Source organism: Chryseobacterium limigenitum, assembly GCF_900114875.1.
In the GTDB taxonomy this organism is placed as follows: domain Bacteria; phylum Bacteroidota; class Bacteroidia; order Flavobacteriales; family Weeksellaceae; genus Chryseobacterium; species Chryseobacterium limigenitum.
Map to the genome: position 1 here is coordinate 1 of NZ_FPKW01000008.1, position 57,339 is coordinate 57,339.

General features: G+C 35.0%; 63 protein-coding genes and 2 tRNA genes (1 of these 65 only partly in view). 34 read left to right on the plus strand and 31 right to left on the minus strand.

Translation table 11 applies throughout. The features are described 5' to 3' along the window. A partial coding sequence (locus BT156_RS11125; protein WP_139255454.1) for a transposase occupies nt 1-342 on the plus strand: 342 nt, incomplete at its 5' end. A gap of 80 nt (nt 343-422) precedes the next feature. Here the strand turns inward: BT156_RS11125 and BT156_RS11130 are convergent. From BT156_RS11130 to BT156_RS11140, 3 genes are all read right to left on the minus strand, one after another. Beyond that, a tRNA-Val gene (locus BT156_RS11130) sits at nt 423-497 on the minus strand. Nucleotides 498-525: 28 nt separating this feature from the next. Next, nucleotides 526-600: transfer RNA gene (locus tag BT156_RS11135), tRNA-Val, on the minus strand. A 42-nt stretch (nt 601-642) separates the two neighbouring features. Continuing rightward, nucleotides 643-1,887 (minus strand): bifunctional folylpolyglutamate synthase/dihydrofolate synthase, encoded by a 1,245-nt coding sequence (locus BT156_RS11140; protein ID WP_072410110.1) that lies wholly within the window; start codon nt 1,885-1,887, stop codon nt 643-645. A gap of 98 nt (nt 1,888-1,985) precedes the next feature. Between BT156_RS11140 and BT156_RS11145 the strand changes: the two genes are divergently transcribed. The 5 genes from BT156_RS11145 to BT156_RS11165 are packed head-to-tail and all read left to right on the plus strand — an operon-like array spanning nt 1,986 to nt 6,173. Next, nucleotides 1,986-3,299: a TolC family protein gene (locus BT156_RS11145; RefSeq protein WP_072410112.1), complete on the plus strand. Its 1,314-nt coding sequence runs from the start codon at nt 1,986-1,988 to the stop codon at nt 3,297-3,299. Nucleotide 3,300: 1 nt separating this feature from the next. Beyond that, entirely contained in the window at nt 3,301-3,891 is a 591-nt protein-coding gene (locus BT156_RS11150) for a SprT-like domain-containing protein (RefSeq protein ID WP_072410114.1), read from the plus strand. A gap of 2 nt (nt 3,892-3,893) precedes the next feature. Beyond that, nucleotides 3,894-4,976 (plus strand): mannose-1-phosphate guanylyltransferase, encoded by a 1,083-nt coding sequence (locus BT156_RS11155; RefSeq protein ID WP_228430097.1) that lies wholly within the window; start codon nt 3,894-3,896, stop codon nt 4,974-4,976. 32 nt (nt 4,977-5,008) lie between these two features. After that, entirely contained in the window at nt 5,009-5,671 is a 663-nt protein-coding gene (locus BT156_RS11160) for a hypothetical protein (RefSeq protein ID WP_072410115.1), read from the plus strand. Then, on the plus strand, nt 5,640-6,173 hold the full coding sequence (locus BT156_RS11165) for a GNAT family N-acetyltransferase (RefSeq protein ID WP_072410117.1): 534 nt from the start codon (nt 5,640-5,642) through the stop codon (nt 6,171-6,173). Before BT156_RS11160 ends, BT156_RS11165 begins: the two co-directional genes overlap by 32 nt. A gap of 144 nt (nt 6,174-6,317) precedes the next feature. On the opposite strand, the gene bcp is transcribed toward BT156_RS11165, so the two are convergent. Continuing rightward, a complete protein-coding gene (gene bcp, locus BT156_RS11170; RefSeq protein ID WP_072410119.1) occupies nt 6,318-6,767 on the minus strand; it encodes a thioredoxin-dependent thiol peroxidase in 450 nt (149 codons plus the stop codon). Between the two features lie 33 nt (nt 6,768-6,800). On the opposite strand from bcp, the gene BT156_RS11175 reads away from it, so the two are divergent. After that, a complete protein-coding gene (locus BT156_RS11175) occupies nt 6,801-7,421 on the plus strand; it encodes an endonuclease III domain-containing protein (RefSeq protein WP_072410121.1) in 621 nt (206 codons plus the stop codon). 46 nt (nt 7,422-7,467) lie between these two features. Here the strand turns inward: BT156_RS11175 and BT156_RS11180 are convergent, their stop codons facing one another. Both BT156_RS11180 and BT156_RS11185 read right to left on the minus strand, forming a co-directional pair. Continuing rightward, the gene (locus tag BT156_RS11180) at nt 7,468-7,914 is read right to left on the minus strand and encodes a DinB family protein (RefSeq protein ID WP_072410123.1); all 447 of its coding nucleotides are present in this window, start codon (nt 7,912-7,914) and stop codon (nt 7,468-7,470) included. Between the two features lie 78 nt (nt 7,915-7,992). Next, complete coding sequence (locus tag BT156_RS11185; protein WP_072410125.1) at nt 7,993-9,789, minus strand: DUF885 domain-containing protein; 1,797 nt, start codon at nt 9,787-9,789, stop codon at nt 7,993-7,995. 171 nt (nt 9,790-9,960) lie between these two features. On the opposite strand from BT156_RS11185, the gene BT156_RS11190 reads away from it, so the two are divergent. The 4 genes from BT156_RS11190 to BT156_RS11205 all read left to right on the plus strand — a co-directional run bounded on the left by BT156_RS11190 (nt 9,961) and on the right by BT156_RS11205 (nt 12,640). Next, nucleotides 9,961-10,422 (plus strand): hypothetical protein, encoded by a 462-nt coding sequence (locus tag BT156_RS11190; RefSeq protein WP_072410127.1) that lies wholly within the window; start codon nt 9,961-9,963, stop codon nt 10,420-10,422. A 176-nt stretch (nt 10,423-10,598) separates the two neighbouring features. After that, on the plus strand, nt 10,599-11,303 hold the full coding sequence (locus tag BT156_RS11195; protein WP_072410129.1) for a MotA/TolQ/ExbB proton channel family protein: 705 nt from the start codon (nt 10,599-10,601) through the stop codon (nt 11,301-11,303). A 10-nt stretch (nt 11,304-11,313) separates the two neighbouring features. Continuing rightward, a complete protein-coding gene (locus BT156_RS11200) occupies nt 11,314-11,712 on the plus strand; it encodes an ExbD/TolR family protein (RefSeq protein ID WP_072410131.1) in 399 nt (132 codons plus the stop codon). A 34-nt stretch (nt 11,713-11,746) separates the two neighbouring features. Further along, nucleotides 11,747-12,640, plus strand: a complete 894-nt coding sequence (locus tag BT156_RS11205) for an energy transducer TonB (RefSeq protein WP_072410133.1) — start codon at nt 11,747-11,749, stop codon at nt 12,638-12,640. Nucleotides 12,641-12,655: 15 nt separating this feature from the next. Here the strand turns inward: BT156_RS11205 and BT156_RS11210 are convergent, their stop codons facing one another. From BT156_RS11210 to BT156_RS11255, 10 genes are all read right to left on the minus strand, one after another. Further along, nucleotides 12,656-13,048, minus strand: a complete 393-nt coding sequence (locus BT156_RS11210) for a hypothetical protein (RefSeq protein ID WP_072410134.1) — start codon at nt 13,046-13,048, stop codon at nt 12,656-12,658. Continuing rightward, a complete protein-coding gene (locus tag BT156_RS11215) occupies nt 13,045-13,608 on the minus strand; it encodes a hypothetical protein (protein ID WP_072410136.1) in 564 nt (187 codons plus the stop codon). The genes BT156_RS11210 and BT156_RS11215 overlap by 4 nt, the downstream gene beginning before the upstream one ends. Then, entirely contained in the window at nt 13,609-15,012 is a 1,404-nt protein-coding gene (locus tag BT156_RS11220) for a nucleoside recognition domain-containing protein (RefSeq protein WP_072410138.1), read from the minus strand. It abuts the gene before it with no gap. Between the two features lie 200 nt (nt 15,013-15,212). Continuing rightward, nucleotides 15,213-15,722 (minus strand): DUF6973 domain-containing protein, encoded by a 510-nt coding sequence (locus BT156_RS11225; RefSeq protein ID WP_072410140.1) that lies wholly within the window; start codon nt 15,720-15,722, stop codon nt 15,213-15,215. Between the two features lie 54 nt (nt 15,723-15,776). After that, nucleotides 15,777-16,631, minus strand: coding sequence for an acetyl-CoA carboxylase, carboxyltransferase subunit beta (gene accD / locus BT156_RS11230; RefSeq protein ID WP_072410142.1), 855 nt, complete (start codon nt 16,629-16,631; stop codon nt 15,777-15,779). A gap of 91 nt (nt 16,632-16,722) precedes the next feature. Continuing rightward, the gene (gene fbaA, locus BT156_RS11235; RefSeq protein WP_072410144.1) at nt 16,723-17,793 is read right to left on the minus strand and encodes a class II fructose-bisphosphate aldolase; all 1,071 of its coding nucleotides are present in this window, start codon (nt 17,791-17,793) and stop codon (nt 16,723-16,725) included. Between the two features lie 70 nt (nt 17,794-17,863). Next, complete coding sequence (locus tag BT156_RS11240) at nt 17,864-18,730, minus strand: NAD kinase (RefSeq protein WP_072410147.1); 867 nt, start codon at nt 18,728-18,730, stop codon at nt 17,864-17,866. Between the two features lie 2 nt (nt 18,731-18,732). Further along, a complete protein-coding gene (locus BT156_RS11245) occupies nt 18,733-19,383 on the minus strand; it encodes a CBS domain-containing protein (protein WP_072410149.1) in 651 nt (216 codons plus the stop codon). 185 nt (nt 19,384-19,568) lie between these two features. Continuing rightward, nucleotides 19,569-20,099: an RNA methyltransferase gene (locus BT156_RS11250; RefSeq protein ID WP_072410151.1), complete on the minus strand. Its 531-nt coding sequence runs from the start codon at nt 20,097-20,099 to the stop codon at nt 19,569-19,571. A 304-nt stretch (nt 20,100-20,403) separates the two neighbouring features. After that, the gene (locus BT156_RS11255) at nt 20,404-21,285 is read right to left on the minus strand and encodes a bestrophin family protein (RefSeq protein ID WP_072410153.1); all 882 of its coding nucleotides are present in this window, start codon (nt 21,283-21,285) and stop codon (nt 20,404-20,406) included. A 225-nt stretch (nt 21,286-21,510) separates the two neighbouring features. Between BT156_RS11255 and BT156_RS11260 the strand changes: the two genes are divergently transcribed. Next, complete coding sequence (locus BT156_RS11260; protein ID WP_072410155.1) at nt 21,511-22,383, plus strand: cupin-like domain-containing protein; 873 nt, start codon at nt 21,511-21,513, stop codon at nt 22,381-22,383. A 267-nt stretch (nt 22,384-22,650) separates the two neighbouring features. Further along, nucleotides 22,651-25,248, plus strand: a complete 2,598-nt coding sequence (gene mutS, locus BT156_RS11265; protein WP_072410157.1) for a DNA mismatch repair protein MutS — start codon at nt 22,651-22,653, stop codon at nt 25,246-25,248. 7 nt (nt 25,249-25,255) lie between these two features. On the opposite strand, the gene BT156_RS11270 is transcribed toward mutS, so the two are convergent. The 3 genes from BT156_RS11270 to BT156_RS11280 all read right to left on the minus strand — a co-directional run bounded on the left by BT156_RS11270 (nt 25,256) and on the right by BT156_RS11280 (nt 27,007). Next, nucleotides 25,256-25,690, minus strand: a complete 435-nt coding sequence (locus tag BT156_RS11270) for an energy transducer TonB (RefSeq protein ID WP_072410159.1) — start codon at nt 25,688-25,690, stop codon at nt 25,256-25,258. A 26-nt stretch (nt 25,691-25,716) separates the two neighbouring features. Then, nucleotides 25,717-26,139, minus strand: a complete 423-nt coding sequence (locus tag BT156_RS11275) for an energy transducer TonB (RefSeq protein ID WP_072410161.1) — start codon at nt 26,137-26,139, stop codon at nt 25,717-25,719. Between the two features lie 73 nt (nt 26,140-26,212). Continuing rightward, complete coding sequence (locus BT156_RS11280) at nt 26,213-27,007, minus strand: hypothetical protein (RefSeq protein ID WP_072410163.1); 795 nt, start codon at nt 27,005-27,007, stop codon at nt 26,213-26,215. 140 nt (nt 27,008-27,147) lie between these two features. On the opposite strand from BT156_RS11280, the gene BT156_RS11285 reads away from it, so the two are divergent. Beyond that, nucleotides 27,148-27,414, plus strand: coding sequence for a thioredoxin domain-containing protein (locus BT156_RS11285; RefSeq protein ID WP_228430100.1), 267 nt, complete (start codon nt 27,148-27,150; stop codon nt 27,412-27,414). 75 nt (nt 27,415-27,489) lie between these two features. After that, a complete protein-coding gene (locus tag BT156_RS11290) occupies nt 27,490-27,885 on the plus strand; it encodes a ribosomal maturation YjgA family protein (RefSeq protein ID WP_072410165.1) in 396 nt (131 codons plus the stop codon). Here the strand turns inward: BT156_RS11290 and BT156_RS11295 are convergent, their stop codons facing one another. The 4 genes from BT156_RS11295 to BT156_RS11310 form a co-directional block, all read right to left on the minus strand. After that, nucleotides 27,886-28,803, minus strand: a complete 918-nt coding sequence (locus tag BT156_RS11295) for a YARHG domain-containing protein (protein WP_072410167.1) — start codon at nt 28,801-28,803, stop codon at nt 27,886-27,888. It abuts the gene before it with no gap. Between the two features lie 78 nt (nt 28,804-28,881). Beyond that, nucleotides 28,882-29,520 carry a DUF2306 domain-containing protein gene (locus tag BT156_RS11300; protein WP_072410169.1) on the minus strand — a complete coding sequence of 213 codons (639 nt, stop codon included), beginning with the start codon at nt 29,518-29,520 and terminating at the stop codon, nt 28,882-28,884. Nucleotides 29,521-29,527: 7 nt separating this feature from the next. Further along, on the minus strand, nt 29,528-30,715 hold the full coding sequence (locus tag BT156_RS11305; RefSeq protein WP_228430103.1) for an alpha/beta fold hydrolase: 1,188 nt from the start codon (nt 30,713-30,715) through the stop codon (nt 29,528-29,530). A 126-nt stretch (nt 30,716-30,841) separates the two neighbouring features. Next, complete coding sequence (locus tag BT156_RS11310) at nt 30,842-32,044, minus strand: BaiN/RdsA family NAD(P)/FAD-dependent oxidoreductase (protein WP_072410172.1); 1,203 nt, start codon at nt 32,042-32,044, stop codon at nt 30,842-30,844. A gap of 335 nt (nt 32,045-32,379) precedes the next feature. On the opposite strand from BT156_RS11310, the gene BT156_RS11315 reads away from it, so the two are divergent. From BT156_RS11315 to BT156_RS11335, 5 genes are all read left to right on the plus strand, one after another. Further along, a complete protein-coding gene (locus BT156_RS11315; protein WP_072410174.1) occupies nt 32,380-32,871 on the plus strand; it encodes an acyl-CoA thioesterase in 492 nt (163 codons plus the stop codon). 87 nt (nt 32,872-32,958) lie between these two features. Beyond that, a complete protein-coding gene (thiL, locus tag BT156_RS11320) occupies nt 32,959-34,023 on the plus strand; it encodes a thiamine-phosphate kinase (RefSeq protein WP_072410175.1) in 1,065 nt (354 codons plus the stop codon). A 110-nt stretch (nt 34,024-34,133) separates the two neighbouring features. Further along, entirely contained in the window at nt 34,134-34,484 is a 351-nt protein-coding gene (locus BT156_RS11325) for a hypothetical protein (RefSeq protein ID WP_072410176.1), read from the plus strand. 466 nt (nt 34,485-34,950) lie between these two features. Then, nucleotides 34,951-35,253 (plus strand): hypothetical protein, encoded by a 303-nt coding sequence (locus BT156_RS22535; protein ID WP_317047197.1) that lies wholly within the window; start codon nt 34,951-34,953, stop codon nt 35,251-35,253. 98 nt (nt 35,254-35,351) lie between these two features. Further along, nucleotides 35,352-35,813 (plus strand): hypothetical protein, encoded by a 462-nt coding sequence (locus BT156_RS11335; protein WP_072410177.1) that lies wholly within the window; start codon nt 35,352-35,354, stop codon nt 35,811-35,813. An 80-nt stretch (nt 35,814-35,893) separates the two neighbouring features. Here BT156_RS11335 and BT156_RS11340 read toward each other — a convergent pair whose 3' ends face one another. Together BT156_RS11340 and pepT are read right to left on the minus strand one after the other, a co-directional pair. Further along, nucleotides 35,894-36,145: a hypothetical protein gene (locus BT156_RS11340; protein ID WP_072410178.1), complete on the minus strand. Its 252-nt coding sequence runs from the start codon at nt 36,143-36,145 to the stop codon at nt 35,894-35,896. A 538-nt stretch (nt 36,146-36,683) separates the two neighbouring features. Further along, nucleotides 36,684-37,931, minus strand: coding sequence for a peptidase T (pepT, locus tag BT156_RS11350; protein WP_072410180.1), 1,248 nt, complete (start codon nt 37,929-37,931; stop codon nt 36,684-36,686). A gap of 187 nt (nt 37,932-38,118) precedes the next feature. On the opposite strand from pepT, the gene BT156_RS11355 reads away from it, so the two are divergent. Both BT156_RS11355 and BT156_RS11360 read left to right on the plus strand, forming a co-directional pair. Then, entirely contained in the window at nt 38,119-38,967 is an 849-nt protein-coding gene (locus tag BT156_RS11355) for a hydroxymethylglutaryl-CoA lyase (RefSeq protein WP_072410181.1), read from the plus strand. A gap of 154 nt (nt 38,968-39,121) precedes the next feature. Continuing rightward, entirely contained in the window at nt 39,122-39,958 is an 837-nt protein-coding gene (locus BT156_RS11360) for a sulfurtransferase (RefSeq protein ID WP_072410182.1), read from the plus strand. Between the two features lie 166 nt (nt 39,959-40,124). Here the strand turns inward: BT156_RS11360 and BT156_RS11365 are convergent, their stop codons facing one another. From BT156_RS11365 to BT156_RS11380, 4 genes are read right to left on the minus strand one after another with little or no spacing between them, the layout of a single operon-like run. Next, nucleotides 40,125-40,451, minus strand: coding sequence for a DUF59 domain-containing protein (locus BT156_RS11365; protein WP_072410183.1), 327 nt, complete (start codon nt 40,449-40,451; stop codon nt 40,125-40,127). Nucleotides 40,452-40,454: 3 nt separating this feature from the next. After that, a complete protein-coding gene (locus tag BT156_RS11370; RefSeq protein ID WP_072410185.1) occupies nt 40,455-41,159 on the minus strand; it encodes a 3'-5' exonuclease in 705 nt (234 codons plus the stop codon). A 14-nt stretch (nt 41,160-41,173) separates the two neighbouring features. Beyond that, entirely contained in the window at nt 41,174-41,521 is a 348-nt protein-coding gene (locus BT156_RS11375; protein ID WP_072410187.1) for a tRNA-binding protein, read from the minus strand. Beyond that, a complete protein-coding gene (locus BT156_RS11380) occupies nt 41,518-42,027 on the minus strand; it encodes a hypothetical protein (protein ID WP_072410189.1) in 510 nt (169 codons plus the stop codon). The genes BT156_RS11375 and BT156_RS11380 overlap by 4 nt, the downstream gene beginning before the upstream one ends. 202 nt (nt 42,028-42,229) lie before the next feature. Between BT156_RS11380 and BT156_RS11385 the strand changes: the two genes are divergently transcribed. The 5 genes from BT156_RS11385 (at nt 42,230) to BT156_RS11405 (ending at nt 47,678) form a co-directional block, all read left to right on the plus strand. After that, the gene (locus BT156_RS11385; protein ID WP_072410389.1) at nt 42,230-42,811 is read left to right on the plus strand and encodes a DUF4840 domain-containing protein; all 582 of its coding nucleotides are present in this window, start codon (nt 42,230-42,232) and stop codon (nt 42,809-42,811) included. 104 nt (nt 42,812-42,915) lie between these two features. After that, on the plus strand, nt 42,916-43,479 hold the full coding sequence (locus BT156_RS11390) for an RNA polymerase sigma factor (protein WP_072410191.1): 564 nt from the start codon (nt 42,916-42,918) through the stop codon (nt 43,477-43,479). Beyond that, nucleotides 43,472-44,872, plus strand: coding sequence for an outer membrane beta-barrel protein (locus BT156_RS11395; RefSeq protein ID WP_072410193.1), 1,401 nt, complete (start codon nt 43,472-43,474; stop codon nt 44,870-44,872). The genes BT156_RS11390 and BT156_RS11395 overlap by 8 nt, the downstream gene beginning before the upstream one ends. Nucleotides 44,873-45,016: 144 nt before the next feature. Then, on the plus strand, nt 45,017-45,985 hold the full coding sequence (locus BT156_RS11400; RefSeq protein ID WP_072410195.1) for a T9SS type A sorting domain-containing protein: 969 nt from the start codon (nt 45,017-45,019) through the stop codon (nt 45,983-45,985). 157 nt (nt 45,986-46,142) lie between these two features. Beyond that, nucleotides 46,143-47,678 carry a YifB family Mg chelatase-like AAA ATPase gene (locus tag BT156_RS11405; RefSeq protein ID WP_072410197.1) on the plus strand — a complete coding sequence of 512 codons (1,536 nt, stop codon included), beginning with the start codon at nt 46,143-46,145 and terminating at the stop codon, nt 47,676-47,678. Nucleotides 47,679-47,779: 101 nt separating this feature from the next. On the opposite strand, the gene BT156_RS11410 is transcribed toward BT156_RS11405, so the two are convergent. After that, nucleotides 47,780-48,997, minus strand: coding sequence for a spondin domain-containing protein (locus BT156_RS11410; RefSeq protein WP_072410199.1), 1,218 nt, complete (start codon nt 48,995-48,997; stop codon nt 47,780-47,782). Nucleotides 48,998-49,174: 177 nt separating this feature from the next. Then, nucleotides 49,175-51,385 (minus strand): S46 family peptidase, encoded by a 2,211-nt coding sequence (locus BT156_RS11415; protein ID WP_072410201.1) that lies wholly within the window; start codon nt 51,383-51,385, stop codon nt 49,175-49,177. A gap of 86 nt (nt 51,386-51,471) precedes the next feature. Here BT156_RS11415 and BT156_RS11420 point away from each other — a divergent pair, with 86 nt between their 5' ends. From BT156_RS11420 to BT156_RS11450, 7 genes are all read left to right on the plus strand, one after another. Next, nucleotides 51,472-51,906 carry an META domain-containing protein gene (locus BT156_RS11420; RefSeq protein ID WP_072410203.1) on the plus strand — a complete coding sequence of 145 codons (435 nt, stop codon included), beginning with the start codon at nt 51,472-51,474 and terminating at the stop codon, nt 51,904-51,906. Nucleotides 51,907-52,025: 119 nt separating this feature from the next. Continuing rightward, nucleotides 52,026-53,252 carry a GTPase HflX gene (gene hflX, locus BT156_RS11425; protein WP_072410390.1) on the plus strand — a complete coding sequence of 409 codons (1,227 nt, stop codon included), beginning with the start codon at nt 52,026-52,028 and terminating at the stop codon, nt 53,250-53,252. Then, on the plus strand, nt 53,252-53,881 hold the full coding sequence (locus BT156_RS11430) for a DUF4919 domain-containing protein (RefSeq protein ID WP_072410204.1): 630 nt from the start codon (nt 53,252-53,254) through the stop codon (nt 53,879-53,881). The genes hflX and BT156_RS11430 overlap by 1 nt, the downstream gene beginning before the upstream one ends. Before the next feature lie 15 nt (nt 53,882-53,896). Continuing rightward, nucleotides 53,897-55,177, plus strand: coding sequence for a cation:proton antiporter (locus BT156_RS11435; RefSeq protein WP_072410205.1), 1,281 nt, complete (start codon nt 53,897-53,899; stop codon nt 55,175-55,177). A gap of 14 nt (nt 55,178-55,191) precedes the next feature. Then, the gene (locus BT156_RS11440) at nt 55,192-55,911 is read left to right on the plus strand and encodes a DNA alkylation repair protein (RefSeq protein ID WP_072410206.1); all 720 of its coding nucleotides are present in this window, start codon (nt 55,192-55,194) and stop codon (nt 55,909-55,911) included. A gap of 56 nt (nt 55,912-55,967) precedes the next feature. Beyond that, entirely contained in the window at nt 55,968-56,633 is a 666-nt protein-coding gene (locus BT156_RS11445; RefSeq protein WP_072410207.1) for a hypothetical protein, read from the plus strand. 15 nt (nt 56,634-56,648) lie between these two features. Continuing rightward, nucleotides 56,649-57,339, plus strand: the 5' portion of a protein-coding gene (locus BT156_RS11450; protein ID WP_072410208.1) for a hypothetical protein. The gene runs 1,379 nt beyond the window's last position; 691 of the gene's 2,070 nt are visible here — the first part of the coding sequence; the start codon lies at nt 56,649-56,651; its stop codon lies off the right edge, out of view.

Below are 57,339 nucleotides of genomic sequence, written 5' to 3' on the forward strand. Positions count from 1 at the left end.
CGAGCTGAAATCTTATTCTCGCAATATCCTGATTTAGAAAAAGCGTACAATTTATCTGATGGCCTGAGGAAAATTTACAATCAAAACATTCAAAAATCCGTTGCACTGTTGAAATTGGCACATTGGTTTAAAGAGGTGGAAGAATCAGGATTTAAAGCTTTCTCAGTGCTCAGAAAAACCATAATGAATCATTACAATGAGATTCTCAATTATTTTGAAAGAAGAAGCACGAATGCTTCCGCCGAGTCTTTCAATGCTAAAATAAAAAACTTCAGAGTACAATTAAGAGGCGTGCGGGATAAAGCATTTTTCCTCTTCAGGTTGTCTAAACTTTTTGCCTAGTCCCCAAGTTTTGGAAACCCCTGTAAATACTGAATAAAATGATATAACAAAAAAATCTCCCTTTAAAAAGAGAGATTTTGTGGGCCCTGAGGGATTCGAACCCCCGACCCTCTGGGTGTAAACCAGATGCTCTGAACCAACTGAGCTAAGAGCCCTAATTTTTTAAAGGTGTAGGAACCTTTGTGGGCGATGAGGGATTCGAACCCCCGACCCTCTGGGTGTAAACCAGATGCTCTGAACCAACTGAGCTAATCGCCCTCTGTAACGTTATTACCGTTTAGAGTGGTGCAAATATACGACTTATTCGGAAAACTCCAAATTTTTTTCTAAAAATTCTCCAACAACAAAGTTACTTCCGCCAATAAAAATCATTTCTTCATTTGTAGATTGTTGTTTTGCAGATAAATACGCCTCTTGTACAGAATCGAAAATTTTATAAAAAATTTTTGCATTTATCAGCAGATCTTCATAATCTTTCGGATGTCTGCCCCTGTGGATAGACGGTTTTGCAAAATAAAACTCAGAGTTTTCAGGTAATAAACTCATCACTTCATCGATCTTTTTATCAACAACAAAACCTAAAATAACGTGTTTATGTTTGTCGATTGAATTCAGCTGAGCAAAAACCTGCTCCAATCCTGCCTGATTATGTCCGGTATCACAAATTGTCAATGGTTTTTGAGAGAATTCAAACCAACGACCGATGAATCCGGTGTTTTTATGGACGTTTAATAATCCGTTTTCAATATTTTGATCGGAGATATTCACGTTGAGTTTTCTTAATTCTTCAATTAATGCTAGAACAACCTTTATATTTTTTTCCTGATAATTTCCCCTTAAGTCGGATTTTAAATCAGTTTTTAATAGCGTAGCATCAACAAATAAAGCATTTTCTTTAATTGATTTTTCTTTAATAATATTTTTTACGACCTCATTTTCGTCACCAAAAATAATTGGAGTGTTGTTTTTAATGATTCCTGCCTTTTCAAATGCAATTTGTTCAATCGTATCACCTAAAATATTTTGATGGTCTAGTTGTACATTTGTAATAGCAGAAACCAAAGGTTTAATAATATTGGTAGAATCTAATCTTCCGCCCAAACCAACTTCAATAATGGCAAAATCTACCTGCTGCTGATAAAAATATTCAAAAGCCATAATCGTAGTAAATTCAAAAAAAGAAGGGAGGATATCTTCAGGAAGACCTTTCAGTTTTTGGATGAAATTGAATACAAACCCTTTGTCACAGTTCCTTCCATTCACTTTTATACGTTCCGTAAAATCAATAAGATGAGGTGAGTTGTATAAGCCCACTTGATAACCTGCATCCTGAAGAACTGAAGCCAGCATATTGCTGGAAGAACCTTTTCCGTTGGTTCCGCCGATATGGATGCATTTTATTTTTTTCTGAGGGTTGTCAAAAAATTCACAAAGTTTAGTGATATTATCTAGACCGGGCTTGTAAGCTTTTTCTCCATCGATCTGATAATTAGGTGCTTGTATGAAAAGCCAGTCAACGGCTTCTTGATATTGTTCAGTTGTCATGATGCAAAATTCTCAAAAGTTTGATAAAAATAAAACATTAATTTTTTTTATCTGTAACTTTTTTAAATTTGATTCGTCTAATATGATAAAATCAGAATATGAAAAAAGTTTGGATTATTGTTTTGGGATTAACAAGCATGGGCTTAAGCGCTCAGAAAAGATGGTCCTTAAGAGAATGCGTAGACTATGCCGTAGAGCATAATCTTCAGGTGATCCAAAATGAATATTCAAAGCAAATTCAGGATTCTAATTTAAAAATAGCTAAAAAGAACTATTTGCCGTCTGTTTCTGCGAGCGTGGGAAATACGGTGAGTTTTGGTCAGGCTTCGTTGGGGACGGGAAGTATCAGGAACGACAGATTTAGTAATAATGCTAATCTTAGTGCCGATATTTTGGTTTACAACAACGGAAGATTAGAAAAAACGGTTCGTAAGACGGAATTTGATGTTGAAGCAAGCCAGTATGACATTGAAACCATCAAAAATGATATTTCTCTGCAAATCGCTCAGCAGTATTTAACGACTTTGTTGAACAAAGAAATCGTGAAAATTTCACAGGCAGCGGTAGAAAATGCTCAAAAACAAGCCGACAGAGCAAAAATCACAACTCAGGTTGGAACGACGGCTCAAACGATATTGGCGGAAGCTGATGCTGGCTTGGCAAGAGAAAAGCAAAACCTTAAAACTGCTGAAATTAATGTTGGAAGAAGTTTATTTGCACTGGCTCAGCTTTTACAGTTAAATGAGTATAAAGATTTTGATGTGGAAGATGTAAGTGTTTCAGATCAGCTGTCTCCGCAATTGAAATCTGTAGATGAGGTTTTGACGACAGCTTATGAAAATCAGCCTCAGGTGAAAGCCGCGGAAAGCCGAATTAAATCCGCCGTAGCTCAGACAGAAGTAACTAAGACAGCATTTTGGCCGACAATAACGGCGAGCGCAGGGATTGGAAGTTTTTACAATAATCTCTTAAATGCACAGGATGAAAGAGTTTTCTTCCCGCAGTATAAAGACAATTTTGGGCAAAATGCAGGAATTTCTATCAATATTCCGATTTTTAATAAAGGAATTACTAAACTTCAGGTTGAGCAGTCAAAAATTAATGAAAGCATTGCTAAAACGACCTTAGAACAGCAAAAACAGACCGTAAGACAAAATGTTCAGAAGGCGCAATTTGATGTTGATGCCAACTATGAAATATATTTAGCTTCTGTAGAAGCCGAGAAAAGTACAAAATTAGCTTTAGATTTCGCAGACAAGAGTTATGTTGCAGGAAGAACAACGATCTACGATGTGAATGTTGCAAGAAATAATTATGCAAACGCGCAAGGTTCTGTGGCTCAGGCTAAATTTAACTATCTTTTCAGTCTTAAATTATTGAATTTCTATGCAGGAATTCCACTAAGTTTGTAAAATGTCTATTCAATCATTAGAAAAATATTTACCGCCAAATACGCTTCAATATTTAAAACATTGGTTTTTAGATTATTATATTCATATTAAAATTACACGAAACAGGAATTCTAAACTGGGAGATTACAGAAAGCTTCCGGACAATTCTCATGAAATTACGATAAATTCTACGCTTCCTCCACAGCTTTTTTTCTTTGTTCTGACTCATGAATTGGCTCATTTAATAGCATTTGAAAAATATGGAAGAAGAATCTCTCCACACGGAAATGAGTGGAAAGAAACATTTCGATTAATGCTTCTTGAAAGTATCGAGGTGTATGAGGAAGAATTAAGACCAATTATCACAAAATTTTCGAGGTCTCCAAAGGCAAATTTCATGGCTAGTCCCGATTTGGTTAAATATTTTCACATTGAAAAACAAGATGATACCCTTCAATTTATTGAAGAGCTTCAAAAAGGAGACTATTTCATCTATCGAAATGAAAAGTATTTTTTAGAAGGTCTGATTAAAAAAAACTATCTTTGTAAGAACCTGGCTACTGGGAGGAAGTATTCTTTCAAGCCTTTGGCGAGGGTAGAAAAATGTAGTTAAACATGTCAAATTCAGATAAATACTGTGTGATAATGGCTGGAGGAATCGGTAGCCGATTCTGGCCGCTGAGCACTCAGAAATTTCCAAAACAATTTCAGGATATTTTAGGAACCGGGCGTACGATGATTCAGCAGACGTACGACAGGATTAAAAAAATGATCCCCAATGAGAATATATTTGTCATTACGAATAAAGAGTACGTGGCTCTCTCTCATCAGCAATTACCGGAAGTTCCGGAAGAAAACATTGTAGGTGAGCCTTTGATAAAAAATACGGCAGCATGTAATCTTTACATGGCTAATAAAATTTCTGAGATCAATCCTAATGCTACAATGATCGTCTTACCGGCAGATCATTTGATTCTGAAAGAAGATATTTTCCTTGAAAAAGTGGAGGTAGCTTTTGATCTTGCTTCTAAGCACGACTATCTTGTGACGTTGGGAATTACACCTACCAGACCTGATACAGGTTACGGCTACATACAATTTGTAGATAAAAAAGAATCAGAATATTTCAAAGTAAAAACATTTACGGAAAAGCCTATTTTAGAACTTGCACAAAGCTTTATGGAAAGTGGAGATTTCCTTTGGAATGCAGGGATTTTTATCTGGAATGTAAAAACTATTCATCACGCTTTTGAAATGTACCTTCCTGAGATGACACAGCATTTTATGGCTTGTGAATACAATGCAGACAGTGAAAAAAGCTGTATTGAAATTATTTATCCGAAAGTTCAGAAAATTTCTATTGATAACGGAATTTTAGAAAAAGCCAAAAATGTTTATGTAATTCCTTCTGACCTTGGTTGGAGCGATTTGGGAACATGGACATCCGTTTATGAAAATGCTGAAAAAGACGAGAATGAAAACGCAGTAAAGCAAAGACATATTCTGACCTACAACACAGAAGGAAACATCATTCACGTAAAAAACAGCAATAAAGCAGTTGTTATTGACGGATTGAAAGACTTTATCGTTGTAGATACAGAGAAAGTTTTACTGATTTGCCCAAGAGATCATGATCAGCTGATAAAAGATTACGTTCTTGATCTTAAAAATTTGAAGAAAGGAGAAAAATTCATTTAAAAAATGGCATAATTTCTGCCACGTTTTGAATTATGATAAAAAATACATCCAGATTTATTTTGTTGATTTTCTTTCTTTTAGGTGCGCTTGCGTATGCTCAGGAAAAGAAAAAATTTAGCAGTATTCCTAATATTTTAAAAGGGATGATACCAAACGGGAAAATAGATTTTTGGGTGTTGGTTTATAATACCTATGCAAAAGATCAGGAGATCAGTATTGCCGGCTCTAAGCAGGATTATACGCCTCAATTTTCAGGATTTGATCTTTTCCCTGATGAGGACAGCTTTTATTATATTGCCTATTCTTCTGGTGGAAAGATGAATTATGTTACTGATCTTAATGGCTTAAAATCATTTATAGGAACAGTTGATAATATTCAGGAAGCTGCCATTGCAGCAACGATTGAAGGGTATATTGTAGATGAAGAATTCAAAGATGTAGCAGGGAATTATTATGAAGATGGTTCTAACTACTATTTGGATCTCGGAAAATTGACTTCACAAGAATGTCCCTACCAGAAAAAACATTATACATTAACGATAAATAAGTCTACAGGAGCCATTACCAATGTAAAAGACAACGGAGCTTATATTGAACTTTACAATAAGAAATGTGCGAATAATCCAAGGCTTATGAAAATCGAAAAGAAAGAAGAACCCAAAGATGAGCCTAAAAAACCAGCCAAGCGAAAATAACGTCTACGAAACAGAAAGACTCATTATTCGTCCAATGTCAGTGGATGACAGAGAGTTTATTTTTGAATTGTACAACACACCAAAATTCATAAAATATATCGGAGACCGCCATATTAAGACAGTTGAGGATGCTGAAAACTACATCAAAAACAGATTTCTTCCGCAAATTGAAAAACTAGGTTTCGGAAATTATTTGGTTGTAACTAAAGATAAAAATGAGAAGATCGGTGGAGTAGGAATTTTCGAAAGAGAAGGCCTGGACATCGTAGATATCGGATTTTCTCTGTTAGAAGAATTTGAAGGCAAAGGGTATGCATATGAAGCAGCTCAAAAAGTAAAATCCATCGGAATGGATGATTTTGGTTTAAAAAAGATCTCTGCCATAACCTCAAAAGACAATTTTTCTTCCCAAAAATTAATCGAAAAATTAGGATTAAAATTCAAAAATCATGTCACTCTTCCCCATGAAGATGAAGAGTTGATGTATTACGAAACGGAATAATTTCCCATTATGTTTGTCATTCTGACGAAGGAAGAATCTAAACTTAATGTTCTTAACCTATAAAATAATTTTGATGGTTAAGGGTTTGATTTTCAATGAAATTCAGGCTGTGTTTCTTCGTTAGAATGACAAGCTAATGTATATTTACCCTTCCAAGATCTGCTCAGCCGCCGTTTTAGAAGTCACTTTTTCAATTACTCTTTCACAAACACCTTTTTCGTCAAAAATAAATGTCGTTCTTACAATTCCCATGTAGGTTTTTCCGAACGTTTTCTTTTCCTGCCAAACTCCGAATTTTTCAATGATATCACGATTTTCATCCGCTATCAGATCATAAGGAAAGGCAAATTTGTTATGAAAGTTCTTCTGTTTTTTCACAGAATCTCCACTTATTCCCAATAACTGAAATCCAGCTTTTTCTAATTGAGAATAATTATCACTCAGATTACAAGCTTCTACCGTACAGGTTGGAGTATTAGCTTGAGGATAAAAGAAGATTACTAATTTTTTTCCAATTAATTTTGATGAGGTTACCATTTCTCCATCTTGATTTGTTCCTTCAAATTCTGGTAATTTGTCTCCAACTTTCAGCATAATGATTTAATTTTGTTCAAATTTAATGGTTAAATGACAAAAAAGCAAAGAGCCGAGCTTGTGCAACTCGAATTAGAGAAATTATATCCTGAAGTTCCTATTCCGTTGGATCACAAAGATCCGTATACATTGATGGTTGCGGTGGCACTTTCTGCGCAGACGACCGACAAAAAAGTAAATCAGGTGACGCCTCAGTTATTTGCAGTTGCAGATACGCCTGAAAAGATGGCAAAATTGGAGGTTTCTGAAATTAAAGAATTGATCAAAGAAATAGGATTATCCAATACCAAAGCTAAAAACCTAAAGAAAATGGCAGAAGTATTGGTGGAAAAACATAACAGTATTGTTCCGCAAACTTATCAGGAGTTAGAAGAGTTGGCTGGAGTTGGTCACAAAACTGCTTCCGTAGTAATGAGCCAAGGCTTTGGATTTCCCGCTTTTCCTGTCGATACACACATTCACAGACTGATGACGCAATGGAAGCTGACTTCCGGGAAAAACGTCGTAGAAACGGAACGAGACGCAAAAAATATTTGGAAGGAAGAAGTTTGGAATAAACTCCATCTTCAAATCATTTTCTACGGAAGAGAATATTCTCCTGCAAGAGGTAAAGGCGAGAAGGATTTTATTACGAAGATGATGTTCGATAAATAAAAAAACAACCTCAAAAAAGGTTGTTTTTACTATTGAAAATATGTTTTTAATTATCCAGTAATCTTCTGTGATAATTGATCTGCCCCAAATGATAACTCAAATGCCCAAACAAATGGATCAGAAAATATTCGGTTGTCATTTTATATCCTAAAGCTTCAGTAGGATATTCTTTTTCCAGATCATTTACACTAAGCTGATCGAGTGTTTTGATGACAATATCTAATGTTCCTTCAACTTTTTCGAGTAACTCGGTACGTGGAATATCTTTTAACGAAAACTCAAGTTCCCTGTTTCTCACATAACCGGAATTTCCTAGTATTGCTCCAACAAAATGATTAAGATTTCCAACCAAGTGAAGACAAAGATTTCCAGCCGAATTGGCAATGTTTTCATCTGTTTTCCACATTGAAGCTTCGTTTTGATAAGCTTCAATTTCTGTTTTTAATTTATTGAGATCTCTTGTGTAAAGAGATTTTAGACTTTCTGTGATCATTTTGATGATATTTAATTGAGTGGATTTTCTGTTAAAAAAAGGCGCAGCAATTAAAGGCTCCGCCTAAATTATAATTCTTTACTTCTGCTTCTTCGCCCAAAGCTCCATTTTTCTGTTCAAAACATCCAAAGGAAGGCAACCCTGGCTCAACACTTCATCATGGAATTTTGCCAGACTAAATTTATTTCCAAGCTGTTTTTGATATTGATCTCTCAATTCGCGGATTCTTAACGAACCTATTTTATATCCTAAAGCCTGTCCAGGCATTGCCATGTATCTCTCAACTTCGGCAGCTGCGCCTGCTTCATCATAAGAAATATTGCTTAGGAAATATTTGATAGCTTCTTCTCTAGACATTTTTCCGGTGTGAATTCCGGTGTCAACAACCAATCTTACGGCTCTCAACATTTGGTCGCTTAAATAACCCATTTTCTGATAAGGATCCGTATACAATCCGAATTCCGGACCTAGAGTTTCGCAATAATGCGCCCAGCCTTCACCGTAAGCTCCAAACCATCCGAACCTCATGAACTTTGGTAATTTCGTGTTTTCCTGTTGCAGAGAAACCTGATAATGGTGTCCAGGAATAGCTTCATGTAAGAAAAGCGATTCCATTCCAGATGTTACATTGAACTTGGAAGGATCAGGAAGCGGAACATAAAAAATTCCCGGTCTTTTTCCATCTGGCGTTCCCTGGATATATTCTGCGCTTGCACTAGCTTCTCTGAATTTTTCAGTCTGTCTGATCTCAAATTTTGTTTTCGGGGTTACACTGAACATGGTTTTCAGTTTTGGAGTAATTTTAGCTAAAATCCCGTTAAATCCGGCTAAAACTTCCTTAGAAGTCTTGTAAGGCATCGCTTTTGGATCAGTTTTTACAAAATTGATGAATTCTTCTAACGTTCCTGAAAAGCCAACCTGTTGTTTTACTTTTTCCATTTCGGCACGAAGCATGGCAACTTGTTGAAGTCCTATTTTATTAATTTCTTCCGGAGATTTATTGGTTGTCGTCCAGCTTTTTACATAATAAGCATAGATGTCGCTTCCTTTCGGCAGGCTGTTGTAACCGTCTGTGTCTCTTCCTTTTGGCAGGTATTCTGTTTCTAAGAATTTGGCCATTTTAGTGTAAGCAGGAATTATTTTTTTAGAAATAGCTTCCTGATATAATTTTGTCAATTTATCCTTTTGAGCCTGAGTGAAATCTTTCGGAAATTTTTCAATAGGTCCGTAGAAAATATTCTTTTCAAAATCAGGAGTGACGATTTCTTCAGCTTTCATCTGAGGAATCATCTTTACGATTAGTTTTTTAGGCAAAACCACTTTATTATTGATTCCTTCTTTGAAATTTTCAATCGCGGCATCCATCCATAAAGGGAATTTTTCCATTCTTTTTAACCAGTCTTCGTAATCTTTTTCGGTTTTAAAGGGCTGACTTCCTTCTCCGCTTCCGTACAAAGGAAAATTTAATGGCAATCCTCCAAATTGGGTAAAAGGAATATATTCAGGATGATAAGCATAGGCTTCAATTTTATCTTTTAAAGTATAATCCAAAACGTCATACACCACTTTATCGTCATCAGAAAGACTCTTGTAATCTACCTGATCCAATTGTTTCTGAACAGAATTGTAAAAAGCTACTTCCCCGGAAATGAAGTCTTTATCGATGTTTATCGGAAGCTGATCATTATATCTGAGATCTCCCTGCGATGTAGCATCCAACGGATACAACTTTAGATATTGCTCGTAATAATTTGAAGCAATGGAATCTATGTTTGTCGGAGTCACTTTCGTTAAAGGAGAATCGGATTTTTTACATGAAATTAAGCTTACTGCTAAGCCTAAACCTAAAATGCTTTTCGATAAAATGTTTTTCATTTTCAGAATCTTTATGAAAACAAAAGTAAGTATTATTGAAATAAACCGATTATTAATAAACGGGATTTTTAGAAAAATAATTTTCAAAAAATTTTCCGCTTTCAATCTATTTTTTATCTTTGCTGAAAACGTTTAACAATCATATTTATTACAGCTCTTTTTTAAGAAATAATGAAAGGGATTTTAAAAATTTACCATCCGGAGGAAACGCTAACATACAATATTAGAAATACTTATTGCAAGGCGGTTTACAGTAACCAAGAACATTTTCTTGAGGTTGAAATAATCACGGATGACAGCTTAGATCATGTAGACGATGATTCTTTACACTACAATTTTCCACAGCTTTCGCTGAATATTTTCGATTTTCCTATCGAGACAGCGGAAATAGAAGGAAAAACCATTCAAATCAATGATTCTGAAGAGGAAACCTATACAGAAGTAGATCTTTTTGACGATGAAGATGCTTTTATCTATGATAATGAGCTTCAATTCGAAAAAAACGAAGAAGACGTGCTTCAGGTGATTTGGAAAGGAAATATTGATGATTTCTACACAGGATCCGGCAAACCGATTCCTTTTAGGCTCAAATGCGAATTTAAACAAGATGAGATTGTGGTAGACGAAGATTAATTTAATCTTCTCTTCAATAGTTTTATAATCGAATTTCTTTTCAAATGCTTTTTGGAGAGAAATTTGCTGTTGATAAAAAATAACAAAATTTAAGGTGTTTTTAAGCATTTTTTAAGACATCAATTCATAATATTCAACTACTTTTGTCGTTAAAACCTTTATAAATACTAATATTAATGCTGCTAACGGAACTTACTCAGATTTTATTTGCACAAATAACTGCACCTGCAGTTGCAACAGACGATTTAGAATTTTCATTTTGGAAGATCATGTTCCATGGTGGAGCTTTCGCCAAAATAGTAATGTTTACCGTGTTGGCACTTGGCGTGTTTTCGGTATATCTGTTTTTTGAACGTTTTTTCTTTATTAAAAGGCTGACTTCAAAAACGGATGCCAATTTCATGGATAACATTGAAGATTTTATTAAAGAAGGCAAAATAGAATCTGCTGCAGATTACTGTAAAAGACAAAACTCTCCTGAAGGAAGGATTCTAGAAAAGGGAATCTCAAGATTGGGACGTCCGGTTTCCGACATTGTAAGCGCAATGGAATCTCAGGCGCAGGTAGAAGTAGCGAATATGGAGAAAAACCTTAACCTTTTGGCGGTTGTACCGAGTATTGCACCGATGTTAGGGCTTTTGGGAACGGTTATCGGGATGATCATTGCTTTCTTTAATCTATCGCATGCATCAGGATCTTTCTCTCCGAAAACTTTGTCTGAAGGTATTTACACGGCGTTGGGACAGACTGCGGTTGGTCTTGCGGTGGCAATTCCGGCTAACTTTTTCTACAATATTCTTTTAACAAGAATTGATAAATTTGTATTGAAAGCACAGAATATGTCCGGCGAATTTTTAGATCTTATCAATAAACCTTTATAAATCTTTCCAGATGAAAATTCAGAGAAGAAATAAAGCGAATCCCGAATTCAGTTTGGCAGCGATGACCGATGTTATCTTGCTGATGTTGATATTCTTTATGATTACTTCATCGGCAGCCAATCAAAGCGCTATTGAGGTGAATCTGCCGAAAGCGGGAGCAGTAGAAGATAATATTCCGAATCCTTTGGTGGTAAGTATTAAACCGGACGGAACTTATTTTGTGGATGATAGTCCTGTAACGAAAGATCAATTGGAATCAGTGATTGTCAGTAAATTAACTGATCAAGCCAATAAATCTTTTACCATTCGTGCAGACGAAAATACAATGCATAAAGATGTTGTTTTTGTAATGGAAATTGCTGAAAAGAATAAATTCAATATTGCCATTGCGACGGTTAAAGATAAATAATAACTCCGAAAATATCGGGAAGGATCATTTTAAGATGAGAAGTTATACAGTGAACAAAGACAAGCAAAACAGAGATAGGATAAAGAGTGCGATACTTTCTATCCTTATTTGGTCTGCAATCCTGCTTTTTGTTTTTCTATATAAATTAAAGCCAGAGCTGGATAAAAAGCCAGATGAAGTTGTTACCACAATGCTCGTCAACTTTGGAGACAACAGAAACGGGAAAGGCATTGAGGAACCTGCTGAACAGGAGGGAAGTTTAGCCGCTGCGACAGAAGAAGTTACTCCGGAACCTGTTGAGGCTGCTGTTCCTGAAACCAAAACTATAGTGAAGTCAGAGCCTGCACCAGAACCTAAGAAAGTTGAAGTGAAGGAAAAGGTTATTACAGGAAAAAATTCAAAAATGACTGTTCCTCCTAAAGAAAAGGAAGAATCAAAAAAGACAGATAAAAAAACGGCTACCAGCACTTCTGCTTCTAAAAATACTAAAAAAGCAGGCGCCACAACAGCCAACTCCAAAACTGGAAATGGCGACGGAAAAGGAAATGCCGCCATCGGAAATTTAATTAAAGGAAGAGGGACTAAAGCCGGAAACCAGGGAACTGGGGAAGGAATCGGAAACGCAGGAGATCCTTTAGGCGGTGACGGAAATGGCGACAGTAAAGTCGGAATCGACAGAAAATTAATCGGATACATTCCAGGAACAATGGGAAGAGGCGGTGCACAACCTAGTAATAGCTGTACGGCAAGTGGAACAATCACAATTGCTTATACTGTAGATAAAGCCGGAAATGTAGTCTCTGCAAGACGTTCAGGCGGAACGTCAGATTCTTGTATTTCTTCTACAGCGGTGTCTTGGGTTAAGAAATATGTAAAAGCCGAAAAAGCAAGTACATCCTCTACCGGAACATATAAAATTACATTCTAAAAATACAAAAGCACTTTATTCAAGTGCTTTTTTTATTTCGCTGATTCTGTTGATAACGGGAAGGGCAAAAATTCCGCTGGTTTGAAGATATAATTCGTAGAATGTTTTTGCTTTGTCTAAAAAGTCATTGTTTTTTTGTCCTCTGCCTGTAAAATAGAAAAGATTCCCCAGCATTTCGTAATAATCTTTATGATCTCTTTCCTGTCTTTCGTTAACGATTTCTATGATTTCTTCTTTTGATTTTGCAGAAAGTGTTGTAAAATCAAACTTGAAAATATCTCTCATTAAAGTCTCGAAATCTAATTCTTTCTGCATTAAGCTTTCCTCAGGTTTATCTAAAATCAGTTTTTCTAATGCTTGAGTTAACTGACGTATTAGTCGTAAGGTGAATTCTTTATCTGTGATCATTTCTTTTTATTTAAATTGTTTATGTGTGCAAATTTAATAGAATCATAATATTTTGAATGTTCAATAGGATTATTAAACATCCTTAAATTAATAGAATTAAAAAAGTCGAGATAATTTTTTATGTGTGCACGTGGAGGTTTACTGCTTTTAATATTATTGCATTCAAAACAAACAGAAATATAATTAATGACTTTTTTATCTTTAAGGAAAATAATATTATGTCTGGGGTAGAAGCAATCAGTAAAAATAACAGATGTGAAAGGATTTTTATTTTCCCTTCCGCTTAAAATATCATTAAGATGTTTTATTTGAGAAAGGTTTAATGTTTTGCTGATTGTATCTTTAAACTTTTTTACATTTAATTCTTTATCAAAATCTCCATCATAATAATCCATAGGATTTACACTGGCAAAAGCAATAACTTCATCATATTTGAAATTAATATAATCTTTTAAATTTTTATTTTGAACGAAATTACTTTTTACAGATTTACTTACATTGTCCTGTTTACAACTGACAATGAATAAACAAAAAAGTGTAATGTAAAATATTCTAACCATTTACGCAAAAAACAAATAAGCCAACGCAATCGCAGTAATAACACCTACTAAATCGGCCAAAAGCATAGCAATTACCGTGTATCTCGTATTCTTCACGGCTACTGCTCCAAAATAAACAGCAATCACATAAAAGGTCGTATCTGAGCTTCCTTGAAGAACCGCCGCCAATTTCCCTTGGAAACTATCGGCTCCGAAAGTTGACATGGTATCAACCATCATTCCACGGGCTCCCGAACCGGATAAAGGTTTGATTAATGCAGTTGGAAGTCCGTCAACAAAACGAGGATCGAAATTAGCAGTGTACGCCACCCACTTCATTCCGTCAATGATTACATCAAAAACTCCTGAAGTTCTCAGAAGAGAAATTGCGATTAACATTCCAACTAAATAAGGAATGATTTTCACACAGGTCGTAAAACCTTCTTTTGCGCCTTCAATAAAAGCATCAAAAACATTGATTTTTTTATAAAGAGCACCAAGAACGATTCCCAAGAAAATAAAGAGAATCAATCCGTTGCTTAATACTTTACTAAAGGTATCTAATTCATCTTTGCTTAATTGAACCAGGTATACAACCAAAAGTCCAATAATCGCGGAAATTCCGCCTACATAAGCGATAACTACGGGACGAAGAAGATTGATTTTTTGATATAAAGAAACAATGATCATGGCCGCTAACGTCGCTGCAAATGTGGCAATCATACACGGAAGAAAAATATCCGTTGGAGTTTTAGACCCCATCGAAGCTCTGATAGCGATGATAGAAACCGGAATTAAGGTCATTCCTCCTGCATGAAGGCACAAAAACATAATCTGAGAATTGCTCGCGGTATCTTTATTTGGATTTAAAGTTTGCAGACTTTCCATTGCTTTTAAACCAAATGGTGTTGCAGCATTATCCAACCCTAAAAGATTAGCACTGAAATTCATCAGCATATGTCCAAAAGCAGGATGGTTTTTCGGTATTTCTGGGAATAATTTTGAAAAGAAAGGTTGAATTAATCGACTTAAAAGATTGATTCCGCCTGCTTTTTCTGCGATACTCATGAATCCCATAAATAAGGTCATAATTCCTATCAGACCGATGCAGATCTTCACCGCGGTTTCAGAAGTTCCGATAACGCCATCTGATTCCTGAACACGATATACTTTTACATCTTGTTTAAGAGAATCTGTCTTGTAATGGATTCTGCTGTCGGCAAAATCAGTTTTTTTCATCAAACTGTCTCGTACGGTAGGAGAGAGCGTATTCATTTTCTGAGTTGCTATCTGCACCGTATCACCACCTTTTCCAACAACCATATCATTGAAAATGGTTTTGTAATGACTTGATGACATATACTTTATGCTTGCAATAGCAATGGCAACGATAATAAAAGCCGACCAAATTCTGCTGAGAACCATTTGATTAAATTAAAATTTGAGAAAAGATAATAAATTTAATGTAAAGTCAAAAAATATTCTTTGTAAGCTCAATTGATTTTTTAGGAATATGTATTGAGATGCTTCGACTCCGCTCAGCATGACATATCTAATACTAACCGCTTTTTCAGCAGTAATTTTGTAGCGATGTCATGCTGAGCGGAGTCGAAGCATCTGTAATTTTATTCATTTAAATAAACTAAGTGTCCCGCAAAATCATCATCCAGGTTTTTCAGAACTTTTGCATCTTTCATTTTATCAATTAAAGCATCAGTGAAAAATCCTTTTTCAAAAAACTGACGGTGAATTCCGGGCAACAATTCCATGAAGTAATCCATTCCAATCTTGTTGTTGTGAAGATCCATTTTGGTTTCCAAAGGTTTGTTTGGAAATAATTCTTCGTGCATATCGGTTATTCTTTTACAGAAATCCAATGCTTTTTCTGGTGAAGAAATCTTACTGCAGTACATCAGAATGAAAGCGCTCCAAAGGGCGTGTCTGAAAGCATTACCTATCCCATTGTTGGATGCTGTTTCGGGAAAGCGTTTCTGAGCGATAGTGAAAGCCTGTATGGTGGCATAAAAGCTGAATAAAGAAAAAAGAGGATGGGGGAGAACAAGCGATAAAAGACGACAAATCTTTTTAAAGCTCATGGCTCGGATGGTATTGAAAAATATGTTAAAAGTCCTCATAAATAAAAATCTCTCCCCAATTAGAGAGAGATTGTATTGTATTTGTTACAAATTTTAAGCATGTACGGCTAATAAATTTACTGTTTTAGCTACAGCTTCCTTAATTTCAGTTCTTTTTACGATGAAATCAACGAATCCTTTTTCCTGCAAGAATTCAGAAGTCTGGAAACCTTCCGGTAAATCTCTACCGATGGTCTCACGGATAACTCTTGGTCCTGCAAAGCCGATCAAAGCTTTAGGTTCAGCCATAATGATGTCTGCAGTCATTGCGAAAGAAGCTGTAATTCCTCCAAAAGTAGGATCGCAAAGGTATGCGATGTATAAAAGTCCTGCTTCTGAAAGCTGAGCCAATTTAGCCTGTACTTTAGCCAACTGCATCAATGAATAAGTTGCTTCCTGCATTCTCGCTCCTCCTGACTGACAAATGATCATGTAAGGAAGTTTGTTGACGATACAGTAATCAATTGCTCTTCTGATCTTTTCACCCATTACAGAACCTAATGATCCTCCGATAAAAGCAAAATCCATACAAGAAACTACCATTTTAGTTCCGTTTACAGTTCCTACACCATTTCTGATGGAATCTGTAAGCTTTGTTTTAGCTTTTACCTCTTTTAAGCGGTCTGCGTAAGGCTTTGTATCTTTGAAGTTCAGGATGTCAATACTTTCAACATTAGCATCTAGTTCAGTGAATTTACCTTCGTCAAAAAGTATTTCAAAAAATTCTGCACTTCCTATTCTTACATGAAATCCGTCTTCAGGAGAAACATAATTGTTTTTCTTCAGTTCATCATGTTCTACTACTTTTCCTGACGGAGTTTGGTGCCAAAGACCTTTGGGAACATCCTTTTTTTCATCAGTAGAGGTCGTAATGTTTTTTGCTTTTCTTTTAAACCAGTCGAATGCCATATCTATATAATTGATGTATGATAAAAGATAAAAGATGATGAAAGCGGTTTAAAAATCACTTATCATTCATCTTTTATCTTTTATTTATAATTTATTTAAGCGTATTTACGTTATTTAAGTCTTCAAACGCTTTAACCAGTCTTGTAGAGAAAGTTTCTTCACCTTTTCTTACCCAAGCTCTTGGGTCATAGAATTTTTTGTTAGGTTTTTCTTCTCCTTCAGGGTTTCCGATTTGAGCTCTCAGATAATCGATATTGTTAACCATATAATCTCTGATTCCTTCTGTGTAAGCGAATTGAAGATCTGTATCGATGTTCATCTTGATCACACCGTAATCGATAGCTTCTCTGATCTCTTCTAAAGTAGATCCAGAACCTCCGTGGAATACAAAATTCACAGGTTTTTTACCCGTTCCGAACTTCTCTTCAACGAATTTCTGAGAGTTGTCAAGGATTTTTGGTGTAAGAACCACGTTTCCTGGTTTGTAAACTCCGTGCACGTTACCGAATGCTGCTGCAATCGTAAAGTTATCAGAAACAGCTTTTAATTTTTCGTAAGTATAAGCGATATCCTCAGGCTGAGTATATAATTTAGAATTGTCTACATCAGAATTGTCTACACCATCTTCTTCACCTCCTGTAACTCCGATTTCAACTTCTAAAGTCATCTGCATTTTAGCCATTCTTTCGAAATACTTAACAGAGATCTCTAAGTTTTCTTCTAAAGATTCTTCAGAAAGATCCAGCATATGAGAAGAGTAAAGAGATTTTCCTGTTTGCTTGTAAAATTCTTCACTAGCATCCAATAATCCGTCGATCCAAGGCAATAATTTCTTTGCACAGTGGTCTGTATGTAAAATTACAGTTGCTCCGTAAGCTTCTGCAAGCGTGTGAATATGTCTCGCTCCGGCAATAGATCCTAAAATAGCAGCCTTCTGACCGTCATTGCTTAATCCTTTTCCTGCGTTAAAAGCAGCTCCACCGTTAGAAAACTGAATAATAACAGGAGAGTTTAATTTTGCTGCAGTTTCCATAACAGCATTTACATTACTAGAACCAATTACGTTTACTGCTGGTAATGCATATTTGTTTTCTTTAGCATGCTGAAAAATATCAGTAACTAATTGACCTGTGGCAACTCCTGCCGGGAAAATTCTGCTCATGTTTTACTTTTTATATAAATTATTAGGTGTTTCTAAAATTCCTGTAAAGGTAAGAATTTTTGATAAATTGTTAATTTCTTTTGTCGCGCCCCCAAAGTAGTTTCTGGCGGATGGTTTCATAGAAGCTCAGATCATTCGGCTGTACCAGAAGTATCTGGAAACTTGCCTTTTTAATAATGATTTCTTTATCTGTTTCTATATGGATTAATCTTGAATCTAAAGAAAGTGAATATTGAGGTACTCGGCTTTCTACTCTGAATTTGATTTCAACCCTGTCATTTACAACTAAAGGTCTCACATTCAGATTGTGAGGAGCGATAGGAGTGATGACAAAGTTTTCGTTATTGGGAGAAATGATCGGTCCGCCACAGCTTAAAGAATAGGCGGTAGAACCTGTCGGGGTAGAAACAATGACACCGTCTCCCCAAAATACATTTAAAAATTCATCATTAATATATGAATCAACCGTAATCATGGATGTTGTTTCTTTTCTGGAAACAGTAACATCATTTAAAGCATACGGAAAAAAATCATCTGATCTTGGTGAAACGACCTCGATTACTGCACGGCGGCTTGTTTTTACATCACCTTTCAAGATAGCATCCAATTCTTTGAAGGCTTCTTCTTTGGTAAAACTTGCCAAAAATCCTAATCTTCCGGTGTTTACACCTACAATAGGGATTTCAAGATCTTCAATAAAAGTTAAAGAGTTTACGATCGTACCATCTCCACCGAAAGTGAAGAAAAGATCAACTTCTTTATCGATAAGATCCTGTTTATTATTAAAGGTCTCAAAAATTTTTGAAAACTGAAGCGCTTCCGCCATTTCCTCGTACAAAACAGACTTTACGCCTCTGCTTTCAAGTTCTGAAACAAATTTGCTTAAATATAAAAAAGTATCAAGATCTTTTTTCTGAGAATATATGGCTGCCTTCATGTTTAAATTTCTATGAATTTTTGTAAAAACCCGAATCTGTCTTTAAACAGATCTGATTTTTCGTCAGAATAGAATTTTTCTACAATTCTATAGTCGTAACGGTCAAAAGTTGCGTCTATCGAGCTCAGATTTTCATTGCTGATCTTTATGGTCACATGAATCACTTCATCGGACATAAAACTGATGAATCCACCATAAAATTTAGAGTTGTTGCTCTCAATAATATTGGCAATTTCTGTCATTGAATATTTTCTGGCAGGGGTTTCAATCGTAAGGATAGCTCCGAGTTCCGAAAACAGCGGGTATTTAGACAAATCCTGGAAAATGTCTTCACAGCTGATATATCCCAAATACTTTTCACTTTTATTGATAACCGGAATGATGTTGGCATTGAAAGTATAAAACAGACGAATGCTGTCCATAATATTATTATCCTCAAGAATGGCAAAACGCTCAATCTGATGTTCCAGATCTTTCAGGGTTCCTTCTTCTTCATAAAGGAAATCCTGAGCAATTGCTCCGTAAAAGTGATGGGATTTTTTAACGAAAACATGGGAATATCCAAAGTCCTCTAACATGTCTCTTGCTGATTCTATTGAGTCAGTCAGGCTAAAACACGGGAAATCTTTTGAGATATAGTCCTTGATAAACATTGTGCTAATTTATAAAAAATTAAACGAAACTTTTTCTGAAAACCTATATTTTTTTTAGGAAAAATAAAAAAACTAATTTTAAAATTTGTTCGCGACGAAAAAAAAAGTATCTTTGTCGCCTTTCATTTTTACTTTTTATTAGATTTATTTCAAACTGCACTGTCTTTTAGACACATGCAGTTTTTTTATTTTAGGGCTTTTGTGAACTCCCACATGACGATTCCGCCACATACGCTTACATTTAAAGAATGCTTGGTTCCCAACTGGGGAATTTCTAAAAATGTATCAATATTTTCTAATGCTTCATCGCTTATGCCTTCCACTTCATTTCCTAGAATTAAAGCATATTTCTTCGTTTTATCAATCGTAAAATCTGTAATCATCTGGCTGTTTGAGGTTTGCTCGATGCCGATAATTTCAAATCCTTTGCTCTTAAGATCGCTAATTGCATTGTTAATATCACTTTCATAGCTCCAGTCAACGCTTTCCGTTGCACCCAATGCTGCTTTGTGAATTTCACGGTGGGGCGGTTGTGGAGTGATCCCGCACAGAATAATTTTTTCAATTAAAAAAGCATCTGCCGTTCTGAAGGTAGCACCCACGTTGTGCATACTTCTGATATTATCTAAAATAATGATCAAAGGAATCTTCTCAACTTTCTTGAATGTTTCTACATCTATTCTGTTAAGTTCTTCCAGTTTTAATTTGTGTACCAATGTATTATTTTGTTGAAATTAATTTTCTGTCTTTATAAATTTTCTTCTTCTCGATAATAAACTCGTATCTGTTTCTATTATCATCTACGAACTTCATTTCTCTTTGGATTTTGCTTACCAGATAAGGTGGTTTCCAATGACTATCTTGGTGATAATTGAGTTCTTATCTTTAGTAAGAAGTTTACTTTAGTCCTCTAATTTATCAAATTTATCATTAAAAAAGGTATTTATAGCTTCAGAATGTGAATTAAAGGCTAATCTAAACTCACTATAATTAAAGATTACTCTCCTTGAAGCTCGTTTTTTATTTTTTCAAGCCCATGATTTGATGAACATTTTTTTCAATATTCTGGGCTAAAGTTTCCATCGGAATATCATTTTCATCATTATTAAAAGGATCTTCAATTTCTTCTGCAATCATTTCCAGACTCATCAAAACATAATAAACAAAAACGGTCAACGGAACCATGAAAAGCCCAATATTAATGACATAAGCAATCGGCAGGGCAAAGACATAAAGAATAATAAATTTCTTGATAAACGATGAATAAGAATAAGGAATTGGAGTGTTTTTAATTCTTTCGCAACCTCCGCAAACATCAAGAAAGCCGGAAAGTTGTGTGTCTAAATACAGCATTTCAACGTCTGATATTTTTCCTTCTTTTTTTAACTGACCTAATTTATGCGTTAAAAGAATGACAATTTCACTTGGCCCGTGATGTTTCAAAGATTTTTCGATTTCAGAATAATCTTCATCCAAAGCTAATCTCGTGGATTCCTTAGAAAGATGCTTGGCTAAAAAGTGAGGATAGAACTTTAAATATCTGGCAATTTGTTCAGCGTCTTTTCTGTCATCAATTAATATGTTATTGATTTTTACTGCGAAATTTCGGGTATCATTTACCAATTTCCCCCAAAGCTTTCTTCCTTCCCACCATCTGTCGTACGCTGTATTTGTCCTGAAAACCAATAATAAAGAAAGTACAAAGCCTAATAAAGAATGAATCATTCCCACATTACTGACTCCCGATTTTGAAGTAAGGTGAAAATATTCCACTTCTAAATATTGAATTCCCCACGAGTATAGCCCTACCAAAATCATACTAGGAAAAAGGATTTTCAATGTATCCCTTTTATGTAAACTGAAAAGGATTTTAAGGAAATGTTTGGTGTTGTAGGCTCTCATAAATTAGGTTAGTCTTACAAAGATAAAATTTTCGCTTCATTATCCTTTTACGGGAAACTTAAAATTAATTTAAAAAAAATGAGAATTTAATCTCTTACAGAATACGCAGGTTTCCATGGGTTTTAAAAGTGTTTTCAAACATTTGTGCAAATTTGTGCAATCTGCGGGAGAAATATAAATTTCAAAAAAACACTATTTTTATTTCGCATTAAATCAAGAAACAAAATGATTCTCAAACACGTAGATGTTGTCAACGATATCAGTAAGGAAGATTTTCAGAAAAATTATTTCAAAAAGCATAAACCTCTCTTAATTAAAAATTTTGCGAGCCGTTGGGATGCTTTCGACAAATGGAATTTCGATTTTATCCGCGAAAAAGCAGGTGAACAGGATGTTCCGCTGTATGATAATAAACCGGCAGATGCTTCCAAAAGTACAGACGCTCCCGTCACACACATGAAAATGAAGGATTATATCGATACCATAAAAAGTAAACCTTCAGATCTGCGTATTTTCTTCTACATTATCACCGACAGACTTCCTGAATTGTTGAAAAACTTCACGTATCCGGATTTGGGAATAAAGTTTTTTAAAAGACTTCCGACTTTATTTTTTGGTGGGAGTGATGCTCATGTTTTGATGCATTATGATGTAGACCTTGGTGATTTTCTTCATATTCATTTCGAAGGAAAGAAGAGAATCTTATTATTTGATCAAAAGCAATCTCCTTTTTTATATAAAGTTCCGCTATCGGTTCATACAATCTATGATGTAGATTATGAAAACCCAGATTATGAAAAATTTCCGGCTTTGAAATATGCAAAAGGCTTTGAAATCTTCATGGAACATGGCGATGCACTTTTTATTCCGGGAGCATTTTGGCATTTCAACAGATATTTGGAACCCGGATTTTCAATGTCGCTTCGGGCGCTTCCTAATAAACCGAAAGTTTTTGCGAATATGCTGTATCATGTTTTCATTATGAGATATACGGATAAGATTTTGCGAAAGCTTTTTAAAGAAAAATGGGTGAATTATAAGCAGAAATGGGCGTATGAAAAAAGTACGGAAGCGTTGGCTAAAAATTTAAATAAATAGATTTTTTAACGCAAAGATTTATGTAAATAAAGTTATAACTTTGAGTGAGCAAAGATGAAATCAACAAAAAAGTTGATTTTTATGAAGCTAAAACTCCAGCTTCGCGAAACAAATTTATTTGTCTTTGCCTTCTTAAATGAAATGTGCTCAAATAGACCTTTGCGTTTAAATCTCAAATAACAAAACCCTCATCTAGTTTTTTAAAAACTTTAATCCTTCTATTTTATTTCATACTTTTACCATCCTAATTTTTTAAGAAAGATTTTAATGGCAAAGGCGACGAAAGAAAAGAAAGAAACCCCGTTAATGACTCAGTATAACACCATCAAGGCGAAATATCCTGATGCGCTTTTATTATTCAGAGTGGGGGATTTCTATGAAACTTTCGGGCAGGATGCCATTAGAACTTCCCAGATTTTAGGGATTGTTTTAACCAAAAGAGCAAATGGAGACGGGCATATAGAATTGGCCGGATTTCCACATCATTCTGTAGATTCTTATCTTCCAAAATTGGTGAGAGCCGGACTCCGTGTTGCGATTTGTGACCAATTGGAAGATCCTAAAACCGTAAAAGGAATTGTAAAAAGAGGGGTTACAGAATTAGTGACGCCTGGGGTTACGTTCAATGATCAGGTTTTAAACTCGAAAAAGAATAATTTCCTGCTTTCTATTCATAAAGAAAAAGAAAAGTACGGAATTGCTTTGGTTGATGTTTCTACAGGGGAATTTTTGGTAAGTGAAGGAAATCTTGAAAAATTGCTTCACATTGTCAGTACTTTTGATCCGAGTGAGATCATTTATCAGAGAAGTGTGCAGCTTCCTGAGCAGCTTAAAAATAAAAGTGCCTTCAAACTTGAAGATTGGGCGTATCAATATAATTTTGGCTACGAAAAGCTGACAAATCATTTTAAAACCAATTCTTTAAAAGGTTTTGGCGTTGAAAATTCTCAGTTGGCTATTACGGCTGCAGGAGCTATTTTTGCTTATCTGGTTGAAGATACGCATCATAATTTATTGGCTCACATTACAAAGATTCAGGTTATTCCGCAGGATGATTTCTTAATGATGGATAATTTCACGCTGAGAAATCTGGAAATTGTTTATCCAAGCAATCCGCAAGGGAAATCATTGTTAGATATTATCGACAAAACTTCAACGCCGATGGGAGGAAGATTGTTGAGAAGAAGAATTATTCTTCCTTTAAAATCGGTCTATGAAATTGGCAGAAGGCTTTCTTTAATTGATTTTTTAAATGAAGACGACCATCTGAAATACGAAATTGCACAACTGTTGAAGTCGATTTCCGATTTAGACAGATTAATGGGAAAACTGGCGGCCGAAAAGATCTCGCCCAGAGAACTAGGACATTTGCGTCAGAGTTTAATTAATATTCATAAAATTAAGGCTTTGCTTCATCCTCATGCCGATGTTTTGGCTTGGCTTGAGCCGTTGTGTGATCTTGATGAATTGATCAAAGCTCTGCAAAATCATTTGAATGAAGAACTTCCGGTAAGTCTTGCGAAAGGAAATGTCATTAAAGAAGGTATTTCTGAAGAGCTGGATATGTTGAGAGGTCTTCAAAGCAAAGGTCGAGGTTTCCTTGATGATATGTGCCAGCGAGAAATTGAAAGAACAGGAATTACCAGCCTTAAAATTGATTTTAATAATGTTTTCGGATATTATATTGAAGTTCGAAATACGCATAAAGATAAAGTTCCGAGTGATTGGCTGAGAAAGCAAACATTGGTGAATGCAGAACGTTATATCACAGAAGAATTAAAAGAATACGAAAGTCAGATTCTTGGTGCAGAGGACAAAATCGGTGTTTTAGAGAATCAATTATATAGAAATGTTTGTTCTGAAACGATGGTTTATATGGATCAGATTCAGGAGAATTCGAATATTATTGCACAATTGGATGTTGCGGTTGGTTTGTCGGAATTAGCTGTTTCTGAGAGTTATACAAAACCTGTTTTAACGGATAGTTTTTCAATTGATTTAAAAGAAGCAAGGCACCCGATCATTGAAAATGCGCTTCCTTTAGGCGAAAAATATATTCCGAATGATATTTACTTAGATAAAGATTCTCAGCAGATTATCATGGTTACAGGCCCCAATATGGCGGGTAAATCTGCGATCCTTCGTCAGACTGCAATTGTTTGTCTTTTAGCACAGATCGGAAGTTTTGTACCTGCAAAACATGCTGAAATTGGAGTTTTAGATAAAATTTTTACGAGAGTAGGAGCAACGGACAATATCTCTGCAGGTGAATCAACTTTCATGGTTGAAATGAACGAAGCTGCCAATATTTTGAATAATATTTCAGACCGAAGCTTGATTTTATTAGACGAAATCGGTCGTGGAACCTCCACTTATGACGGGGTTTCCATCGCGTGGGCGATTGCGGAATATCTTCATCAGCACCCAACTCAGGCTAAAACGTTATTCGCGACGCATTATCATGAATTGAATGAAATGACCGTTAATTTCGAACGTGTAAAGAACTTTCACGTTTCTATTCAGGAGAATAAAGGAAGTATTATTTTCTTGCGAAAGCTGGTTCCAGGTGGAAGCGAACACAGTTTTGGTATTCATGTGGCAAAACTGGCGGGGATGCCTTCAAAAGTGGTCAACAGAGCCAATGAAATTTTGAAAACATTGGAAGCAAGTCGCGGGCAGGGAACGGGCGCGTCTGAAACCATTAAAAGAGTGACAGAAGAAAATATGCAGCTTTCTTTCTTCCAGTTGGATGATCCTGTGTTGGAAAATATTCGTGAAGAGCTGACGAAAATTGATATTAATACGTTGACACCTATTGAAGCTTTAATGAAGCTGAATTCTATTAAAAAGATGATTGGGAAATAGCTTCCATTTATTTTTGTGGCGTAACCGTAATGTGTAATGGAATTTTTATTCTGTAACGTACTTTCTGACCGTTAATTTCTGCAGGAATCCATTTTTCTTTAATTTTTGAAGCTGATCTAATCACTTCTTCATTAAAGCTTTGGTTGTTTCCTGTTGCTTTTATGTCAGTTATAGAACCTGTCTTATCAATTATAAAAACAAGCTCACAACTCATATTTTCGTCTCCAATTATTTTTCTAGTCCTAAAGTTATTTGCAAGCATTTGTCTAAATACATTGATGCCTTTTGGAAATTCTGCTGATTTTTCAACATCGGGGAATTTTGTTTCGGGAGATTTTTTAATAATGAGTAGTTCATTAAGCTCCTCTGTACCTTTTACTGATTCTTGTCCAAAAGCAAAACAACCTAATGCCATGCTAAAGCTTAATATTATTTTTTTCATGATTAAAATTTCCACAAAAATAAGCTTTAATATTTCTTCAATGACAAAGGAAAAGTATAAAGATAGCGAACAGGCTCATTATTTATAGTCGCGGGTTTCCATTTTACAAACATTCTTCTGATGGCTGTTTCCGCGGCAGCTGAATGTTTTTTATCGTCTCCGGTTGCGGTAACGTACCGAATATAGCCGTTTTTTTCAACGATAAAATACACTCTTGTGTTGATTTTATTGGTTTTTACATCAATAATATCCATGTTTTCTGCAAATTTTCTGTGAAAAGCTTCCATTCCTCCCGGAAATTCAGGAGCCTTGTCTGCTTTTGTTACGACATCATCCATTTTCATTTTTGATTTTAAAAATGTATAATCTGTAATAGTTGGGGAATCTGTTTTTTGCCCAAATACTGTAATGCTTAAAAGTGCTATTAAAAAGAAGAATAATTTTTTCATAGCGAAAGAATTTTGTTAAAATTTTTAATGTTTTTAACCAAAGCAAAAAGAGAGCCTAAATGCTCTCTTTGTATTATAAATGATTGTATTCGTAAGTTGTGATCTCGGTATCGGTTATTGAAGTCCCCGTTTTTTCATAAAAATCTCGGGTATCTTTCTTAGGATATCCGTTCGTATGATACTCGTAGGTTGAGTGGTAGACCGTCCATTCATCTCCCGGAATATTAGTATACTGGATGCGGTTGTTATAATCTATAACATTACGGGTTGATCCGTTCATGTCCTCACTGTCCATAAGTCTGGTGTATCCGGTGATATTTTTAAATGGAAAACTTCCTCCGTCATAAGCAACGTTCTTAAGAATTCCGGTTCCGTTTTGAGTTGTTCCCGGCTGTACGTCTGCAACGGTTTCTGTCCAGTTTTTTAAAGATCCGTCAGTGTTTAAATAAACATCTTTTACGTAAGTTTTAGTTGAGTTGGTATGAGCAATAACATCCGTTATTCTTACGCGATCTGCTCCAATATAGGCATAATCTGTAGTGTAAGTTACCCCTTGGTAAGTAGATGATTTTTTTGTGATCTTGTTTGAACTGTTATACGTTACATTTGTGGTCTGTGTTGATCCATCAGCGTAAGTGTCAAGATATTTAGTGATCAAATCACCGGAATAGGTATAAGTTCTTTTGAAATTATCCGTTGTATTGGTCATGGTAACAATCTTGGCTCCGTTATAACTGAATGTAAAATTATCACCATCCTGCACCATTTTGGTCACTAAAATTGGATTGTCTTCTGCAGAAGTGTCTTCGTCAACCGTTGCACAAGATGTGAAAAGTAAAATAGGGAGTAAGAAGTAAATTTTTTTCATATAAATTGATTAAATAGGTTATACGATTCAAAAATAAGAGAAATATTTAATTATTGAAGTAAATTATAAGTTAAAATACAATATGACTGATCTATTTTTAACATAAAACATTTAATTTTAATAAAATTAATACCAAACAAATGAGTGAAAGAGCAAAACAAAAAGGTTTTACCTTCCCTTATTTGGTGGATGAAGGTCAGAAGATTTTCCCTCAATACGGAGCTACAAAAACGCCGCATGTATTTGTTTTACAGAAAGAAAACGGTAAAAATATCGTAAAATATATCGGAGCGATCGACAATAATTACGAAAATTTAAACGATGTTTCGGAATATTATGCTCAGGACGCTGTAAATGCTTTGATAAAATGCGAGCCCGTAGAAATGACAAAAACTGTTGCCATCTGATGCACAGTGAAAGTAAAGAAATAATATCTTTGTCAAAATATATCAATAGGAAAGGGCTTTAACCAAAACAGACATATGAAATTCAGATTCAGTTTAAAATATTTCGTTTTAACGATATTAATTTTCTTAGTTGAGGTTTTAATTGCGACTAAATTAAAAAACATTTTCTTCGTCAGAGCCTATCTTGGAGACGTTATTGTGGTGATTCTTCTGTATACTTTCGTTAAAAGTTTTTTCATCATCAATAATCAAAAATTAATTTTGGGAATTTTGGCTTTTTCTTGCCTGATTGAGTTTGCTCAATACTTCAATATTGCAGAAAAACTAGGCTTCCGAGAAGGAAGCCTGATGTATATTGTGATCGGAAATTCTTTTTCCTGGATTGATATTTTGTGTTATGTTGCGGGTTGTTTGTTACTTTTCCTTTTTGTGAAATTTATTAATTCAAAAGAAGAAATAGGTGTAAATTAATTATCTTCCGAAACTATCATATTTATCTTCTGCATATTTTACGAAACGGTTCAACAGTGCAACGTTCTCTTTTTCCATTGGAGAAAGGTCATTGTCTACGTTATTAGAAACCGGAATATACCAATCTGTCTGCTCAAAGAAGTTTCTGTAGGTCTGTTTTTTGAAAGCATAACCATGTCTTGCAAAAACCGAATTTTTAATGATTTCAAGATCCAGTTTTCTTAAGTTTTTAAGGTCTTTTTCTGTCAGCTTTTGTTTTGAAGCATTTAATTTAAACACAGCATCCGAAGCAACTCTGTTTTTTTGAGTTGTATATTTCTCTGTTTTCCCGGTTTCTTCGTCCGTATATTTTTCAACAAAATCTTTCGGATTTTCCCAATCTACCAGATTTGAATCTTCATCCAACATAAAATTCGGATTGTAAACAAACTGCTTTTTGGTTAGTTTTAGTGTTTTTAATGGAGATTTTACAGCTTTTTTATTAAATACAGACCATTTTCCGGTTAAACTGTCACCAGTTAATTTTACTTCAAATCTGCCATCAGTCTTATCATTTCCGGGTTCGTCCAGCGTAAATGATTTGGAGCTTTCATTAAAAATTCCTCGGAACGGACGCTGATTTCCATTCACAATACTTTGCCCGTAAACACTGTCTTTTGTGATTCTGTTGATCTTTAAAGCAAGCTTTTTATAAACCTCGCCTTCATATTCCTCACCATCTTCAGAAGTAATCATTTCTTTTCCTGCAAAATCGCCCATGTAAATTCCGTACAGTTCTTGATGAACTTCAGGAACGACAACAGAATCTTTCTTCGCAACAAGAGAGTCTTTTGATGATTCGGTTTGTTTTCCATCCTTTTTGCAGGCGACTAAACTTACTGTAAATAAGGAAATTAATGTTAATTTTAAAATTTTCATATGTAGTTTTTTTGATTTTTAAATGGTCATATGTAATCGCAGAATAGTTTTTCTATTTGTGATTAAGGTAAAGCGATCTCATATATGTTTTTTTGCAATTAAATATTCAATTAAAAGGATATTCGGAACCCAGCCGATCCATGCAATAATCTCATAAACATCCATCGGATTGGGATGGAATAAATATACAATAATAACCTTCCACATTCTTAAAGTGACGGCAGATAACGTTAATGCAAAACTGCGCCACATCCAATGTTTATGCTGTTTAAATTTTTTCTGTCGGGCAAATTGATAAGCCCTAAATGTTGTAAACCACCACAAACTTCCCAAAATAACAAAGGAGATTTTTGAATAAATATTTCCGTTAGCGAAAAATCCCATGTAAATTCCTGATGGCGCCGATAGTATCAAAATTAAAAAAATATAGACCTTTCCTGCGTTTCGATGAAAATTTTTCAATCCAAGATCTTTCCTGAGAATCGCTAAAAACCCCGAAAGTAAAACAAAAATGCTCGTGTAAACATGTGTGTAGAAAAACCACAAATATTCCGGTCGGTCAGTAACTTCAGTTTGCTTTATCATTAAAAAACTTACTTCAGTTTTTAACGGAATATATTCTAATGTGATTTTCAGCATCAGCCAAAAGAAATACCCAAACCCTATGATTAAAAGGGTTTTTAAGATGTTTGGGATATTTTTTTTGATTAAAAGCATTTAAGAATTATTTACCTTCAAAAAAATCAATTACTAAAGAATTAAAAAGCTCTGGTTTTTCAACGACGACAGAATGTGTTGAATTCGGAATAATTGCTAGTTGACCTTTGGGAATAGATTCTGCAATTTTTACAGTATGTTCTGTTTTTATGACATCTTTATCTCCTGCCATTATCAAAGATGGACATTGGATTGCTTTTAAATCTTCATATTTCAAATTTGGATATTTTAAATCTAAATTATATAAATCAATGTAAACATCATTTTTACCATCTTTATTTTCTTTGATAAGTTGAGCTAAAGTTTCTCTCATGTCTTTAAGTTCGTCATCTTTCTGACCTTCAGGAAATATGTTAGCACCAGAACATGCAATTTTATCTATCAGGTCCGGATATTTTAAAGCCATTAAAATTGCAAGAATCCCACCATCACTCCAGCCAAGAATTTTTACTTTTTTGATGTTTTGTTGATCCAAAAACTGTTTCAAATCTTCAACCTGAATATCAAAAGTGAGTTCCTTTGTTTTGTCATAAGTAGATTTCCCCCTTTCTCTGCAATCAACAATGATTACTTTGTATTTTTTTGAAAATACGTAGACCTGATTCATGAAGGCATTAATAGACTGCCCATTTCCATGAAGCATAAGAAGAGGTTCGCCTTCGCCATATGTTTCATAATACATCTTTATGCCGTTTACATCTGCAAATTTTCCGTGAGGCATATTTCCGATAATATTCTGACCTTTAATCAACAAAGATTTATTTCCATTAAAGGGCTTGTAGTCAGAAGTTGTGATGGTGAAATTTTTAACATGAGTTATTTTATTTCTTCCGATACCTTCCGACCAGTCTTTTCCGGAAATCAAATTCTCTTCGAAACTTGCATTTTTTAATGGAATATTTATCCATTTGACAGATTTAGGATCCAGAACTTCCAGTTTAAAGTCATCAAAATAAAAATCTCCGTTATCTGTTGCATAAGCTCCAATATTTAAAGTTTTTCCTTCAGGATTAACTGTTCCTTTTATTTCAAAAGTATTCCATTCTGTAGTGACTTTGATATTCGAATAAGCCTGATTTTCAAAGAATCCAGTTTTGTTATCTATATCATCAACTCTTGCCCAGATGGCACATTTAGCATTACTGTCGTTTTCTTTTCTGACTTTTGCCGAGACCCGGAATTTCCAGTTCTGCATGTTTTCCACGTTTACCGATTGAACAAATGAAGTCCAATTAGAGACTATAGTTTTGTTTTGAGAAAAAACAAAAGAACAAAATAAAATTAGAGGTAGTATAATAATCTTTTTCATAAATGTATTTTTTTAAATGTTATTCAAATCCTGTGCAATCAGCCATGCCTCGCTCCAGCAAGCCTGAAAATTAAAACCTCCCGTCACCGCATCAATATTCAAAACTTCTCCGGCAACATAAAAATTAGGCAAAATTTTCGAGGACATATTTTTAAAATTAATTTCTTTCAAATCTACCCCTCCTGCAGTTACAAATTCATCCTTAAAAGTTGATTTTCCTGTTACCTGCAATTTCTTTTTGCATAAATTTTCAAGAATGGTTTGCATTTCTTTTCCCGAAATCTGTGCAACCTGCTTGTTGAGATCAATGTTTGAAACTTCTAATATTTTCTGCCAGAATCTATTCGTAATATCAAATATTTTCGCCAGTCCAATCGTCTTTTTCGGATTGGATTGTTTGAAGTTTTGAAACAATTCTTCTGCTTCATCAATATCTTTTGAAATAAAATTAACTTCAATTTCAAAATTATATTTAACCTTAGCCAAGCTCAATGCCTCCCAAGCTGAAATTTTCAAAATAGCAGGTCCCGAAAGTCCCCAATGGGTAATTAATAATGGTCCGCTTTCTTCTGTTTTTAATTTCGGAATGGAGATTTCTGCATTTTCAAAGCTTGTTCCGGGCAATTCTTTTAATAAATCATTTTTAATATTGAATGTAAAAAGCGATGGAACTAAATCAATGATCTTATGTCCTAAATTTTCAATAATTTTCAATGACTTCGGCGAACTTCCGGTTGTGTAAACCACAAAATCGGCTTCGAAATCACCTAGACTTGTTTTAACAACATATCTTTCATCAAGTTTTTCAACTTCCTTTACGGAACATTTTGTCTTTACTTCAACATTTTTTTGCTGAATTTCATTCAGTAATGTATTGATAATGGTCTGTGAAGAGTTACTTTCAGGAAAAACTCTGTTGTCATTTTCTATTTTCAACGGAACTTTTCGTTGATCAAACCAATCCATCGTGTCCCCCGGCTGAAATTTGGTGAACACGCTCAATAATTCCTTATTTCCACGAGGGTAAAACTGAACCAATTCTTTTGGATCAAAGCATGCATGGGTTACATTACATCTTCCTCCTCCGGAAATTTTAACTTTCTGAAGTACATCTGAGTTTTGCTCGAGAATCGTAATGTTATATTTTGTTTCGTCAAGATTCGATGCACAGAAAAAACCGGCTGCACCGCCTCCAATAATGATAATTTGCTTCATAATTCCTTTAATCTTATGCTGAAGATTATTTTTACAAAACTACAATTTTTATAAACCATCTTATTTGAGTAATTTTGAAGATTATAATTTTTTGAACTTTAAAGTGAAAATATTCAACCACAAAAGGAACAAAAGATTGTAAACACTTTAGAACAAATAAGTTTAATATTAAACAGTTTAATAGTTCACATAAGATGAAAATCAAGGCTTTTCTAAAGCTAATGTGTTCTTCTGTTTATTGTTGAAAGATAGCTTGAAAGACTTATGTGTTGCAAAAGCTTTTGTTTCTTTTGTGGTTAAAAAGTTGGAGTTCATTATTAAAAAATAAAATTTAAATGATATTTTACCATAAATTCGAAGTTCGTTGGAGCGATCTTGATGCCAACAAACATTTAGCAAACTCATCTTATGTGCAATTTTGCGCGCAAACCAGAATGGCTTTTATGAAGCAGGAAAAAATGGGGGTTACGCAGATGAGCCGATGGGGGATTGGTCCTGTGATTATGCATGAAAGATTCTCTTTTTTTAAGGAGATATTTGCCGATCAGGTGGTTATTGTAAGTCTGGAAATCGATGGATGTGCAGAAGATTCTTCTATTTATCGTTTCGTACACAAATTTTATCTTCCGGACGGATCGCACTGTGCAACCGCAGAAGCTACAGGAGTCTGGATTGATACCATGTTGAGAAAAATGACAACCCCACCGGATGATGTAATGGAAGCAATGAACAAATATAAGACACCGGATACGGTAATTTTAACGAGAGAGGATTTTAAGAAATTACCTTTCCGTCCGGAAAATATTGATCCGTCGGAACTTAACTAATAAATGATAATAGATAAATGATGGTTGATAGAGTAAAATTCTTCAAAATCATTTATCATTTATTAATCATCACTTATAAATTAAAATATGTTTGAAGATAAAGAACCAGAATTAACACCCATCTCTAAATTAGGAGAATTTGGGTTGATTAAGCATTTAACAGAACATTTTCCTTTATCCAACGAGTCTTCGGAGCTTGGAGTGGGAGATGATGCGGCAGTTATTAATCCTGGAAATAAAAAAGTTGTTCTTACAACGGATGTTTTGGCAGAAGGAGTGCATTTCAATTTGGGATATGTTCCGTTAAAACATTTAGGATATAAAGCGGTTGTTGTGAATCTGAGCGATGTTGCAGCAATGAACGCTACTCCGACACAGATTTTGGTTTCCTTAGCGGTTTCAAACCGTTTTCCGGTGGAAGCTTTGGAGGAAATTTATTCTGGAATTCAGGCGGCTTGTACTCGATATAAAGTAGATTTGATCGGTGGAGATACAACAAGCTCAAATGCAGGTTTGGTAATGAGTATTACTGCTGTCGGAATTGAAGATGAGGAGAATCTTGTAAAAAGAAGCACTGCAAAACCAAATGACCTTCTTGTTGTAAGTGGTGATTTGGGTGGCGCTTATATGGGACTTCAGATCTTGGAAAGAGAACATGCTGTGTTCTTGGCTGATCCGAATATGCAGCCTGAAATGGAAGGATTTGACTATATTCTGGAAAGACAATTGAAACCTGAAGCAAGAACAGACGTTAAAGGTATTTTAGAAGGACTGGATATCAAACCAACTTCTATGATTGATATTTCTGACGGTCTGGCTTCTGAGATCTTACATCTTTCAGACCAGTCAAAAGTGGGTTTCAGACTATACGAAGAGAAAATTCCGATGGATAATCTGACGATCACTACGGCAGATGAGTTTAATTTAAACCCTGTAATGGCAGCTTTAAGTGGCGGTGAAGATTATGAATTATTGTTCACCATTTCACCAAACGATTTTGAAAAAATGAAAAATCACCCGGATTTTACGATCATCGGGCATGCGGTTGATAAAGAGGAAGGCAATTTTATGGTCGCTAGAGGTTCTAATCAATTGGTTTCTCTTACTGCACAAGGTTGGGATGCTTTTTTAGGGAATAATCAAAACGATTAAATTTTATTTAATTTTGAAATATTGTGAAACCACTGCTTTTGTAGTGGTTTTTTTGTTTAATTTAATTAGGTCTCTAATTTGCAGAGAAAAGAAAAACATAAAATGAAGTGATGAAAAATAAAAGAAACCCTTTAAGTACCCTATTTGTAATAGGAATGTTGATTCTTGGTTTTATCTCTTTAAAAGTATTTCAAAAATATAGTTTTAATAAAGAATATGAAAGTAAATATCATGGTCTGGTAATAGGGCAAGAACCTGACTCTAGAGGATTTACTGATTTATATCTTTCGAATAAAAGCTGTGTACATTTAACATTTTATTCAAATTGGGAGCGCAAAGAAGTTTTTGTAGGAGACTCTATTAGTAAAGACGGAAACTCAAGAGAAATAAGGATTTATAAAAAAGATAATAATAGTGGCAATTATAAATATTTTAAGTCTATGGATATGATAATTGACTAATTTCTTCGTTACTAAAAGTCTATTAATTTAAGCAATAGTAATAAACCGCTGCGCAAAGTCTGTGACTTTTAGCCAGATTAATTAAAAAAACAGGTACAATTTAGTAGCGGTTTTTTACATAAAAAAGAAAATTAATTTTACATTTATAATATAAAAACAAAAAGATGAAAGAAGGTTATACTATAAGAGATCAGGAGAGGCCGCATTTCATAACCTGTACAGTTGTGGATTGGGTTGATGTTTTCACAAGAAAAGTTTATAGAGATGTAATAATTGAGTCTTTAGAATATTGTAAAAAACATAAAGGTCTTGTACTGTACGGCTACGTCATAATGAGTAATCATATTCATTTAATTATACAATCGAAAAAAGTAAACTATCAGATTTAGTCAGGGATTTTAAAAAGTTTACATCAAAGAATATTTTAGAGAAAATACAAACAGAACCAGAAAGTAGGCGAGAATGGATGCTGGAAAGATTTTCCAAAGCAACAGAAAGTCATAGTAGAAACAAAGCCTATCAATTCTGGCAGTATGGTAATCATGCAGAGGAAGTCTATACTTTGCACTTTTTATGGGATAAGCTTAATTATATTCATTTAAATCCTGTAAGGGCGGGTCTGGTAGATAAGGCACATTATTATATATATTCATCAGCAAGTAATTATGTTCTGGGAAATGGATTATTGGATGTAGAACTGGCAGATAATCCTGTAATTGATGTAACTAAGAAAAATGAGTTTTGGAAGTATAATAATTATAATGATTAGCTCAAAGTCACAGACTTTGTGCAGCGGAGGAATATTACTTGCAAAAATTAGAAGGAGAAGCAACAAGAAGAGCAAATTTAAAAAAATAGAGTTATATTATGATTATTGAAGAGTTTTTGAAAATAGAAAATCATACTGACAAGGATGAAATAGGTATGCTTATGAATGATCTATATAATGAATTTAGAGGGGGGCGTGACAGAAATGATATTTTAATATTATTAAATTCGGATATAGATTATATGAGATATTATGGGTGTAGCATTTTGAATGAAATATGTATAAATGACATTAAATATATCAAAAAAATAATGGACAAACTATATGATATTCTCATAAATGATATTTCTGTTAATAATAATATAAGGGCTTATCACGCATTATATGGTATATATCTAGATAATAAGGATATTAATGGTCTTTTATTATTGTGTGAAGAAATGAAAAATAATACAGAGCCAATGATTAAGCAAGGTTCAATTGAATTCCTTGAAAAGTATAAAACGGCACCTGAAAACTATACTTTTGATGAGTTTACAAAGCATCTGTTTAGCAGATAAAATTACACCCGCTGCGCAAAGTCTGTGACTTTGATCCAAAACAACAAAAAAACCACTACAATCCGTAGTGGTTTTTATCATTAAAAAGGTTGTTCTGTACAACGATCATCTCCGGGAGGGCAATACGTTCCGCCACCACCGCCAGATCCGCCGCCGCCTACAGCAATGCATTGTCCGGGATTTCCGTCGTCATTCATTTCGCATGCTTTTCCGAAGGTACATTCGCAGTCGGTCCAGCAATAGGCAGAATCTCCGTTGCTATGACAGCCACCTCCGCCTCCGCCAAGAATGTTGGATAAATCTTTTCTTGCAAGTTTTTTGATGTTTTTCATAATTAAAGTTTGTAATTTGGTTAAAATGTAAAATAATTTACATTATTTAAAGATAAAAAATTAAAATTAATCATTTCTCAAATTTGTAATAAAAAGTAAGCCGGAATGATCTTCATTATTGGACAGATAATTTTTAAAATAGAAGTTTAATCTAATAAATTGAATCTGTCATAAATTTTGGAGTGAATAACTGTAGTAAAAAAAATATCTGTAAAAAGATAATACGAGGAAGCGCAGTTATAGTATTTGCGATGTCAATGATAATATTCGAAGTGGCATTTTAAATATTAGCAATGGTGGTTACATTATAAGCGTTGGCGATTTTAATATTTGCGTTGGCGGTTGTAGTTTTAGCATTGGCGGATGTATTTGTTCTAATGTCAAATACAATATTGCTAATAGCGTATATAATATTCGCGATGGCGATTATAATATTAGTGATGGCGAAAGGATTAATATCCACCTTTTCTTGTTTAAGATCTCCGTCAAATAAAAAACCACCGCAAGAAGCAGTGGTTTTTCTATAGTAACTTAAATATTAAGCTTTTACAATATTGATAATAACCTCCATTGCCTTCTCCATGCTCTCCAATGCAACGTATTCGTAAGGTCCGTGGAAGTTCATTCCCCCTGCAAAGATATTCGGACAAGGAAGCCCCATGTATGACAGTTGAGCGCCATCTGTTCCACCTCTTATAGCCTTGATTTTAGGCTCAATATTCGATTCCTTCATTGCTTTTGCCGCAAGATCGATGATGTGCATTTTGCCTTCAAACTGCTGCTTCATGTTACGGTATTGCTCTTTGATCTCAACTTCGGCCGTTCCTTCACCATGTTTTTGGTTGAATTCTACAACTTTTTCCTGCATGAATTTCTTTCTCGCTTCATACTTTTCTTCGTCATGATCACGGATGATATATTGAAGTTTAGCCTCAGAAATATCAGCAGTAATATCCATTAAATGATAAAAACCGTCAAAACCTTTAGTCGTTGCCGGAGTTTCATTTGCCGGAAGTAATTGAATAAACTCTGCTGCCAAAAGACCGGCATTCACCATTTTTCCGAAAGCATAACCTGGGTGTACGCTCAGTCCGTGGATTTTCACCACAGCTCCTGCGGCGTTGAAGTTTTCATATTCCAGTTCTCCAACTTCACTTCCATCCATTGTATAAGCGAATTCTGCCCCGAATTTTGCAACATCAAATTTATGTGCACCTCTTCCGATTTCTTCATCAGGCGTAAATCCTACAGCAATTCTTCCGTGCTTGATTTCAGGATGCGCGATCAAATATTCTGCAGCAGTTACGATTTCTGCACAACCAGCTTTATCATCGGCTCCCAAAAGAGTATTTCCGTCAGTTGTAATTAATGTCTGACCGATATATTGTTTTAAGCTTTCAAATTTTGAAGAAGATAAAGTAAATCCTGTTGTCTGATTTAAAACCAAATCACTTCCGTCATAATTCTCCCAAACCTGAGGTTTTACATTCTCACCACTGAAATCGGGTGAAGTATCATAATGTGAAATAAATCCAATCGTTGGCCTGTCATCATTTTCAAGGTTAGAAGGAACATAGCCCATAATATAACCGTTGTCATCAATCGAAACGTTTTCCAGACCGATTGTTTTAAGCTCTTCAACAATGTATTTTGCGATGTCCCATTGCCTTTCTGTTGAAGGAGTCGTTTCGCTTTCCGCATCGCTCGTTGAATAGATTTTTACGTAATTAATAAAACGGTTCAGTAATTTTTCTTTCCACAATTGGTTGAATTCTATTGTACTCATTAGATATCATAAATTTCAACAAAGTTAGCAAATTTGATGCTCAGAATACCTTATTTGGACTTGAATATAAGGGATTGAAATTATTAATCACATATAAAAGCTTGAAAATCAAAATAATGTTAGCTTTGCTTTAATCTTATATAAACTTGTTTAGTTTTATTATATTTGAGAAAATCAAAAAGTACCAATGTTTCTAACTGAATGTCCGAGAGATGCAATGCAGGGCTGGGGAGAATTTATCCCAACCGATAAAAAAATAGATTATATCAACTCCTTGATGGAAGTTGGGTATGATATATTGGATTGTCTGAGCTTTGTTTCTCCAAAAGCAATTCCTCAGCTCGCTGATTCTGATGAGGTTGCCGAAAATATAGATAAATCTTTATCTAACACAAAAGTTTCTGCGATCATCGGAAACTACAGAGGTGCCGAGAAAGCATTGAAGCATCAATCTGTTGATATTCTGGGTTTTCCTTTTTCTATTTCTGAAACTTTCCAGCATAGAAATACCAATAAAAGTCAGGAAGAAGCTTTTAATGAGATCATCAAAATGCTTGAACTGACAAAAAGTGAAAATAGAGAATTAAACATCTATTTCTCAATGGCTTTCGGAAATCCGTACGGCGAAATGTGGAAATGGGAAGATGTAGATTTCTGGGCTCAAAGGTTTTCAGAAATTGGAATTAAAAACATCTTACTTTCTGATACAACGGGAGTTGCAACACCGGAAACGATTGCTCTTTTATTTGAAAAAATACCTTCAAAATATCCTGAGATCAATTTCGGAGGACATTTTCATAACCGATATGAAGATTCTTATTCTAAATTAAAAGCTGCTTACGATAAAGGCTGCAGAAGATTCGACAGTGCGATCAAAGGAATCGGCGGGTGTCCGATGGCAAAAGACGACTTGGTAGGAAATATGCCTACAGAACAGGTGATCAACTTCATGAGCGTTGAAAAAGTAGATCATAAATTAAATCTGTTAAACTTTGAAAGTTCTTATAACAGAGCGAAAGATATTTTTCATTTTTAAAGAATGAATATTCGTTTAGTATTAGCGATATCATCCTGAGATTGTCTAAGGATCTGAATAATATCAATAGGAGCGGGTTTTAACCCGCTCTCCTAGATTAAAAATTCAATTGGCTTTAGCCAAAACTTAAAAATTAACTCCAAAATCAACAAAAATGTCACCAATAATCTCACCAGCCGAATTAAAAAACCTCCCAACATCAAATCTCATCATTCTTGATGCAAGAGTCGGAAAAGATGTTTATCAAAACTACCTTGAAAAGCACGTCAAAGGAGCAAGATTCATTGATTTAGATAAAGATTTAGCTGAAATTGGAGAAGATGCAACATTTGGTGGAAGACATCCGCTTCCGGATATTGAAAAGTTTGCACAAACGCTTTCAAATCTTGGAATTTCAGAAGATTCTCATGTCGTTATTTATGACGATAAAAATGGAGCCAATGCGTCGGCAAGAGCTTGGTGGATGTTAAGATCTTTTGGATTAAAAAATGTTCAGGTTTTAGACGGCGGTTTTCAAGGTGCTGAAAAGGAAGGATTAGAGTTTTCATCAGATGAAGAGACATTTGAAAGGTCAGATATAATTAAAAAAGGAAATTGGCTTCTTCCAATTGTGAACCTGGAAGATGTTGAAAATGAATTAGTAAACAATTCTTCAACTGTAATCGATGTACGAGATGCTTACCGATATAATGGTGATTCTGAACCTATTGATTTGGTGGCGGGACATATTCCCGGCGCAATCAATATTCCTTTTTCTGAAAATCTTGACGGAAATGGAAACTTCTTAAAACCAGAAATTTTAAAGGAAAAGTATTTAAAATTGTTAGAAAATAAACCTCAAAATCTGATTATTCATTGTGGTTCAGGAGTTACGGCGTGTCATACGATTTTAGCTTTGGAATGCGCTGGATTCCAGATGTCTAACTTGTATGTGGGCTCATGGAGCGAGTGGAGCAGGAGAGAAGGAAAAGAAATTGCAAGAGAGATTTAATATAAATATTTGCAGCTCTGTTTGTCATTCTGACGAAGGAAGAATCTCAGCGTTAGTTTAGAGAGATTCTTCAATCCACTTTGTTGCGTTCAGAATGACAGTCGGATTATAAGGACAAAATAAAAGGCTGTCATTTTTGACAGCCTAATTTATTGTAATTCAGGAATTAAAGCATTCCTAATTCAAATTTCGCTTCTTCACTCATCATATCCTTATTCCAGCTAGGTTCAAAGGTAAGCTCTAAATCTACGCTTTTTACGTTTTCTGCTTCCGCAACCTTGTCTTTAACTTCCTGTGGAAGCGTTTCTGCAACCGGACAGTTAGGAGTAGTAAGTGTCATAATAATTTTCACATCGCCATCTTCAGAGATCTGAACATCATAAATAAGACCCAATTCGTAAATATCCACCGGAATTTCCGGGTCATAAACGGTTTTTAGTATTCCAATGATTTCTTCTCCAATATCGGCAATTTGATCGTCTGTAAATTTCATTTTTTAATCTAGATTGATATTCCTTTTCAACAAATCTTCCTGACGCATTCGTCGGAAAACATTCGCCAAAGTTAAGACATCTTTTTCACAATAGTCGACTATTCTTTGCAAGTCTTTTTCTATGTAGTAGATTGATGAAACCATTGAGCCGTCGATATCATCTTTTGGGGTGGGAATTCCGAAAACATGAGCCAGTAATTCTAAAGAAATGAAGCTTTTATAGTCTCCGAACTTCCATAATTCCATCGTGTCGATATGTGGAATTTCCCAAGGTTTTTTACCGAACATCTGGAAAGGAATGGGCGGTTGCATTCCGTTAATCAGAAATCGTCTTGCAATCCACGGAAAGTCGAATTCTTTACCGTTATGGGCACAAAGAATCACGTCACGAAGCCTTGGACTGTTGAAAATTTCGCCAAATTCTATCAGCAATTTTTTTTCATCATCGTTTGCAAAACTTTTAATCTTTAGAGTATCATTTTTCTCAAGCATTCCGATGGTGATGCAGATAATCTTTCCGAATTCGGCCATAATTCCGGCTCTTTCAGGATAAAATTCTTCTGCTGTAGCTTCATCTTTCCTCTGAAATCTTGTTTTTTTATCCCAAAGTTTTTGTTCTGTTTCGGGAAGCTCTTCCCAAGAACCTGTTCCCGGAACGGTCTCAATATCAAGGAATAAAACTCTTTCTAATGGAATGTGTTGTATCATGTGTTTTTATTATTTTAACCAACCTGTAATCCGTTTTTTGTCGGAAGAGAAGGAGATAGAAGTGTAACGTCTTTTGAGTTCTCACCATAAACTCCCAAAACCAGACATTCACTGAAAAAGTTGGCAATTTGCTTCTTTGGAAAATTAACGACAGCTAAAATTTGCTGTCCGATTAAATTTTCTTTCTGGTAAAGAGATGTTATTTGGGCTGCGGATTTTTTTATACCTAAATCTCCAAAGTCAATTTCTAATTGATAAGATGGATTTCTGGCTTTTTCAAAATCATTTACTGAAATGATGGTTCCGCATCTGATATCTAATTTTTCAAAATCTTCCCAAGAAATTTCCGGTTTTACGATCATGATAATGAATTGATTAAGTTTTCCACTTCTGTTTTCTGTTCTGCATATTTCTGTTGAAGTTCAGAGCTTTCGCCCATTCTTCTGTAATATTCCAGTGCTTTATTTCCGAAAAATTTCCGGTGAAAATCGGAGACTTCAGGGATTTGAGGGAAAACTTTGTGAAAAAGCATTTCGTAATATGCCTGAAATTCTCTTTCATTTTTATCTTCAACTACGTTTCCCGGAGCTTTTTGTCTTACATGAAGCATTTCGTGGGCGATCATATTGAGAACGAGATTCAAATCAAAATCAAATATATTTTTAGGGATCATAACCATTTGTGGATGCCCCAATTCTCCTTCAGCCGTTAAAAGCATTGAATTCGGTGAAAGTTCCTGTCTGAAACCAAATCCTGCAAAATTTTCATGTTCTAAATTAAAAGAGCTGATTAAATATTTCGCGGCATCTAAAATTTGATCATGCTCTTTATAAGCGTCGAGATGTAGATTGATTTGTTCGAAATTCATTCAAATATATGTTTTAACAAATGTATTAAAATATTAAAAACTTAAACAAAACTTTTTTGAAACATATTTTTTTCTTTTAAGAATCAGTCAGTTATAATTTTTTTTCATATTTTTTTTATAATTCGTGCAAGATTTTTGAAAATAGGGATTTATATAAATGAGTACTCAAAGTAAATAATGTATAATGAAAATAATTAAAGTAATGAAGAAATTAACAGTACTTAAGGCTTTTATGACCGTTTTGGTTGCTTTTGCAGCGTTGTCTTTAACATCTTGTAATGATGACAAGTATGAACCCATTCCGGTAAAACTTGAAGATGTGAATGGCAATTATAAAGCAAAACTTTTTATACAGCAGGGAAATAAAGGAAATCTTATTGAGAAAATTATAAGTTTTTCGGCGCAGGATACAATAATTACTTTTAAAGATTTCCCTATCAGAGAAATTGTAGAATCAGTAATAAAAGATCCTGTAAAAACAGATTCGGCTGTGGCGAAAATAGGGAAAGTTGAATATAAACTTAATTATACTTCAAAAATGAGTGCAGAGCAAAATATTGTTGAGTTGACTTTTGCTCCTAAGAAGTTAAGTATCCAAATTCCTGTAGACGGAGTGACTAAAGATGCTGTAATAACAGTGGCGGCTAAACAAAAAGGCTTTTTTGTAGGACAAGATTGGTCGCTGAGATTCGGTCTGGTCGCAGAAAAAATAATAGTTGATGGTGTAGAATTGGCCCACTTTGAAACCATTAAATATAATTTTCCGTATTCTATAAAAAATTAAGAGACGGATATCATGCAAGATAGGTTGTGCTTTTTAAAAAAGGCGGCCTATTTTTGCATTATAATTAAATTAATCATAAAATCAGGATGTTATTGTAAAAATACATGGAAGAAAGTAAGGAGCAGATGTTGATAAAACGCCTTCATTTGAAGGAGGAAACTGCCTGGAAAGAGCTTTTTGAAGCTTATTCCGGAAACCTTACCTATGTATGCTCGCGATACATTATCGGGCAGGACGATGTGCATGATGTTTTGCAGAACAGTTTTATAAAGATGTTCCGCTCGATTGACTCATTTGAATATAGGGGAAATGGTTCTTTAAGAGCCTGGATCAGCAGAATTGTGGTGACGGAATCATTAAAATATCTTAAGCAAAATTCTGATTTTAAACTCGTTGAAGATGAATTTGAAATCCCGGATCTCCCGGAAGAAGAGCCCGATCTTCAGGAAATATCCCAAACAACGATCATGAAAATGATACGGACTCTTCCCGACGGTTACAGAACTGTTTTTAACCTTTTTGTGTTTGAAGAAAAGAGCCATAAAGAAATTGCAGGGATTTTGGGAATTGCTGAAAACTCTTCAGCATCACAGTTTCATAGAGCTAAAGCGATGCTTGGTCATAAAATAAAAGAATATAAAATATCAAAAACAGCGCAATATGAGTAATCAGTGGTTGAATGAGATGCGCAGAAAGATGGAAGATCATACAGATGATGTTCCGGAAGGATTGTGGGACAATATTAAGGATGATTTGTTCTCCGAAGACGACAATGATAAAAATAAATCACTTCCTATCATTGGAAATGATTTACAAGCAAAGGACAAAAATGCATCTACGTTTACGTCTAAAAAATTAATATACCGTATCAGTGCTGTTGCTGCTGTGGTTGCAATGTTTTTTATTGGTGGAAAAATATTTGATTTTTATAATAATGAAGAAGGAAATTCGCCAAAAATTACGAGTTCTAAGAAAGAGGATAAAGTAGAATCAGCGAGTCATTCTTCTGAAAATAAAAACTTTCCGAAAAGAGGTAATTATTTGATTGATAGTGATTTGTTTATGGGGGATATAAGCTCAAATAATATCACATCAAATACTATTTTAGCAAAAAATAATCTTAATAAAATTCTGAACGGCCATAATGAGGGTTTTAAAAATGGAATTAATAGTTCAGGAAATCAAAATCAAAATACGACAACAGATTTGATTAATCATAATAATCAAATTGTAAAACAGGAAGATTTAATTATTGATAATAATCAGTCAGTCAATGGTATACAAGAGCCTTTATCGCAGGAAGAAAAAGAGTTTAAAGATAAATTTGAATCAATTCAAAAACAGAAAATCGCAAAAAAACAGGCCAAAAAACCTTGGATGTTGAATTTGCTCACAGGAAATACTTCAGGAAGTTCATCAGAACAATTTCCGGGATATGCTACCTTAAGCGGAAGCCCGATGAATGTTGATGATCTGTTTTATGCAACCTCAGAAGGAAATTCTTTAGTGCAGGTGCTTTTAGCGAATCAAAATAAGGAAGTGGAAGCAAGAATAAAGCATAAAGTTCCTGTTACTTTGGGTGTTTCAATGTATTATAGTCTAGGGAAAAAATGGGGAATCGGAACGGGAATTAATTATACGAAATTATCGTCAGAACTTCGTGCAGGAAGTGACGCTAATTTAATAAAAAGTGATCAGTCGGTTCATTATATTGGTGTTCCTGTGCAGGTAAATTATAATGTGATCAAAAAAGGAGCGTTTACAGGATATGTCACAGCCGGAGCTATTGTTGAAAAGGCGGTTGCCGGTGGTGTCACCACCAAATATATTGTAAATAATGAAGTAAAAGAGGAAAAGAAAGAAGGATTGGAAACAAAACCGGTTCAGTTTTCGGTTAACAGTGGGGTAGGATTACAATTAAAAATTGTCAATAAAATAGGTATTTATGCAGAGCCGGGCATCGACTACCATTTCAAGGACGACAGTTCACTCAATACAATATATAAAGAGAAGCCATTAAATTTTAATGTAAAATTCGGGATTAGATTGTTGATCGACTGATAATTAGTTCACACATCAAAAACAATATCTAAAAATAAATCAGGCTTATTAATCAATAAGCTCTATGGTTTTGATATGCCCGATTCTTAACCAAATTTAAAACGGATAAAGTATTTAAAATCAATTCACTAAATAAATATTAATATGAAAACAAAACTAATTTTTTTAACATTTTGGCTATTCCTGAGCATTGTAAAAATACAGGCTCAGTGTACACCCACAATCACAAGCCCGAGACTTGGGACGATGTTCCAGAACAGCGTAGTTTTTTGTAATACAGAAACAGAAACGCTTTCTACGACGCAGGCTTATGGCAGTTATCAATGGTACAGACAGCAGTGGAACTGGCAATCTCCCAATCCGAATCCTTGGGTTCCGGTTTCGGGGGCTACATCACAGACCTTAACGATTAATGGAAACGATGATATGCTGTATAATTTTAAGGTCGAGGTCACAGACGGTGATTGTACGGCAGAAAGTCCTGCTATTCTTGCCGACGGATATGCTTATGGGCTTCCGTTTATGATGGTAGATCTTACGCCCGGAACTTATGAAGAGGTACAACCCGGAGAATACAATGTTTGTCAGGGGGCAACGGTACAGCTTAACAACGGATTCCCGGCAGTGTACGGAAATCATACTTGGTTTAAATGTCTTCCGGGTAATAATCCTCCTTCGCCAACAGATCCTTGTATCATCGCAGGAGCAATGGGAGATTCCTATGTTGCAAGTGCATCGGGAGAATATGGATTTTATGCCTGTACAGAATATTGCCCCAGCCAATGTGAAATGTTGAGCGATATTGCTTTTATTAAGCTTAATTTCGGAAATTTTGGCTTTTGTACTTTAGGAACTGGCGAGACGAAACCAAAGGAAAACGTTTTAACATTATACCCAAATCCGACAACACAATTCTTATACATCGGAAAAGAGTCTGATAAAGCATACAGTTCTGTTTCTGTCATCGATATGTCCGGAAAGCTTGTTTTACAGAGAAATAACCATCAGTATAATGTTGCCATAGACGTCAGTACTCTTGTTCCCGGAACGTACATGATTGTTTCTAAAACTTTAGACGGTAAGGTTTATAAAAACAAATTTATAAAGAAGTAATAGTTAGTTTTTAATAATTTATGTTTAGGTCGGTGCAGAATTTACTTCTGTGCCGATTTATTTTTTTAAGATAATAATGGTTAAAGCTAAATGTTATGAATTAAACGATCCATTTTCTAAAATAAAATATTAATTATTTTTGCCGTAAAACACAATCATGCTGATCAAAATTTACGGAAGTGCAATTCATGGTGTCGCGGCGCAGACTATTACTATTGAAGTGAATGTAGATACGGGTGGGGTGGGCTATCATCTGGTAGGACTTGCCGACAATGCCATCAAAGAAAGCAGTTACAGAATTTCCGCTGCTTTGAAAAACGTGGGCTATAAGATTCCCGGAAAGAAAATCACAATTAATATGGCTCCCGCAGATCTTCGGAAAGAAGGTGCAGCTTATGATTTGAGTATTGCTATTGGAATTTTAACAGCTTCAGATCAGATTTTAGCTGAAAATATTCAGGATTATATTATTATGGGCGAACTTTCGTTGGATGGAAGCTTGCAGCCAATCCGAGGGGTTCTTCCGATTGCCATTCAGGCGCGGGAAGAAGGTTTTAAAGGAATTATTTTACCTAAACAAAATACCCGTGAAGCTGCTATTGTTAATAATCTTGATGTATATGGGGTTGAAAATATCAAAGAAGTTATTGATTTTTTTAATGAAGGAAAACCTCTTGAAAAAGTAGTTTTAGATACCCGAAAAGAATTTCAGGATAAAATTAATCTGTTTCCTTTTGATTTTTCTGAAGTTAAAGGTCAGGAAACCGCAAAACGTGCCATGGAAGTTGCCGCAGCAGGCGGTCATAATATTATTCTGATCGGACCTCCCGGAAGCGGAAAAACAATGTTGGCTAAAAGGGTTCCGAGTATTTTACCTCCTTTAACATTGAAAGAGGCTTTAGAAACAACAAAGATCCATTCTGTAGCCGGAAAAATGGGAACAGAAACGTCTTTAATGACGGTTCGGCCTTTCCGTTCACCGCATCATACGATCTCAGATGTTGCATTAGTCGGCGGTGGAAGTTATCCTCAACCCGGAGAAATTTCTCTCGCTCATAACGGCGTTTTATTTTTAGATGAAATGCCGGAATTTAAAAGAACCGTTCTTGAAGTCATGAGGCAGCCTTTGGAAGATCGCGAAGTTACCATTTCAAGAGCACGATTTACGGTGAATTACCCTGCAAGCTTTATGTTGGTAGCCTCCATGAACCCAAGTCCGAGCGGATTTTTTCCTGATGATCCCAACAATACCTCATCTGTCTACGAAATGCAGCGGTATATGAATAAGCTTTCCGGACCGCTTTTGGATCGAATTGATATTCATATTGAAGTTCAGAAAGTTGAATTTGAACAGCTCGCAGAAAAAAGAAAAGGCGAAAAAAGCGAAGACATCAGAAAACGGGTTTTAATTGCCCGTGAGATTCAGGGTGAACGATATAAAGACTTGGAAATTAGCTACAATGCTCAAATTGGGCCAAAAGAAATTGAAAAGTTTTGTGAGCTTGACTCATCCTCATTTAATCTCATCAAATTAGCCATGGAAAAACTCAATCTTTCCGCAAGAGCCTACGACAGAATTCTAAAAGTAGCCAGAACGATTGCCGATCTGGAAGAGTCGCAGAATATTTTGTCTCATCATATTTCTGAAGCTATACAGTATAGAAGTTTAGACCGAGAGTTTTGGAATATTTAGTTGAAGAATCTTTATTCTCGATTTCAAAAAAGGAAAATACCATCTCGCTTTTTTATTATTGCGAGACGGTTTTTATTATTGATTTTGAATGTTTTTTTAGATTAATTAATAGTCACTTTCAAAACATTCTGAACACTAGGATTCGGAAACTGATTTCCAACTTTAGAAATAACTTTACTTTCAGCTTGTGGAGTTCCTCCAAATAAAGCCTGGTGATTTCCTGCTCCCGGATATTGATCGATACCTGTTCCTGAATCAAACAATGCTGTTTTTGAAGTTAAATCTCCTTTTGTATTGGCATCAATACTTTGTTCATTGGCATAAAACCAGTCATTAGAAAAACCGAACATCGTTACATAAGCAATTTTATCTCCCGGACTTGATTGAAATTTAGTCATAACTTTGCTGCCAGGTGCTACCGGTGTATTACCTGCAATATAGACTCCTTTTATATTAGGTAAGGATTTTAAACTATTTTGAAGTTGGGTTACATTGCCCATTTGAGCGATTTCTTTTAATCCTTTACCCGCATCTGATTGGCCTAATTCATAAATTGGATTTTTATCTCCATTATAAACAACAACCAAAGCGGGTGAAAGTCCGGTCATAATTCCGGTATTGGCATTTAGTTTTGTTGTCATTTTGGAGATATTTCCCATTTGTGCAATATCTGTAATTTCAGGATTTGACATAGCATTTGGGGTGAAAAAAGGTGCAGAATTTAACAATTGTGAACCGTTGTAATTGGAAACTGCCCAAACTCCGGGTGAGAAGGGTGTTGCATTTGCTGTACCTCCTGAGGTGTTTGTGATTGTTAAGGTGAATTCTGATGATACATCGTCAAAAGCAAGATTCAATTTCATGAGTTGAGAAGCATTTACACCAGGAACTTGTGCAATAGGCTTGCTTTCTACCTGTCCTGAAGTATTGTCTTTTGTACCATTATCCCACAAAAGAACTTGTGAAGATACATCTCCTGTAATAGCATTTCCATTATTATCGAATAACTTGATTCCGGGTTGTTGGGAGGCAAAAAACCAATCTTGTGAAGCTCCATACATAGTGGCAAACATGAGTGACTGTGCTTTTCCGGCACTAAATTTAATAGAAACAGATTGTCCCGGCGTGATAATAGGAGCTCCTGTCCCTTGAAAACTTCCGCTTTGTACAAAATCTTTTGGCGTTACCACATTCTCAAAAGTGATGGTTTTTTCTGTTGAAGGCATTTCCATCGTATCATTATTATCACAAGATGTAAGTGCGAATGTTGTCATAATAGCTGTTGCTAATAAAGCAATTCTAAAGATGTTCTTTTTCATAATATTTTTTTTATAATTATATTCTTACAACTATAGACGGCATCTTTTTAAAAACCTGACAAAAAAATTATATTATTTTCTTTTTTATTTATTTAATTGATTCAACTTTAAATATTTAACAATAAAAAAAACCGCGAAATAAAATTTCACGGTTTTCAAAAATATATTCAATGAAGATTATTTTTTGCTTTTACCTGACGTTTTTGCGTGTTCAGGTTTTGCTGCTTTAGTTTTTGTGTCAGCAGGAGTGTTTTCGTCTCTTACTAATTTTAGCTCGTCGATCAGTCTTCTTGCACCAGCGTACTTGTCGATTGTCCAAAGAACGAAACGAACGTCAACGTTGATCGTTTTTTGCCACTCTTGTTCGAAAACAATGTCACCGCTTAAAGCTTCACTGTTTCCGTCGAATGCGATACCGATAAGGTTTCCGTCTCCGTCAATTACAGGAGAACCAGAGTTACCACCGGTAATATCGTTGTTTGACAAGAAGTTTACAGGCATGTAACCTTTAGCATCAGCATACTGACCGAAGTCGCTCATGTTGTAAAGGTCAATTACTCTTTGCGGGAGGTCAAATTCTTCGTCACCTTTCTTGTATTTACCCACAAGACCAGCCATATCTGTATAATAGTTATCAGTAACACCGAAATAGTTTCTGTCTGTTCTGATTGGCAATTTATCTACCGTTCCGTACGTTAATCTCATTGTAGAGTTAGCATCCGGATAGAATTTTTTCTCAGGCATAGCTTTCATTAAACCAGCTAAGAATAAACGGTTGTTTTTAGCAAAATTGTCATCAATTTTAGAGAATCTCTCTCCAGACAATCTTTGGTCTGTTGCTACACCGTTAGCGATCTTAAGAAGCGGATCTGCATCTAATTTTAAAGCATCCGGGTGCAAAACAAAGTTTGTAGCAGAAGTTTTGTTAGCAAAGATAGATGAATAAGCAACGTTTGATAAGTTCTTGGCATCTAATCCCATAATTGTAGCAGAAGCAACATCTTTATCTACTTTTGTCTGGTAAAGGTTAACCATAGAGTTCAACATTTCACCTTCAAGGTTGGTGTTGATATTTTCATAAGCAGCTTTTACAGCGGCATCTACTTTTGGCTTCATAGCCAGTCTTCCCTGCATATCTTGAGCAGTGTAAGCTTTAAGTACAGCACCTAGCTGGTAGGCAAGGCTGATGTATTTTGAGTTTCTTGAAAGCTGAGACATATAATTTCTCTCAACATTTCTTGTAGAAACCTGCTTGTAATAAATACCGATATCATCTAAAACGGTTTCATACTCTGCTACGTTTGCAGGCTGTACTGCCCATGTTTTGAATGTTTCTTCTACTTTTTGCTTGTCTGTAATTGTTCCGTTTTTGATAACAGCATCAATTGTTCCTTGTCTGTTTTTCCAGTAGTTCGCTACAGAAGCGTACTGAGAAGCATAGTTCAATTGAGTTCCTTTATCTTTATCCATGTACTTCTTCATGATGTCCATAGCTAATTTAGAAGCCTCAACCCAAGCCGGATAATCTTTACCAACCATTTGCTGAATTCCGTAAGAAGTCAAATAACGGTTTGTTCTTCCCGGGTAACCTAGGATCATTGAGAAATCACCTGGCTTAACTCCTTTAAGAGAAACAGGTAAGAAATGTTTAGGCTTTAAAGGAACGTTTGTTGGAGCAAATTCCGCAGGATTTCCTGCAGCATCAGCATACACCCTGAAAACAGTAAAGTCTGCTGTATGTCTTGGCCACTCCCAGTTATCTGTATCACCTCCGAATTTCCCTAAAGAAGATGGCGGTGCGCCTACTAATCTGATGTCTTTATAATCTTGGTAAACAAAATAATAAAATTCGTTTCCGTTGAAGAAATCTTTTACAACTACGGTATATTTCCCGTTTTCAGAGTTTTCAGTCTGGATTGCTTTAGTTTCAGCATCAATCACAGCTTTTCTCTCTTCTCCGGTCATTTTATTGTTTAATTTAGAATTGATTCTCTGCGTAGCATCATCCATTCTAACTAAAAATCTTACATAAAGATCTTTTGCATTAAACTCATCTTTCTGCTTCATTGCCCAGAAACCATTCTTCAAATAGTCTTTTTCCGGAGTTGAAGCTGCTGCAACAGCGCCGTAACCACAGTGGTGGTTTGTGAAAATAAGTCCTTTGTCAGAAACGATCTCACCAGTACAGAAACCACCGAAACTTACGATAGCGTCTTTCATGCTTGAGTTGTTTACTGAATAAATCTCTTCAGGGGTTAAATGCAAACCTTCTTTTTGCATGTCAACACCATTTAATCTTTTGATGAGCATTAACAGCCACATCCCCTCATCCGCCCTCATCTGAGCGAAGCCCAACAAGAAAGTGAATAGTAGAAATAGTCTTTTCATTTTATATAATAATTTTTGTGTCGCTAATTTACTAATTTTTATGGGATTCTGCCTCTGAATGGTATGAAAATGGGATTCTGGAATGTATGAAAAAAATATTGCTCTCAGTTTTTACTGTTTTGTTTTTAGGTTTAATATTTAATTGCTCTACAGTACAGGTTAAAGATCCGCATATTCAAAGAGAATGGATGCTGATTTCTTTTGGTGATTTCACTAAAAATGAATTAATTAAGAATAAAGCGGAGATTAATTTAACTGCTAATCAGGAAAACGGTAAAATCCGTGGAAGAGCTTTTATGGGGTGCAACAATATGTCTTTCTCTTCTGAATTTAAAAACAATGGGAAAGTGAAGATTTCCGGAGTCGGAAGTACGATGAAAGCATGTCAGAATATGGACTTGGAAACCAAATTTTTAAAAAGTTTTCAAAATATGACGAAATATTCGGTTGAAGGGCATTTTCTTACCTTGTCCAATAATGAAGGGAATTCAATGAAATTTGTAGCTGCGGATTGGGATTAATTATGAATATTTTAATTTAAACAGCTTTAACATTAAAATCTTTTGATATATGAAAAATGATTTTGTTTTTTCTTCTGAAAATGGTAACTTGTAAATCTCACAAACATAGACAGAATTTAATGCTAGACAAGAAAGAACATAATTACGAAAAAGCTATTTTGGTGGGTGTTATTACTCAAAACCAGGACGAAGATAAGCTTACGGAATATATGGATGAATTGGAGTTTTTGGCTTTCACAGCTGGAGCTACCGTACAAAAAAGGTTTACTCAAAAATTAACTCAGCCTGATTCCAAAACCTTCATCGGTAGTGGGAAAGCTCAGGAAATAAAAGAATACGTAAAGGAAAATGAGATCGGAACCATCATTTTTGATGATGAATTGTCTCCGTCTCAGCTTAAAAATCTTGAAAAAGAAATAGAAGTAAAAATCCTGGACAGAACCAATCTTATCCTTGATATTTTTGCCCAAAGAGCGCAGACTTCTTATGCAAGAACTCAGGTTGAATTGGCGCAATATCAATATCTTTTACCTCGACTGACAAGAATGTGGACTCACTTGGAGCGTCAGAAAGGGGGAATCGGGATGAGAGGTCCCGGGGAAACTGAGATTGAAACCGACCGTCGTATCATCCGTGACAGAATTTCCTTGTTGAAGGATAAACTGAAAACAATAGATAAGCAGATGGCTACCCAGCGTAACAATCGTGGGAAGGTCGTTCGTGCTGCTTTGGTAGGGTACACCAATGTTGGAAAATCTACATTGATGAATGCTTTGTCGAAATCTGATGTTTTTGCTGAAAATAAATTATTTGCAACACTGGATACTACGGTAAGAAAAGTAGTGATAGGAAATTTACCGTTCTTATTGACAGATACGGTAGGATTTATCAGAAAATTACCAACTCAGCTTGTTGAATCTTTTAAATCAACTCTTGATGAGGTTCGTGAAGCAGATTTACTGATTCACGTTGTAGATATTTCTCATGAAAGTTTTGAAGATCATATAGAATCTGTAAATCATACGTTAATGGAAATCAATGCGCATCAAAAACCGATGATCATGGTTTTCAATAAAATTGATGATTTCAGTTATGATAAAAAAGATGATGACGATTTAACGCCATCTACAAAAAGAAATGTTTCATTAGAGGAATGGCAGAAAACATGGATGGGAAAATCTAAGCATCCAACTGTTTTCATCTCGGCTTTAACGAAGGAAAACTTCCCGGAAATGAAAAAGATGATCTACGATGAGGTGATGAAAATTCATATTGCGAGATTTCCTTACAATGATTTTCTTTTCGAATATTTCGAAAATGATGAGGAAGAAGAAACCAACGAGTAATGAAATATCACTTTTTCCTTTTACTTCTTTTTGTGTCGGTTTTTGGTTTTAGTCAAAAATCAAAGATCGATTTCAAAAGTATCGAAAAAAGCCTTACGAATACTCAGTCTCCGTATAACTACGAAAAACTGATCTTTAAATATAAGGGATATCCCAAATCTTTAGACAGTATAGAAGCACAATATCTTTACTATGGAAGAAATTTCAGGAAAGATAAAATTTCTACTTCAGATGATGATTTTAAGAAGCTTGCAGAAGCTTTCAAGGATAAAAATTTTGAGGATTGCATAAAATTAGGTAAGGTTCTTTATGATAAAGATCCGACCAATCTGGATGTTCTTCTTATTTTGCTGCGCGCGTACGATTCTCTGAAAGATGGGAGTAACTTCACCCATCATTTGGGACAGTTCCGTTTGCTTGCAGACGCAATGAAGGCTTCCGGAGACGGCAAATCTGAGAAAACGGCTTATGCTGTAAACAGCGTGGGAGATGAGTATATTCTTCGGAATATGCTGAATATAGGACAGGAGTACACGAGAGGTTCTAAAGCTTTAAAAGACGGAATGATGGATATTTGGAAAAAAGAAGACAGTAAAATTTATATCAAAGTACTTTATTTAGACTTTTAATTTAAAAACAACTTAGTGGAGTTATACTATTCATTTTCAGCTTTAATCGTTTTAGCATCAATATTCGCATATCTTAATTACAGGTTTTTGAAACTTCCGAGCACGATCGGGATTATGGTGATTGCCATAGTGGTTTCTATTATTTTGGTTTCTTTTGGAGAAACTTTTTTACCAAGAACGTTCTGGCATCTTTATGATCTGATGAATGGGATCGATTTTACAGAAGTTCTGATGGGAGCCATGCTTAATTTCCTTCTCTTTGCGGGAGGAATTCATATTAATATAGACGATCTCAAGGAGCAGTTCCGGCCAGTGGTTATCTTTTCAACTGCAGGAGTGCTTATTTCTACTTTTGTAGTCGGGTTTGGGATGTTTTATATTCTGCCTTTTCTAGGAATCAATTTGCCGTTTATATATTGTCTTCTCTTTGGAGCTTTGATTTCACCGACTGATCCGGTTGCTGTTCTAAGTATTTTAAAACAGGCCAAGGTTTCAAAATCATTGGAAACTAAAGTTGCCGGAGAATCTCTTTTTAATGACGGTATGGCGGTTGTGATATTCTCAGTAGTATTACAGTTGGCAATCGGAAAAGAAGTTGATTTGGGGATCGAAAGCATAGGTTTATTATTATTAAAAGAAGCCGGAGGAGGTTTGTTCTTAGGAATCGTGTTGGGTTGGGTAACTTCCAGATTAATGCGTGAGGTGGATGACTATATTATTTCCGTTTTGGTAACGCTTTCTGTGGTAATGGGCGGTTATCTTATTGCAAGACAAATGCATATTTCGGGGCCTTTGACGATGGTTGCGGCGGGATTATTTATGGGTAATTTTAATGTAAGATTTAAAATGAAATCCATCACTCAGGATTATCTGATCAAATTCTGGGAATTAATTGATGAGATCCTGAATGCCGTTTTATTCCTATTCATCGGTTTTGAATTGTTGATGATCAAGGATTTAAGACATTTTATTGTTCCCGGACTGGCAGCAATTGTAATTGTTTTATTGGCAAGAGTAATTTCCATTTGGGGGCCTACCAAATTGATGAAAACCACTTTTAGTCCACAAACCGTGAAAGTGTTGGTTTGGGGAGGAATCCGAGGCGGTGTTTCCATTGCTTTGGCGATGTCTATCCCAAAAAGTGAATACAGCGAAATTATTTTAAGTATCACTTACTGTGTAGTTGTGTTTTCAATTATCGTTCAGGGACTTACTATTGCAAAAGTGGCTAATCCTAATAAGATTGCAAAAGAAGAACGAGAGTTGGGAAATATTACTTCAGATGAAAGTCATTAATTATTTAAATATCAATGAGTAAGATTGTTAAAGAAATACAGGAAGCACTAGCCGTTTTATCCATTCCTGAAAAAGCAGCATTTTTCCCAAAATTCTTCAAAACTGGCAAAGGAGAATATGGAGAAGGTGATTTGTTTTTAGGCGTAAAAGTTCCTGATCAAAGAAGTGTTGCCAAAGAGTATTATCCTAAAATTTCCTTAGATGAACTCAGCGAATTGCTTTCTTCGAAATACCACGAACATAGATTAACAGCATTATTTATTTTAATTTCTAAGTTTGAAAAAACAAAAGATCCAAAAGTGAAGGAAGAGATCGTTGAATTCTATCTGAATCATTTACAATACGTCAATAATTGGGATCTGGTTGATTCGAGCTGTTATAAGATCTTAGGGCGGTATGCTTTTGAAAATCAGCGAGAAGAATTGTTAAAGACGCTTTCTGTTTCCGATGAAATGTGGCATAAAAGAATTGCCGTTGTCGGAACAATGCATTACGTGAAAAAGGGTGAATTTCATTTAACTAAAGAATTTGTAACCAATAATTTAAAGCATCCTCATGATCTCATGCATAAAGCAAACGGCTGGCTGTTAAGAGAAATGGGCGAGAAAAATGAAACAGAACTCATCAATTATTTAAATAAATACTATAAAGAAATGCCAAGAACCTGCCTGCGATATTCAATCGAAAAGTTGGATGAAGAAGTGCGACAGGATTATCTTAAAGGCAGAATATAAAATTTAACTACTTAATACATTAGAATTAAGTAGTTTTGCTTTTTAAAAACTAAGTCATGAAAATTATTCTCAGGCGGTTGATGCTTTTTCTTCCATTATTATTGTTAACAAGCTGTTTCGATATCATCGATAAAGTTAATGTAAAAACTGATGGAACAGGAGAGTATACCGTTATCCTCAACGCAAGTAAAAGCAAAACCAGACTTGCTTCTATCTCTAAAATGGAAACAATAAACGGCAAAAAAGTTCCAAAAAAGCCTAAAATTGAAAGTAAAATCAATGAAGCTTCAAGGATTTTTAAAGCTACTCCGGGAATCAGCAATGTAAAAACAAGTGTTGATTTTGATAATTATATCATTAAACTAAGCTGTAATTTCAAGAAAATTGAAAATATCAACGCCGGATTAGAACAATTAAAGGCTAAAAATATTCTTGGGAAAATGATTCCTACACAGATTTACAGTCAAAATTTGGGGAAATCATTTACGAGAAACAAGATCAATACATTTAAAACAGATTACGACAAGATGAGTACGGCAGATAAAGAGGTCTTTAATAATGCCAAATATACGTCTGTCTTGCAGTTCGAAAACGCAATAAAATCTCAAACCAATTCTTCTTATTTGCTTTCGTCCAATAAAAAGGCGTTGAAACTTGAAGCCAATGTTTTAGATTTTATTCTTCAAAAGAAACAAATACAAAATACGATCCTTTTCCAATAATTTCAAATTTAAACCATGAAATCTATTTTAAAAAAAACACAACAAATTACGCTCTTACTTTTCGGTTTCGTACTGGCTTTTGCACAACAAAAGATGAAAATTCCCAATGATGCCGCATTTTACATGGAAATCAACGGAAAACAGCTTAATAAGAAAATAAACTGGGACAAATTCAACCCTTTTTTAAAGGAAATTACCCAGAAAAAGAATAAAAAAGACAAAGACAATAAAGATAAACCGTCTTGGAACGATTTCTCTAAAACAGGGATTAAATACGACGCAACGCAATATCATTACGGAACTTTCAATGATTCCGTGCAATCATATACTGCTCATTTTATCTTGGATAATAAAGAGAAGTTTCTTGAATTCATTAATTCAACCAAGAAAAAAGGATTGGAAATTTCTAAGAAAAACAAATATTCTTACGTAGATATCGATGATGATATTTTCGTTGCGTGGAATGGCGATCGTGCTGTTTTAAGCGTTATCAATTACAATAAACCTCACAAAGATGATTGGGCCGATGAAGTTGTTGTAGACAGCGCAATGGCGGTGGTTGACAGTGCTGCGGCCGTTGTAGACAGCGCATACGCAGAAGAACCCGAAAAGCCTTTTGATTATAAGGAAGAAATTCAATATTTGAAGGAGGATATTCAGTCTTTAAAAGAAAATATAAAGGAGAATAATACGGAAATTGCGAAAA

Coding starts and splice junctions, on each gene's coding strand:
- accD (WP_072410142.1), bottom strand. CDS start 16,631: ATGGCATTCGACTGGTTTAAAAGAAAAGCAAAAAACATTACGACCTCT.
- BT156_RS11335 (WP_072410177.1), top strand. CDS start 35,352: ATGATTATTGAAGAGTTTTTGAAAATAGAAAATCATACTGACAAGGAT.
- BT156_RS11385 (WP_072410389.1), top strand. CDS start 42,230: ATGAAGAAATTAACAGTACTTAAGGCTTTTATGACCGTTTTGGTTGCT.
- BT156_RS11390 (WP_072410191.1), top strand. CDS start 42,916: ATGGAAGAAAGTAAGGAGCAGATGTTGATAAAACGCCTTCATTTGAAG.
- BT156_RS11260 (WP_072410155.1), top strand. CDS start 21,511: ATGATTCTCAAACACGTAGATGTTGTCAACGATATCAGTAAGGAAGAT.
- BT156_RS11420 (WP_072410203.1), top strand. CDS start 51,472: ATGAAAAAAATATTGCTCTCAGTTTTTACTGTTTTGTTTTTAGGTTTA.
- BT156_RS11220 (WP_072410138.1), bottom strand. CDS start 15,012: ATGGTTCTCAGCAGAATTTGGTCGGCTTTTATTATCGTTGCCATTGCT.
- pepT (WP_072410180.1), bottom strand. CDS start 37,931: ATGAGTACAATAGAATTCAACCAATTGTGGAAAGAAAAATTACTGAAC.
- BT156_RS11280 (WP_072410163.1), bottom strand. CDS start 27,007: ATGAAAAAAATTTACTTCTTACTCCCTATTTTACTTTTCACATCTTGT.
- mutS (WP_072410157.1), top strand. CDS start 22,651: ATGGCAAAGGCGACGAAAGAAAAGAAAGAAACCCCGTTAATGACTCAG.
- BT156_RS11225 (WP_072410140.1), bottom strand. CDS start 15,722: ATGAGGACTTTTAACATATTTTTCAATACCATCCGAGCCATGAGCTTT.
- BT156_RS11430 (WP_072410204.1), top strand. CDS start 53,252: ATGAAATATCACTTTTTCCTTTTACTTCTTTTTGTGTCGGTTTTTGGT.
- BT156_RS11305 (WP_228430103.1), bottom strand. CDS start 30,715: ATGCAGAACTGGAAATTCCGGGTCTCGGCAAAAGTCAGAAAAGAAAAC.
- BT156_RS11180 (WP_072410123.1), bottom strand. CDS start 7,914: ATGATCACAGAAAGTCTAAAATCTCTTTACACAAGAGATCTCAATAAA.
- BT156_RS11240 (WP_072410147.1), bottom strand. CDS start 18,730: ATGAAGGCAGCCATATATTCTCAGAAAAAAGATCTTGATACTTTTTTA.
- BT156_RS11200 (WP_072410131.1), top strand. CDS start 11,314: ATGAAAATTCAGAGAAGAAATAAAGCGAATCCCGAATTCAGTTTGGCA.
- BT156_RS11140 (WP_072410110.1), bottom strand. CDS start 1,887: ATGACAACTGAACAATATCAAGAAGCCGTTGACTGGCTTTTCATACAA.
- BT156_RS11215 (WP_072410136.1), bottom strand. CDS start 13,608: ATGGTTAGAATATTTTACATTACACTTTTTTGTTTATTCATTGTCAGT.
- BT156_RS11270 (WP_072410159.1), bottom strand. CDS start 25,690: ATGAAAAAAATAATATTAAGCTTTAGCATGGCATTAGGTTGTTTTGCT.
- BT156_RS11185 (WP_072410125.1), bottom strand. CDS start 9,789: ATGAAAAACATTTTATCGAAAAGCATTTTAGGTTTAGGCTTAGCAGTA.
- thiL (WP_072410175.1), top strand. CDS start 32,959: ATGTTTGAAGATAAAGAACCAGAATTAACACCCATCTCTAAATTAGGA.
- BT156_RS11360 (WP_072410182.1), top strand. CDS start 39,122: ATGTCACCAATAATCTCACCAGCCGAATTAAAAAACCTCCCAACATCA.
- BT156_RS11145 (WP_072410112.1), top strand. CDS start 1,986: ATGAAAAAAGTTTGGATTATTGTTTTGGGATTAACAAGCATGGGCTTA.
- BT156_RS11175 (WP_072410121.1), top strand. CDS start 6,801: ATGACAAAAAAGCAAAGAGCCGAGCTTGTGCAACTCGAATTAGAGAAA.
- BT156_RS11210 (WP_072410134.1), bottom strand. CDS start 13,048: ATGATCACAGATAAAGAATTCACCTTACGACTAATACGTCAGTTAACT.
- BT156_RS11245 (WP_072410149.1), bottom strand. CDS start 19,383: ATGTTTATCAAGGACTATATCTCAAAAGATTTCCCGTGTTTTAGCCTG.
- BT156_RS11275 (WP_072410161.1), bottom strand. CDS start 26,139: ATGAAAAAATTATTCTTCTTTTTAATAGCACTTTTAAGCATTACAGTA.
- BT156_RS11395 (WP_072410193.1), top strand. CDS start 43,472: ATGAGTAATCAGTGGTTGAATGAGATGCGCAGAAAGATGGAAGATCAT.
- BT156_RS11295 (WP_072410167.1), bottom strand. CDS start 28,803: ATGAAAATTTTAAAATTAACATTAATTTCCTTATTTACAGTAAGTTTA.
- BT156_RS11415 (WP_072410201.1), bottom strand. CDS start 51,385: ATGAAAAGACTATTTCTACTATTCACTTTCTTGTTGGGCTTCGCTCAG.
- BT156_RS11160 (WP_072410115.1), top strand. CDS start 5,009: ATGATAAAAAATACATCCAGATTTATTTTGTTGATTTTCTTTCTTTTA.
- BT156_RS11155 (WP_228430097.1), top strand. CDS start 3,894: ATGTCAAATTCAGATAAATACTGTGTGATAATGGCTGGAGGAATCGGT.
- BT156_RS11440 (WP_072410206.1), top strand. CDS start 55,192: ATGAGTAAGATTGTTAAAGAAATACAGGAAGCACTAGCCGTTTTATCC.
- bcp (WP_072410119.1), bottom strand. CDS start 6,767: ATGCTGAAAGTTGGAGACAAATTACCAGAATTTGAAGGAACAAATCAA.
- BT156_RS11375 (WP_072410187.1), bottom strand. CDS start 41,521: ATGATCGTAAAACCGGAAATTTCTTGGGAAGATTTTGAAAAATTAGAT.
- BT156_RS11445 (WP_072410207.1), top strand. CDS start 55,968: ATGAAAATTATTCTCAGGCGGTTGATGCTTTTTCTTCCATTATTATTG.
- BT156_RS11355 (WP_072410181.1), top strand. CDS start 38,119: ATGTTTCTAACTGAATGTCCGAGAGATGCAATGCAGGGCTGGGGAGAA.
- BT156_RS11255 (WP_072410153.1), bottom strand. CDS start 21,285: ATGAGAGCCTACAACACCAAACATTTCCTTAAAATCCTTTTCAGTTTA.
- BT156_RS11410 (WP_072410199.1), bottom strand. CDS start 48,997: ATGAAAAAGAACATCTTTAGAATTGCTTTATTAGCAACAGCTATTATG.
- BT156_RS11370 (WP_072410185.1), bottom strand. CDS start 41,159: ATGATACAACACATTCCATTAGAAAGAGTTTTATTCCTTGATATTGAG.
- BT156_RS11365 (WP_072410183.1), bottom strand. CDS start 40,451: ATGAAATTTACAGACGATCAAATTGCCGATATTGGAGAAGAAATCATT.
- fbaA (WP_072410144.1), bottom strand. CDS start 17,793: ATGAGCAGAATTTTCCCGGCAGGAGTTGCCACAGGTCAATTAGTTACT.
- BT156_RS11400 (WP_072410195.1), top strand. CDS start 45,017: ATGAAAACAAAACTAATTTTTTTAACATTTTGGCTATTCCTGAGCATT.
- BT156_RS11190 (WP_072410127.1), top strand. CDS start 9,961: ATGAAAGGGATTTTAAAAATTTACCATCCGGAGGAAACGCTAACATAC.
- BT156_RS11285 (WP_228430100.1), top strand. CDS start 27,148: ATGAGTGAAAGAGCAAAACAAAAAGGTTTTACCTTCCCTTATTTGGTG.
- BT156_RS11165 (WP_072410117.1), top strand. CDS start 5,640: ATGAGCCTAAAAAACCAGCCAAGCGAAAATAACGTCTACGAAACAGAA.
- BT156_RS11310 (WP_072410172.1), bottom strand. CDS start 32,044: ATGAAGCAAATTATCATTATTGGAGGCGGTGCAGCCGGTTTTTTCTGT.
- BT156_RS11340 (WP_072410178.1), bottom strand. CDS start 36,145: ATGAAAAACATCAAAAAACTTGCAAGAAAAGATTTATCCAACATTCTT.
- BT156_RS11195 (WP_072410129.1), top strand. CDS start 10,599: ATGCTGCTAACGGAACTTACTCAGATTTTATTTGCACAAATAACTGCA.
- BT156_RS11315 (WP_072410174.1), top strand. CDS start 32,380: ATGATATTTTACCATAAATTCGAAGTTCGTTGGAGCGATCTTGATGCC.
- BT156_RS11405 (WP_072410197.1), top strand. CDS start 46,143: ATGCTGATCAAAATTTACGGAAGTGCAATTCATGGTGTCGCGGCGCAG.
- BT156_RS22535 (WP_317047197.1), top strand. CDS start 34,951: ATGCTGGAAAGATTTTCCAAAGCAACAGAAAGTCATAGTAGAAACAAA.
- BT156_RS11325 (WP_072410176.1), top strand. CDS start 34,134: ATGAAAAATAAAAGAAACCCTTTAAGTACCCTATTTGTAATAGGAATG.
- BT156_RS11290 (WP_072410165.1), top strand. CDS start 27,490: ATGAAATTCAGATTCAGTTTAAAATATTTCGTTTTAACGATATTAATT.
- BT156_RS11300 (WP_072410169.1), bottom strand. CDS start 29,520: ATGCTTTTAATCAAAAAAAATATCCCAAACATCTTAAAAACCCTTTTA.
- hflX (WP_072410390.1), top strand. CDS start 52,026: ATGCTAGACAAGAAAGAACATAATTACGAAAAAGCTATTTTGGTGGGT.
- BT156_RS11150 (WP_072410114.1), top strand. CDS start 3,301: ATGTCTATTCAATCATTAGAAAAATATTTACCGCCAAATACGCTTCAA.
- BT156_RS11205 (WP_072410133.1), top strand. CDS start 11,747: ATGAGAAGTTATACAGTGAACAAAGACAAGCAAAACAGAGATAGGATA.
- BT156_RS11380 (WP_072410189.1), bottom strand. CDS start 42,027: ATGAATTTCGAACAAATCAATCTACATCTCGACGCTTATAAAGAGCAT.